The following is a 57,193-nucleotide window of genomic DNA, read 5'->3' as shown; positions in this document are numbered from 1 at the left end:
CGGGCTCATCCCCCTCGCCCTGGGCCTCTACGCGGCATGGCGAGCGTGGCGCAACCGCGGTGACGACGACGATGACGAGGCCAAGGTCGCCGACAAGCAGGTCGGAGTCCTGACCGTGGCCGCCGTGACGTTCGCCAACGGCGGAGACAACATCGGGGCCTACGTCCCCGTCTTCGCCACCGCGTCCACCACCGCGATCATCGCCTACTGCCTCGTCTTCCTCGCCCTGGTCGGCCTCCTCGTCCTCGCAGCCAAGTACGTCGCCACCCGCCGGCCCATCGCCGAGATCCTCGAACGCTGGGAACACATCCTCTTCCCGCTGGTCCTCATCGGCCTCGGCATCGTCATCCTCCTCGAGGGCGGCGCCTTCGGCTTGTAGCTCACGCCCGCGGCGCCCGACATCACTGGAAATTCAACGACGACTGACAGAACGTCGCGGTCCTCGGGAGCAAACGCTGTTACCTCTTCTGCGGCGGGAGGGGGAGGTCTGCGGCATGAGCATTGACCGTCCCGTAAGTGGAACCCTCACCGGACACCACCGCTACTTATCGAGAGGAACGACGGCACGCCTGGCGGGCTGTCCCGTAAGACCCGTCCGGTGAACTGTCCGGTGAAGGGAGGCTATATGACACACTGGGGAGCATGTCCCCCTTGAAGGTCGGCTATGCCCGAGTCTCCACCGACGAGCAGGACCTGACCGCGCAGCGTGACGGACTCGCGGCGTTCGGCGTCGATCCCAAGCGCATCTACGTCGATCAAGGGCTCACGGGCCGCAACGCCGACCGTGAGGGCCTGCGGCAGGCGCTGGCTGCCTGTCGGGACGGCGATACGTTCGTGGTCACCAAGCTCGATCGGCTGGCGCGTTCAGTCCGTGATGCCCACCAGATCGCCGACGACCTCGCGGCGCGGGAAGTGAAGCTGAGCATCGCCGGATCGGTGTACGACCCGACCGACCCGATGGGGAAACTGTTGTTCAACGTGCTGGCGATGGTCGCCGAGTTCGAAGCCGACCTCATCCGTGCCCGCACCCGCGAGGGGATGAAGGTCGCCAAGGCCAAGGGCCGGCTGCGCGGGAAGTCACCGAAACTCACCCCCCGGCAAGAAGCTCACCTCGTCCAGCTACATGCTGCCGACGAGCACACCGTGGGCGAGCTGGCCGAGCTGTTCAGCGTGGGCCGCTCCACGGTCTACCGCGCCCTTCAGCGCGCCGAGCGCGGGCGCGAGAACGCCTTGCAGTAGGTGCGTCGTGGACGCTCGAGCGCGGTGGCGAATCCTCAGGCTCCACGTCGAGGACCAGGTGCCCCTCACGCGCTTAGCTCGCGAGACCGATGTAGGGCTGCGGACCCTGGAGCGCTGGCACGCCCGCTACCGCGCCGACGGCTACGCCGGACTGGAGACAGCCTCACGAGCGGACGCCGGCTCCCGCCGCCTTCCGCCCGACCTCGTCGACCTGATCGAGGGCCTGGCACTGAGCAAGCCGCGGCCGGCCATCGCCACGATCCATCGCAAAGTCACCGGCATCTGCGCCGCCCGGAGGTGGCCGGTCCCCTCCTACTCCGTGGTGTGGGACATCGTGCGGACCCTGGATCCCGGCATGGTCACCCTCGCCCTGGAGGGCGCAGCGTCCTACCGCGACAAGCACGAGCTGGTACTCCGCCGGCAAGCAGAGCTGCCCAACGCGATGTGGCAATCCGATCACACCATGCTCGACATCCTGGTGGTGGGCACCGACGGCAAGCCCGCACGGCCATGGCTGACAACGATCCTCGACGACTGCTCCCGGGCGGTCTGCGGCTACACAGTCTTCCTGGGCGCACCGTCGGCGATGAACACCGCCCTGGCGCTGCGCCAAGCGATCTGGCACAAGACCGACCCGGCCTGGCCGATGTGCGGCCTGCCCGACGTGCTCTACGTCGACCACGGCAGCGACTTCACCAGTGACCAGCTCGCCCACACCGCCGTCGACCTCCACATCCGACTGATCCACTCCACCGTCGCCCGACCCCAGGGACGGGGCAAGATCGAGCGGTTCTTCGGCACCATCAACACCGAGCTACTCGCCACCCTGCCCGGACACATCACCGAAGGGCACCCCTGGCCGACACCGAAACTGTCCCTGGCCGCCCTCGATAGCGCCCTGGAGGCGTTCGTGGCCACCTACAACGACCGCACGCACAGCGAGCTCGGAACCTCCCCGCGCAGCGCGTGGATCGCCGATGGCTGGCTGCCCCGAATGCCCGAGAGCCTGGAAGACCTCGACAGACTGCTGTTGACCGTCGCCAAGACCCGCGTCGTGCGCCGCGATGGCATCCGCTTCCAGGGCCTGCGCTACATCTCGCCAACTCTGGCCGGCTACGTCGGACGCTCGGTCGTGATCCGCTACGACCCCCGCGACATCACCGAGATCCGCGTCTTCGATCACGACGAATTCGTCTGCAAGGCCGTCAACCAAGAGCACCACGACCAGAAGGTCAGCCTCAAGGAGATCCAGGCCGCGCGCAACGCCCGCCGCCGGGCGCTGCGAGCCGGCATCAACGAACGCATCGCCCTCGTGGCCGCACCTACCGAGACGCCACGGATCACCGAAGCACCGGCTCCGGCGCCGAGGTCGGCGTTGAAGATCTACAAGGAGGACCTCAGGTGAGCCAGCGCTTCATCGTCACCAAGGAGCACCGCCGCTTCACCGAGTTCGCCGACGCCGTGCGCCGCGGGCACACCATCGGTTTGTGCTTCGGATCAGCCGGCGTAGGAAAGACACTCTCCGCGCGCCGCTACGCACACTACGAGAAGGCTCATGACCTGCTGACCTACTGGGGGCCGCGCTCCGACAACGACGCCAAGATCTACGCCGCCTTGAACCGGAGCCGCACCGTGCTCTACACCCCCAGCGTGCTGACCACCCCGCGGACCCTGAAGGACGAGTTGACCCAAGCCATCACCCGCACCAACATGTGCATCGAGCAGCACCTCGTACCTCCCGGCACGGCCACTCCCGAGGCCTGGGGATGGCGACACGGCAGGAACTACGTGGAGCTGATCATCGTCGACGAGGCCGAACGACTGCGTCCCGCCGCTCTGGAACTGCTGCGCGATCGCTACGACCGCGACGACATCGCCCTGATCCTGATCGGCATGCCCGGCCTGGAGAAGCAGTTCAGCCACTACCCCCAGTTCTACAGCCGAGTCGGCTTCGCCCACCAGTACCGGCCCCTGGGACAAGACGAACTGCTGTTCGTCCTCGAGCGACACTGGCGATCCCTCGGCAAGACCCTCGACCCCGACGACTTCACCGACGCCCAAGCCATCGCAGCCATCGCACGGATCACCCGCGGCAACTTCCGGCTCCTCGAACGCCTCTTCCCCCAGATCCAGCGGGTCCTGAAGATCAACGAACTCGACACCATCACCAACGACGTCATCGAAGCCGCACAGAGCACCCTGGTCATCGGTGTCACCTGACCCCGCCACGAAGCGACCGAAGAACCCCGCCATTCAGCAGACGAAGTCACAATTCGGAGTCTCATGGTGGGCGCTTGACCCCTGATCTTGGACACGCTGATTCCAACACGATGATGGGGAAGCGAGAATCCGAGGGATGGCTAGGAAGAACTACACGGACGAGTTCCGGCAGCGGGCGGTGGACTTGTACGAGTCGACGCCCGGTGCGACGTTGAATGGCATCGCGGCGGACCTCGGGATCTCCCGCGGTGCGCTGCGGGAGTGGGTCGAGAAGCACGGCTCGGGCACGACGACCGCCGGCACCATGTCGCCGCCCACGTCGGGGCGGTCGGAGTCGCAGGCGGCGAGGATCGTGCGGCTGGAGGCGGAACTGGCGGCGTCGAAGGCGGAGAAGCTGAAGCTCGAGACGGAGCGGGACATCCTCCGTCAGGCGGCGAAGTATTTCGCCGGGGAGACGAACTGGTGAACCGCTTCCAGTTCGTCGAGGACCACAAGGACGCCTACGGCGTGAAGCGGTTGTGCGAGATCGTCGAGATCGCGAGGTCGTCGTTCTACGCCTGGCTCGCGGCGGCTCCGGGACGGGCGGCGAGAGCGGCCGAAGATACAGCCCTCGCCGCACGGATCAGGGTGCTGCAGGACCCCGCCCAGGGCGGCGACCGCGCCTACGGGGCACCCCGGATCACCGCCGACCTCAACGACGGCGTCACCACCGCCGCCGAGCGGGTGAATCACAAGCGCGTCGCCCGCGTGATGCGTGAGCACCAGCTGGTGGGGATCCGGCTGCGACGCCGGGTGAAGACCACGATCCCGGACCAGTCCGGGAGGAAGTTCCCCGACCTGATCGGCCGGGACTTCTCGATCGGGGAGCCGAACCGCCGGTACGTCGGCGATATCACCTACCTCCCGATCGCAGACGGGTCGAACCTGTATCTCGCGACGTGCATCGACCTCGGCTCCCGCAAGCTCGCGGGCTGGCAGGTCGCCGACCACATGTGCACCGAACTCGTCGAGGACGCACTCCGCGCCGCGGCCCGCGACCGCGGCAGTCTCGCCGGCGCCGTGTTTCACAGCGACCACGGCAGCGTCTACGCCTCGAAGGCCTACGCGGCCCTCTGCGAGCAGCTCACCGTCGTCCAGTCCATGGGTGCGGTGGGCACGAGTGCCGACAACTCACTCGCGGAGAGTTTCAACGCCGCGCTCAAGCGGGAGCTACTCGAGGGCCGGGCCGCATTTCCAGATCAGGCCACGGCCTACCGGGCCGTGTTCCGATGGGCGAACCGCTACAACACCCGCCGACGCCACTCCACGATCGGCCAGGTGAGCCCAAATAGCTACGAGAACGCCTACGACGCCGCGAGGTCAGCTACCCTCACGGAAGCGGCATAACCGAACCGACACCGTGTCCACGATCAAGGGTCAAGGCCCGTGAGGACGCCACAAACGACCGGTTGTGCCGCATCTGCCTAGCTGCTCTGTATGTGCATCCCAATCCGTAGCGCCGTTACGGTTGCTTCCGGGCTTGTCGGGGTCGAGGACGGGGGCAGGTGGATCGACACCTGATCGTCGCGGTGGCGAGGGATCACGTGCAGGTGAACATGGGGCACGTCCTGTTCGGCTTCAACGCCGTCTGATAGGTGCAGGTTCACCGCGGGAGCCAGGGTCCTACGGATGACGCCGGCCACTCGCGTGGCGAGGGTGAACATCTCGGCGCCTTCCTCGGGTCGGAGGTCGGAGAGTGTGGGGACATGGCGCCGAGGGGTGATGAGGCAGTGACCGTCTGCGACCGGATAGAGGTCAAGGAAGACGAGCGAAAGCGCACCTTCGGTGACCACATGGGCGGGGGTGCGCCGCTCGGCGACTTCGCAGAAGGGGCAGGAGATTCCCATCGTCCGACTATAGGAGGGCCTGCACCGCCGGGAGGAGAGATGCGTGAGCTGGCGAGCCAACTGGCATGGATCTCGCCCGCAGCAAACGACCGTTCGCGGCTGCGCTTCCACGAGCGCGAGACCAGCCCCTCACACTCCGAGCGTCTCGCCCTATCTCCACTGCGCCTCTGCACTGCTATCTTCCTAGCCATGTTCACTCTCTGACGGCATCGCGCTGAACACCCCACCATCACGAGAGGAACAACTGTGGGTCTGCCCTGAGTTTGGTTGACATCTGATCTGTGGTCCCGGGAGGGGCTGCTGGAAGGATGTCCTCATGCCCGCTGCATACCCCCGAGAGTTCCGCCAGGACGTGGTCAGCATCGCCCGCAAGGGTCAGATGCCGATCGCGCAGGTCGCGAAGGACTTCGGCATCACCGAGTCCTGCCTGCGTCGCTGGCTGGCCCAGGACGATCTCGAGGCCGGGATCCGGCCCGGCGTCACCAAAGCTGAGAACGAGGAGCTGAAGGCACTCAAGCGCCGCAACCGCGAATTGGAGATGGAGAACGAGGTCCTACGCCGCGCCGCCGCGTATCTGTCGCAGGCGAACCTGAAATTGGGCCAGTCCCCAAAATGACCTATCCCGTCGTGAAGGACCTGGCCCGCGACGGGATCCCCGTGAAACTCTCCTGCCGGGTCCTCGGGTTCACCCGTCAGGCCTACTACCAGTGGCCGGCCGAACCTGTCAGCGCGCGGGAATGGTCCGACGCGCATGCCGCCAACGCCGTCCTCGACGCCCATGCCGATGACCCGGAGTTCGGATACCGGTTCCTGGCTGAGAAGCTCCGCGGCCGTGGCCTGGCCGTGTCGGACCACCAGACGTTGAAGGCCTGCCGGCTCGTGCGTGTCCGCTGCTGCCACTCGATCCGCCGCGGCTCGGGCAAGCGTCCTGGCCCTGCCACTGCTTCAGGTGTGCGTACTGGCGCTCGATCACGTTCCGGCCCTTGTAGGCGTTCGCGTCGAGGCCTACGGGTCGGCCGCCGCGGGGCGGGTCCGAGGCCGCCCTACCGGACGGGTCACACGCAGCTGTTCCAGCAGCGGCAGCAGCATGGGCGAGTCCCCTGCCTGGCCTGGGGTGATCAGGCTGACCAGCGGCATCCCGGCGCCATCGACGAGCTGATGGATCTTGGTGCTCAGCCCGCCCCGTGAGCGCCCGATTGAATCGCCCCGGGTTTGTTAGAAGCTCGTAAGTGCCGCCCCGGCAGGCGCCGGCACGGGATTCTCATGATGGTAGACGTCCTCGAATTCGACCGGAGGGACCAGCCCGATCTCGCCGTGCACACGGCGATGGTTGAACCAGTCGATGTACTCCGCGACCGCGATCTCCAGGTCCTCGATGGACGTGAATGGCCCCTTGTTCCGGATCAGCTCCGCCTTGAACAGCGAATTGAACGCCTCAGCGAGGGCATTGTCATACGAGTCCCCCGTCGAGCCGACCGAGGCGACTGCACCGGCCTCGGATAGCCGCTGGGTGTATCGCACCGCAACGTACTGGGCGGGTTCAAGTGGTCGTTGCAACACCGCTTGTCTCCAGGGAGCTTAGTTGCTCCGCGAAGACTTCTGCAGGGGTCTTCCACCCCAGGACTTTGCGGGGCCGATTGTTCAGCGTGTACGCGACCGCGGCGAGGTCGTCCGCAGACCAGCGCGACAAGTCAGTTCCCTTGGGAAAGTACTGCCGGAGCAGCCCGTTCATGTTCTCGTTCGTCGGCCGCTGCCACGGAGAGTGCGGGTCCGCGAAGAACACTCTCGTGCCCGTAGCCATCGTGAACTGAGCATGCCCAGCCAACTCTCCACCTCGGTCCCAGGTGAGCGTCTGACGCAGCTGCTGGGGAAGGCCCGTCATCGCCTTAGTCAGGGCCGCGGTCATCGCCTCGGCCCCGTACCCGCCCAGCGACGGCCCGTTCTTCACCGGCGGCTGCTCACCCCATCCCTGCAGGCGGGGCAAGTGGACCAGAAGCGTGGCCCGACTCTTCCGCTCGGCCAGAGTCCCGATCGCTGAACGCCCGGTCCCGATAATCAGGTCCCCTTCCCAGTGCCCGGGCACAGCACGATCAGCGGCCTCGGGTGGGCGCTTGCTGAACACCACATCCTCGGTGACGTGCCCCTGGGGCTTGTTCCGGGTACGCGCACGCGGCTCGCGCAGAGCCCGCCCGGTACGCAGGCACGCGACGAGCTCACGCGTGAGCGCCCCACGCCCCTGGATGAACAGCGACTGATAGATCGCTTCGTGAGAGATCCGCATGGACTCATCATCCGGGAACTCCAGGCGCAGCCGGTGGCTGATCTGCTCAGGGCTCCACGCCGTAGACCATCGCCGGTCCGCCCGGCGCGGTTTCATCTTCCGCCCCTTGAAACCGGGCCCGACTGGTCCTGGCACGGCCACGCCATCGGGGCCCAGGACCACCCCGTTCAGGCGTGCCTGGATGTAGTCATGCAGCCGCTGGTTCGTGGCCAGCTTCGCCGGCTTGGGCCGCCTGGCCGCCTCCTGAGCCTTCCACTGCGCCACCGTGGCCCGGTACTCCTTGCTCCCGGAGCGGGTGGCGCAGTTACGGCGCAGCTCGCGACTGATCGTGCCGGGATCACGTCCCAGGGCACGCCCGATCTGACGCACCCCGTGGCCCTGAGCGTGGAGGATTGCGATCTCTTCACGCTCAGCGAAGGACAGGTACCGGCCGGTGGGCTCGGCCAGGGACAGTGGGGCCATGCCGCCAGCGTGACGGAACCAGCGCGCCCCGACGGGCCAGGACACGCCCACCGCCAGCGACGCCTCGACCGTGGTGACACCGGTGGCGATCACACGCCAAAACTGACGTTGCACCTCTCGTGAGGGCTGCGGCCTTCCAGGAGAGCGCATCGGGGCCCGCAGAGCCCGATCTGCTCTCCACTGCCGACGCGCGCCCTCGGGCGCGTCACTGATCTTCCTTGCCCAGTCCTTGCTGGCCATCGCCCATACCTCCAGTGACTCCGGGGGTGTTGCGACGACCGATTGAATCCACCCTGACTGCCTCGGTCCGAGTGGTGGATCAGGCCCTGCCGGCTACGGCTGGCTCCCGTGCTCAACAGGGCGTGCTCCAGGACCAGCAGCGGCAGCCCCGCGGTGTGCAGGTTGCCCGAGACCGCCCATCCCACGACGCGCCGGGAGTAGACGTCAGTAATGAAAGCGACGTAGCAGAACCCGCCCAGGATCCTCACGTAGGTGATGTCAGCGACCCACAGCTGGTTCGGCCGCTGGGCGGTGAAGCAGCGCTCGACGAGGTCAGGACGAGCATCCGGCTCGCCTGCCGGCCTCGTGGTGATCGGCTTACGTCCGCGCCGCACCCCTTCCACGCCGGCGAGCTTCATCAGTCGGGCGACCTGGTCCCGGCCGATCTCCCACCCGGCGCGGGCCATCGCGTGGTGCATCTTTCGGACGCCGTAGACGCTGTAGTTCTCCGCGTGGATCCGGCGGAGTTCCTCCACGAGGATCTCGTCCCGCAGCGTTCTCGAAGACCTGGGTCGTGTCTTCGCGGCGCGGTAGCCGCGGGAGGTGATGAACCCACATTCCGTCGCACGGAGGGTGCGGCAGATGGCCTCGACCCCGAACTGATCGCGGTGTTCGTCGATGAACGCGATCATCTCGTCGTGGGGCGGTCGAGTTCCGCTGCGAAAAAAGCCGAGGCGGCTTTGAGGATCTCGTTCGCGCGCCGTGCCTCGGCGAGCTCGCGTTTGAGCCTGCGGATCTCCTCCGCGGGGGTCTCTGAGGCCGGTGCCTGGGCTACTTCGTGGCCGTGGCGTTGGCACCACATCCGCAAGGTCTCTTCGCTGACATCGAGCTGCGGGGCTACCGCCCGGATGGAATGTGAACGGGGCCCTCCCTGGGCGGCTTGGCGTTCCAGGACCATCCTGACCGCGCGCTCACGCAGCTCGGGGCTGAACTTCTTGGGCATGTTCCGATTCTCCTTCGTTGGGATCGGAACGAAACCCAGGGCGCTTCAGGGGCCGGAAATGGGCAACCCAGGGCAGGGGTGGTGCGGTCAGTCCCCCACCGGGGCTAGGCAGGAGGGCCCGGGAGGCCAAGTGGGACACGACAGGTGCCTTGGTCAGGGCCGAGGCGCAGGTATCGTCCACGGCCTCCAGGGCACAGACCGGCAGCCCGGGGTCGGCTGCCTCATCCCCGGCAGGCTCGGCCGGGAGCACGACCTCGGGCACCATGCCGGCCGGACCGATGGCCCCCGGCCCGAGGTGATGAACAGTTGTGGCGGCGGCCGTACCGGTGGCGGCCCAAGCCGCGCTGGTGCCCGTACCAGCGTGCATCCCGAGCAGGCCCAGGATCAACACGAGGGTGCCCAGAACGGTTCGAAGGGCGGGCCAGCCGGACAGGGGGCGGCGGGAGGAGGTCACAGCAGCGATTCGGTGGTGTTCCCGCCGTCCGTGGTGGACAGCACGGTCGAGCCGACGACCAGCAGTGCTTCGGTCTGCCCGTCGTCGGTGATGCCCGTTCCCAGGGCGGTGGCCGTGCCGACCGGGCGGTCGCTGGCGGTCCAGGTGTCGCCGGCGTCGGTGCTGGTCAGCAGGTGTCCCTCGGTGCCGGCGCCCACGGCGGTGGTGTCATCGGCCCAGGCGACCAGGTGCATCAGCTGGGGGGTGTCCAGGGTGGTCCAGGTCGCGCCGTGGTCGGTCGAGCGCAACATGCCGGTTTCGGTGGTGGCCAGCACGGTCCCGGTTTGGGGGGAGATCGCCAGCGATGCCGGGGCGACGGGGATCTCAAGGCTCTGCCAGGTGAGGCCGTCGGTGCTGGCGCGCAGTTGCCCATCGAAGCCGAGGACCCCGTTCGGGCCGGCGGCCAGGGCGTGGAAATCGGATGCGCCGCCGCGGGAGAGCACCGTCCAGCTCTGGCCCCGGTCGGTGGACTCGGCCAGGCCCAGCGGCTCGGGCAGGCCGGTGCGCGGCGCGGGGTGACCCGAGGCCAGGTAGCGGCCCTCGGGAGTCAGGGTGAAACCCATGAAGTCCACGACCGGACCGACCTGGGTCAGCTCCCCGTCCTGGAGCCGGAACAGGCCCTGGTGGGTGGCCAGCAGCACCTCACCGGACTCGGGGTCCCGGGTGAGGGCATGGACGTGGGTGATGGCCGTGCCGGTGCCCTGCGTGCCGGTGCCGGCCGCCGGGGATGTCGCGGGGTTCGGCGCGGCGCAGGCGGTGAGGGTGCCAGCGCCGAGCAGGGTCAGCCCGCCGGCGATCAGGGTTCTGCGGGTCAGGGGGGTCATGGAGCCTTTCCGCCCCGGGCCAAAAGGCGGGGCTTCTACCATTGTCGGCCGGTGACGCGCCGGGATGGGGCGGTTTGCCTTGAAGATTCGATGAAGATTCCCCGCCCCGGCACCGTTCTGAGCCGCCGGGGCGCGAGACAGAGCGAGACTGGACCCATGAACTCTGGCACTGGCACTGGGACTGACACTGGGACTGGTCCGGCGGCCGGCCGGGTGTTGGTGGTCGATGACGAGAAGCCGCTGGCGCGCATGGTGGCCACCTACCTGGAGCGGGCCGGCTACGAGGTGGCCCTCACCCACACCGGCCCGGCCGCAGTGCAGGCCGCCCGGGTTCACGAGCCCGACGTGATGGTCCTGGACCTGGGCCTGCCCGGGCTGGACGGGATCGAGGTGTGCCGGCGGGTGCGGGCCTTCTCCGAGTGCTATGTGCTGATGCTCACCGCCCGCGGCGATGAGCACCACCGGTTGGAGGGATTGGCGGTGGGGGCCGATGACTACATCACCAAACCCTTCAGCGTCCGGGAGCTGGTCGCCCGGGTGGGGGCGGTCATGCGCCGGCCGCGCACAACGGTGTCAGCCCCCGAACCGGAACGGGTCTGCGGTGACCTGGTCATCGACCTGGCCGCCCACGAGGCCCGCGTGTCGGGCCAGGTGGTGCAACTAACGCGCACGGAGTTCGACCTGCTGGCCGCCTTGTCGGGGCGCCCGCACCAGGCCTTCTCCCGGCGCCAGCTGATCGATATCGTCTGGGACCCGGCCTGGGTGGGCGATGAACGGCTCGTGGACGTGCACATCAAGAACCTGCGCCGCAAGCTCGACGCGGACCCGGCCCGCTATATCGACACCGTCCGCGGGGTCGGCTACCGGATGGCGGAGCAATGACCGGCCGGCGGCGCTACCAAGGATTAGCGGCCCGGTTCTTCCTCGCCCAGCTGCTGGTGGTGGGGGCCAGCGTGCTGGCCGCGGTGGTGGTGGCCTCCCTGGCCGGCCCACCACTGTTCCACGAGCACCTGGAACAGGCCGGGGCCGGACACGATGCAGCCCAGGTGCTGCACGTGGAGCAGGCCTACCGGGACGCCAATTTCTGGACCCTGGGCGTGGCCCTGGCCACGGCCTTGATCTGTTGTCTGGCATTGACCTGGCATGTCGCCCGCCGGATCCAGAGTCCGATCAACGCCCTGACCCAGGCGGCCAAGGCCATGGCCGGTGGACGGTACGACACCCGCGTGCCGGCCATGGGCGCCGGCACCGAGGTGGAGGAGCTGGCAGGGTCTTTCAACACCATGGCCGCACGGCTTCAGCGCACCGAGGACACCCGTCGACGGATGCTCTCGGACCTGGCCCACGAGCTGCGCACCCCCGTCTCCGTGCTGACCGTCTACCACGAGGCCCTGCAAGACGGGGTGTCCCACTGGGACGAGCCCACCGGTGAGCTGATGGGCGAGCAGCTGGCCCGGTTGACCCGGCTGGTGGAGGACATCAACGACGTCTCCCGCGCCGAGGAGGGCCGGATCGAACTGGACCGCAGCCCCCAAGGGGTCAGCGGGCTGCTGCATGCCGCGACCGAGGCCCACAAGGAGGCCTACGCCACCAAGGGCGTGGCCCTGACCATGGACGCCGATCCGGGCCTGGCCGTGGACGTGGACCGCCAGCGCATGGGCCAGGTCCTGGGCAACCTGCTCACCAACGCCCTGCGCCACACCCCGGCCGGGGGCCGGGTCACCCTCGAGGCCCGACAAAGCCCGTCCGGGGTCACGCTCAGCGTCACCGACACCGGGGAGGGGATCTCTCCCGAGCACCTGCCGCACGTCTTCGAACGCTTCTACCGCGGGGACACCGCCCGCGACCGTGACCACGGCGGCTCCGGGGTCGGCCTGGCCATCTCCCGAGCTCTCATCCAGGCCCACGGCGGCACCCTGAGCGCCACCTCCACCACGGCCGGGGCGACGTTCGCCATCGACCTGCCCACCAAGCGGCCCCCCGACCAGCCCACCTACCGGCGCACCCGTTTATCCACCGTGAACACCGGCGCTCCACCCCTTGAATGATACCCCCGGGGGGTATATACCAAGAGGAGAGGCGCCGTCCGGCGCCGCCCTCAGACCTGAAGGAGACCGTCATGACCGAATCCGCCCGCACCCCGCTGCCGGGGGCCACCAACGGCTGCTCGTGCTGCGCCCCAGCCGCCGACGCCACCGCCCCCGCCGGGCGCCAGAGTGCCGACCCAACCGGGACGAGCGCCGGCGACGCGACCTACCAGGTGGAGGGCATGACCTGCGGACACTGCGTGGGCTCCGTCACCGAGGCCGTGAGCGCCCTGGACGGGGTGGACGATGTCCGGGTCGAACTGGTCGCCGGCGGGGCCTCCCCCGTCACCGTGACCGGGCCCGCCTCCGCGGACTCCGTGCGGACGGCCATCGAAGCGGCCGGCTACCGCGTCCGGATCTAACCGACCCATCCCCTCGAGGTCGGCGCCCCACCGCTGAGCCGGTCGCCGAACAGACCGCCGAGCAGAAGGAACACCATGAGCACCCCGCACCACCACGATCACCCCACCGACCAGACCGCCGAACACCCAGACCCGAACCCCCACGCCGGCCACGCCAACCACACCGACCATGCCGCCCACCACCCCGCGGACGCGGCCACCCACGGGCAGGCCATGCCCCAGGGCCACGCCCACTCGGCCCTGGACGAGGAGCACCAGGTCCATGACCACGGCAAGCACGCCGGGCATTCCACCGCGATGTTCAAGAACCGGTTCTGGGTCTCGCTGGTGCTGTCACTCCCGGTGGTGTTCTTCAGCCACATGGTCGGACAACTGCTGGGCTACCACGTCCCTGAGTTCCCCGGTTCGGCGTGGATCGCCCCGGTGCTGGGCACCGTGATCTACCTCTACGGCGGCGCCCCCTTCCTCAAGGGCGGACTCAACGAGGTGCGCTCCCGCCAGCCGGGGATGATGCTGCTGATCGCGATGGCCATCACCGTGGCCTTCGTCGCCTCCTGGATCACCTCCCTGGGCATCGGGGACCTGATGCTGGACTTCTGGTGGGAACTGGCCCTGCTGGTGACCATCATGCTGCTCGGGCACTGGATGGAGATGCGCGCCCTCGGCGCGGCATCCTCCGCCCTGGACGCCCTGGCCGCGCTGCTGCCGGAGAAGGCCGAGAAGATCGTGGACGGAGACACCGTGACCGTGCCCGTCGGCGAGCTGGCGGTCGGGGACACCGTGTTGGTGCGCTCCGGGGCCCGCGTGCCGGCCGACGGGACCATCCTGGAAGGCGCCGCGGAGTTCGACGAGTCGATGATCACCGGCGAATCCCGGGCCGTGGCCCGCACCGTCGGGGAGCGGGTGGTGGCCGGGACCGTGGCCACCGACAACACCGTGCGGGTGCGCATCGAGGCCGTCGGCGCCGACACCGCTCTGGCCGGGATCCAGCGGATGGTCGCCGACGCCCAGGAGTCCTCCTCCCGGGCCCAGGCGTTGGCGGACCGGGCCGCCGCGTTGCTGTTCTGGTTCGCCCTGGGGGCGGCGATCATCACCGCGATCGTGTGGACCGTGATCGGTCAGCCCACCGATGCGGTCACCCGCACCGTGACCGTGCTGGTGATCGCCTGCCCGCACGCCCTGGGCCTGGCCATCCCGCTGGTGATCGCGATCTCCACCGAACGCGCCGCCAAGGCCGGGCTGCTGATCAAGGACCGGATGGCCCTGGAGAAGATGCGGACCATCGACGTGGTGCTCTTTGACAAGACCGGCACCCTGACCGAGGGCGCCCACGCCGTCACCGGTGTCGCCGCGGCGCCCGGCATTTCCGAGGCCGAGCTGTTGGCCTACGCCGCCGCGGCCGAGGCCGACAGCGAGCACCCGGTGGCCCGGGCCATCGTCACCGCCGCCACCAGTCATGCCGAGGCCGCCCGGTTGGGCCTGCGCGGCACCGGATTCCAGGCCGCCACCGGCCGCGGGGTCACGGCCACCGTGGCCGGGGCCGAGGTCCTCGTCGGCGGGCCGAACATGCTGCGCGAGCTCACCCTGGACACCCCCGAGGCACTGGCCGCCGATGTCCGGGCCTGGACGGATCGGGGGGCCGGGGTGCTGCATGTGGTCCGCGACGGGTCCGTTATCGGCGCGGTCGCCGTGGAGGACAAGATCCGCCCCGAGTCCCGGGCCTCCGTGGCCGCCCTGCACGCCCGGGGGGTCAAGGTCGCGATGATCACCGGCGACGCCCGCCAGGTCGCCGAGGCCGTGGCGCGGGATCTGGGCATCGACGAGGTCTTCGCCGAGGTCCTTCCCCAGGACAAGGACACCAAGGTCACCGAACTGCAGGCCCGGGGCCTGTCCGTGGCCATGGTCGGGGACGGCGTGAACGACGCCCCGGCCCTGGCCCGGGCCGAGGTCGGCATCGCCATCGGCGCCGGCACCGACGTGGCCATGGAATCGGCCGGCGTGGTGCTGGCCGGCAATGACCCCCGTGCCGTGCTATCCATGATCCACCTGTCCAAGGCCAGTTACACCAAGATGATCCAGAACCTGGTCTGGGCCACCGGATACAACGTGCTCGCCGTCCCGCTGGCCGCCGGCGTGCTGGCCCCGATCGGCTTCGTGCTCTCCCCCGCGGTGGGCGCGATCCTGATGTCCGTCTCCACCATCGTGGTGGCCCTCAACGCCCAGCTGCTGCGCCGCACCGACCTGGACCCGGAGCACCTGGCTCCTCTCGAGCACCCCCGGTCGCAGGCTGCCCTTCAGCCGGCTGCGGTTTCCTGATCTCGCCCCTTGGCGTGAACCCTGATGTGAACCCTCAACCCACCATGAAAGGACCCACCATGAAACACACCATGACGCTGACCGCCCTGACCCTGGCCTCCGCCCTGACCTTGACCGCCTGCGGCACCGGGGCCCAGGACGAGAACGCCGGCGCTGAGGCCTCGGCCACCGCGACCGGCTCCGCCCCCGCCGCCACCCCTGCGGCCACGGACACCGCGACACCGTCCGCCACGGAATCGGCTACTAGCTCGGCCACCGGTTCGGCCGAGGAGGTCTCCGCTGAGCACAATGACGCGGACGTGATGTTCGCTCAGATGATGATCCCGCATCACCAGCAGGCGGTGGAGATGAGCGAGATGCTGCTGGCCAAGGATGAGATCCCGGCCGAGGTGGCCGAGTTCGCCCAGAAGGTCATCGACGCCCAGGGCCCGGAGATCGAGCGCATGAACGCCATGCTCACCGCCTGGGGTGAAGACCCCGTGGACATGGGAGACATGGGCGGTATGGAGGGCATGGACCACGGCGGGATGTCCGGGATGATGTCCGAGGAGGACATGGCCGCCCTGGAGCAGGCCCAGGGCACCGAGGCCGCCCGGTTGTACCTGGAGCAGATGACCGCCCACCACCAGGGCGCCATCGAGATGGCCCAGGACGAGGTCGAGGGCGGGCAGACCCCGCAGGCCGTGGCCCTGGCCGAAAAGGTCGTCGCGGACCAGCAGGCCGAGATCACCGAGATGGAACAGATGCTTCAGGAGCTGCCCGCGACCTGACCGGCATCGCCGCACCACAATCCCAAGGAGGGCCCGTTCGGTGGACGGGCCGTCCTTGGAGGTGTGGTGCCGTCAGCGGATGATGGGCCGCCCTGGGTGAGGCCGGCCCCTGCTTCTTCGGCAGGAGGGCCATCCCTTAGGGCGGGTCTGCCGTGAGTTTGGTTGACACGAGTTATCAGGCGGCGGCATCCGCCTGGACTGATTGAACCATCTCGAACTCGACGGGGGTGAGTCTCCCGAGACGGGCCTGCCTACGACGCCGGTGATAGGTCCGCTCGATCCAGCTCACGATCGAGAGCCGGAGCTGGTCGAAGGACTGCCAGCGACGCCGGTCCAGCACGTTCTTCTGCAACAGCGCGAAGAAGGATTCCATCGCCGCGTTGTCCCCAGCAGCACCGACCCGGCCCATCGACCCGACCAAGCCGTTGACCCGCAGCGTCTCCACGAATCGCCTGGATCGAAATTGCGACCCACGATCCGAATGCACACGGCAACCCTGCACCTCGGCCTTGCCTCCACGCCGGGCCAGAGCCATCTGCAGGGCGTCCACAGCCAGCTGCGAGCTCATCCGCCGATCGATCGAGTAGCCCACGATCCGGTTCGAGAACACGTCCTTGACCGCGCAGAGATAGAGCTTGGAATCCCCGGCCCAATGCTCTGAGATGTCCGTGAGCCACAACTGGTTCGGCTTCTCAGCGCGGAACTCACGACGAACCAGATCATCATCAACGGCAGGGCCAGGACCCTTGCCCGAGCCGCGGCGGATCCAGTGGCAGCAGCGGACACGCACGAGCCGGCAGGCCTTCAACGTCTGGTGGTCCGACACGGCCAGGCCACGGCCGCGGAGCTTCTCAGCCAGGAACCGGTATCCGAACTCCGGGTCATCGGCATGGGCGTCGAGGACGGCGTTGGCGGCATGCGCGTCGGACCATTCCCGCGCGCTGACAGGTTCGGCCGGCCACTGGTAGTAGGCCTGACGGGTGAACCCGAGGACCCGGCAGGAGAGTTTCACGGGGATCCCGTCGCGGGCCAGGTCCTTCACGACGGGATAGGTCATTTCGGGGACTGGCCCAATTTCAGGTTCGCCTGCGACAGATACGCGGCGGCGCGGCGTAAGACCTCGTTCTCCATCTCCAATTCACGGTTGCGGCGCTTGAGAGCCTTCAGCTCCTCGTTCTCAGCTTTGGTGACGCCGGGCCGGATCCCGGCCTCGACATCGTCTTGGGCCAGCCAGCGACGCAGGCAGGACTCGGTGATGCCGAAGTCCTTCGCGACCTGCGCGATCGGCATCTGGCCCTTGCGGGCGATGCTGACCACGTCCTGGCGGAACTCTCGGGGGTATGCAGCGGGCATGAGGCCATCCTTCCAGCAGCCCCTCCCGGGACCACAGATCAGATGTCAACCAAACTCACGGCAGACCCTCGCCGCGAGTCAAAGGTGAGCACATCCAGCGCGAGCCGAGCGCGACAGACAAGACCGTTTCGGGCCGAGGCGACACTGTGGTTCCAGCACGACGGGGCCACGGGGGCGGAGGTGGCCCTCGACGAGTCGTGGGGGTCGGGGGAGGATGGTCCGATGGAAGCGAGCACACAGGCACTGCTGGCCGGTCCGCGGGGGCGGCGTCTCTGCCTCGAAGCGGCGAGGGCGCTCAGCCCGCGGGTCGCGGACCTGGTGTTCTGGCTCGGGCATGAGCTGGACCCGGATCGGGGCGGCGCCCGTCTCGTGTGGGCTGTCCACGAGGGCCGCCGCGTCCCGGTCTCGCCTCCGACGGTATCCCCGGACGAGGTGGCAGGGGCCCTGACCGGTCTCGACCTCTCGGGCCTCTCGGACGACGTGGTCCAGTCGGCTCTGGTCAGCGCCGTGGAATCAGCCAGGTACTGGCAGGAGCCCGACGGGGAGGACGTGCTGGCTGGGCAGTCGGTCATCCGCGCCGCCCTGGCACCCGTGGCCGCCGCCGTCGTGGCCTCACCCGCGTCCCGGCCCTGGGGACGTCCACGCCAGCCGGTGCAGTGGGTCGCCGACTGGCGGGATTTCGAGGATCCGACCCGGCTGACCCGTCACCCGGGTCGCGTCCTGTCGGAATGGGCCCAGGAGGAGCGGTTGCAGGAGGCTCGCGCCACCGTCGAACGCCCGGCCGACCCCACGGCGAACTGGTCCGGGAGCTGGTGGTCGACCCCTCAGGGAGTCACTGCCGGCTTCGGGCAGATCCCCGCGGGGTTGGACCTCGTCGAGGACGCTCTCGGCGCGGAGGCGGCCACGGTGATCCCGGTGCAGGGGGCGGGGAGGACGTATGAGATCCACGCCCCCGGTGCCTGGGTGCGGCTGTGCCGGGAGTTCCCTCTGGAGGTGAGTGCCTCACGGCGGCACGACTGGTACCGGGTGACGGGCCGGTCCGGCCGTTGGGTCATACCGGACTGGGAGCAGGTCGCCTCGGAGTGGGACGCGGTGCATCTGACCACCATGGGCTATCTCAGCTCAGCCACCCGGGCGCTGTCCGTAGACGCTGATGCGGCCACGGTCCTCGCCGGGTGGGGCCCGGACACCACCGTATGGCTCACCGACACGGTGCGCGAGTCGGACGAGCCCAGGCAAAGCTGGCACCGTGGGCCCGGCGGCGGATGGATCCGCTGCGCGACTGCCGCTGATATCGGCTCCGCGGGACCGGCACGGGCGGATGACCGTACTCAGAAGGGGGAGAGGTGAGCACCCGCAGGCCGTCCTCTTCCGGCCAGATGCCCTCTAGGGAGGCGGTGTGCAGGCTTGTCGTCGAGCTGGAGCGGCGGCACTTCAGCCGAAACCGCTGTGCGTGGCTCCTGGATGCTGACGTGATCGCGGGGGTCCTCACGGTGGTGCCCTGGCAGGGGTGGCCGCCACCGGCGGACCCGGGACGGGTGATCGGGCAGCGGACGGACCTGAGCCGACTGCTTACGAGATGCCCGGGCGATCTTGAGGCGGTGCTCATGGACGTGTTGCGAGGCCAGGTCCATGAGTCGAGCGCGCCGGGCAGGACGGCGTCCGGCGCAGAGCCGGCGTGGCTGCTGGAGCGATAACCGGGAGCCACCTGGTACGGGTGAACGCTCGGCGCCGCACGCAGGGCGCCTGGGGTCGGCGGCGAGGGCGCTCGGGATGCCCACGCGCTCCGTCTCGATGCCCAGCGTCATGGCGCGAAGCGGCTCGGCCAGAAATGACCGACTTCCCCCTACCGAACGGGTCGGAATCCGAGCCGCCGATAGATCCCCATGGCCGCTTCGGAGGTGCCTTCGCCGAAGCGCAGGCTGAGGGCGGGGTCGCCGGCGGCGGAGCAGGCGTCGACGGCGTGCTGTACCAGGGCGCGCCCGACCCCCTTCCCGCGCGCGGCGGGATCGGTGAAGAGGTCGATGATGAACGGCCCCGCGAGGTCCGCGTCCCAGATCGAGTGCGTGACGACCATGACCGCCCCGGCCCGGCGGCCCTCCACCCACGCTGAGGCGCTCGCGTCGGCGCGCAGCTCCCCGTAGTCGCCGCGTAAGGTCGCGTCCATCTCCTCGCGCGCCTCGGCCAGGTCGGAGGCGGCGACGCCCGGTGGGTAGCTGGCGAAGTAGCACCGGGCCAGCTCGTCAGCCGTTTCGACCTCCAGGCCTCGCAGCTCGAGGCCGCGGGGCACGTGCTCGCCAGGCCGCGCCGGCGTGCCACGGCGGCCGAGGCCGCGTGGTCGGGGTGGATGTCGGCCACGACCTCGGTAACCCCGCGCCGGGCGAGCTCGTCGAGCAGCAGGCGTGCCGCGGCGGTCGCATGGCCCCGGCCCTGCCAGGGGACGCCGATCACCCACGCGATCTCGGCGGGCCCGCCCGAGACGGGCACGGTGGCCTGCACGTAGCCGACGGCTTCCCCGGTGTCGTCGAGTACCACCAGGTGGTTGAGCCACGTCTTGCTGCGGTCGTCGGAGTGGCCGCGGGCCTGGACGGCGTACTGGCGGGAGAGGCCCTCCCGGGCGGGAGGCTCGCCGCCCGTGAACGTGTACAGGGCCGGATCCGAGAGGACGACGACCATCTCGTCGGCGTCGTCCGGGCGGAGGGGGCGCAGGTGGATCGGGGGAGTCATGGGCCCCATGGCAACGGTGATCGAGGGAGGCGACCGGCCCTGGCTGTGCGTGCTCGCCGGACGCGCCGGGACGGGCAAGACCACGCTGGCCCAGGCGCTCGCGCGGGCGACAGGCGCCTGCTGTCTGCGGGTGGACGCCGTCGAGACCGCACTGGGACGGGTCCAGGACCACGTGGGCGCTGCGGGCTACGCCGTCGTGCACGAGCTCGCGGTCTCCAACCTGCTGCTGGGCCACGACGTCGTCGTCGACGCCGTCCATCCCGTCCCCGCCTCCCGGGCTGGCTGGGCGGGGACCGCGCCGCGGGCGGGCGCGCGGCTGGTGGTCCTGGAGACGGTCCTGCCGGACGAACGGGAGCATCGCCGCCGGGTCGAGACGCGCGCGGCCGACATCCCCGGACACCGGGTCCCGACCTGGGATGACGTCCAGGCGGACGGCTGGGTGGCGCGGGACGTCGACCGCGACGGTCCCCGGACCGTGATCGACACGACCACCCACGCGGCCGCGCTGCGCGACGCGCTGGCGGCCCTGCCCCGCCGGTGACGCGCGCCCTCGCCGTCGGCGGCCCGGGCGGCGTCCTGAGGGGGACCGCGCACCCGTGCCGCGTCGGGCCCACGGCCTAGACTCGAGGCCATGTCGTTCCCCCACCAGCGCCCCCGCCGTCTGCGCCAGTCCGCCGCCATGCGCCGCCTGGTCGCCGAAACCCGCCTCCACCCGGCCGAGCTGATCCTGCCGGCCTTCATCAAGGAGGGCGTGGCCGAGCCGCAGCCCATCGCGTCCATGCCGGGCGTGGTGCAGCACACCACCGACTCGCTCAAGGCGGCCGCGGCCGAGGCCGCCGAGCTGGGCCTGGGCGGCATCATGCTGTTCGGCGTCCCGGCCACGCGCGACGCGACCGGCTCCGCCTCCCTGCACCCTGAGGGCGTGCTCAACGCCGCCATCCGCGACGTGAAGGCCGAGGTGGGGGACGCGCTCGTCGTCATGTCCGACCTCTGCCTGGACGAGTTCACCGACCACGGCCACTGCGGCGTGCTCCGCGAGGACGGCGCCGTGGACAACGACGCCACCCTGGAGATCTACGCGCAGATGGGCGTGGCGCAGGCCGAGGCCGGCGCGGACGTGCTCGGCCCCTCCGGCATGATGGACGGCCAGGTCCGCGTGATCCGTGAGGCCCTCGACGCCGCCGACCACACGGACACGGCGATCCTCGCCTACGCCGCGAAGTACTCCTCGGCGTTCTACGGCCCCTTCCGCGACGCCGTCGACTCCGCCCTGCAGGGCGACCGCAAGACGTACCAGATGGACGCCGCGAACCGCACCGAGGCGCTGCTGGAGGTCTCCCTGGACCTCGAGGAGGGTGCGGACATGGTCATGGTGAAGCCGGCCATGAGCTACCTGGACATCGTGCGCGATGTCGCCGAGATGGCCGACGTGCCGGTCTCCGCGTACCAGATCTCCGGCGAGTACGCGATGATCGAGGCCGCCGCCGCGAACGGCTGGATCGACCGCCGCGCCGCGATCACCGAGTCCGTGCTCTCCATCCGGCGCGCCGGCGCCGACACCGTGCTGACCTACTGGGCGGCCGAGCTCGGCCGCTGGATGAAGGAGGGCTCCCTGTGAGCACCCGCACCCCCCGCACCACCAACGCCGCCGCGTTCGCCGCGGCCCAGACCGTCATCCCCGGCGGCGTCGACTCGCCGGTGCGCGCGTTCGGCTCCGTCGGCGGCACGCCCCGCTTCATGGAGCGCGCGCAGGGGCCGTACCTCTACGACGTCGAGGGCCGCGAGTACGTGGACCTTGTCTGCTCGTGGGGTCCCATGCTGCTCGGCCACGGCCACCCGGCCGTGCTGGAGGCCGTGCACGCCGCCGTGGACCGCGGCCTCAGCTTCGGCACCTCCACCGAGTCGGAGACCGCGCTCGCCGAGCTGATCGCCTCGAAGGTCCCCGTGGAGCGCGTGCGCTTCGTGTCCACCGGCACGGAGGCCACCATGACCGCCCTGCGCCTCGCGCGGGGCGTGACCGGCCGCAACCTCATCGTGAAGTTCGCCGGCTGCTATCACGGCCACTCCGACGGCCTGCTGGCCGCCGCCGGCTCCGGCGTCGCGACGGCGGCCCTGCCCGGGTCCGCGGGCGTCACCGAGGCCGCGGCCTCCGAGACGCTCGTGGTCACCTACAACTCCCGCGAGGACCTGGAGAAGGCGTTCGCCGAGCGCGGGTCCGAGATCGCCGCCGTGATCACCGAGGCCGTGCCGTGCAACATGGGCGTGGTGGAGCCGCAGGACGGCTTCAACGCGTTCCTGCGCGAGATCACGCAGCGTCACGGTGCGCTGCTGATCTGGGACGAGGTCCTCACCGGCTTCCGCGCCACGAGCCGCGGCGCGTGGGGCCTCAGCGGGGAGCCCGAGGGCTGGACCCCGGACATCTGGTGCTTCGGCAAGGTGATCGGCGGCGGCATGCCCGTCGCCGCGCTCGCCGGCTCGGCCGCGATCATGGACCACCTGGCCCCGCTCGGCCCGGTGTACCAGGCGGGCACGCTCTCCGGGAACCCGGTGGCGATGGCCGCCGGGTACGCGACGCTGAGCAGCGCCGACGACGCCGTGTACGCCGCCGTGCAGCGCGCATCCGACGCGGTCCGCGAGGGCCTCGTGGCGGCGCTCGACGCGGAGGGCGTGGACCACTCGATCCAGCGCGCCGGGACGCTCTTCTCCGTGGCGTTCGGGACGTCGAAGGGCGGCGTGAAGGACTACGCCGACGCGCAGGGCCAGGAGGTGTTCCGCTACGCCCCGTTCTTCCAGTCGATGCTGGAGTCGGGCGTGTACCTGCCGCCGTCGGTCTTCGAGGCCTGGTTCGTCTCGGCGGCGCACGACGACGCCGCGATCGGCACGGTCCTCGAGGCCCTTCCCGGCGCGGTGAGGGCGGCCGCGGCCGCGACGCCGCAGGGCTGAAAGCGGTCCGAGCTTCGAGGGTCAGGCGCCGGGCTCGACCGGCCACTCCCGCGAGACCGTGGCCGCCGGATCCTTCCGGCGCAGGTACTCCTCGAAGCTGGCGGCCTGCTCGGCCTTCCACTGGGCCTGCCTCGCGTGCAGCTCCGACAGCTCGATCTGGACTGCGGGGTACTTGCGGGCCAGGTGGTCCGCGACCTGGACGGCGGCGAGCGCGTCCGCGGCCGAGGTGTGCGCGTCCTCCAGCTGCACGCCGTAGTGCTCCGAGACGGCGGTGAGAGTGCGCTTGCCCTTGCGGTAGCGGTCCAGCTGCTTGTCCAGCACGTAGGGGTCGATCACGGGTGCGGCGTCGAGCGGGGTCAGGCCGTGCCGCCGCGCCTCACGGTCCATGACCGTGAAGTCGTACACCCCGTTGAACGCGATCACCGGGATGCCGGCCGCGAAGAGGTCCCGCAGCGTCTCCGTGATCTCGATGACCCCCTGCGCCGCGGGCATGCCCTCGGCGCGGGCCCGCTCCGTGGTGACACCGTGCACCTGCGCCGCCTCCTCCGGGATCGGGACGCCCGGGTCCAGGAGCCACTCGGCGGCGGACACGGCCGCGCCCGAGGCGTCCACCATCACGATGGTGGCCGTCACGATCAACGCCTGCTGGGGGTCTCTGCCCGTGGTCTCGAGGTCGAACCCGGCTCGGATCTGCTCATGCCAATTCACGTCCGCCACGCTACCGCCGGAGCCGGACGCGTGAAGCACCCTCCGGCGGGCGGGCAGGATGGGCTCGTGTCCTCCGCCGCCGTCCCGCGCCCCGCTCCGCCGCGCCGCGCTCCTCCCCTCCCCGCCGCGCCACCGGAGGGTCCGCTGACGGTGGCGGAGGCGCTCGCCGCCGTCGCGTGCCTCGTGCCCCCGGGGCGTGCCGTGTCCTATGGGGCGCTCGCGCGGATCCTGGGCCGCGGCGGCGCGCGACAGGCCGGACGCGCGATGGCCGAGGCGGATCCGGGCACCCCGTGGTGGCGCGTCGTGCGGGCCGACGGGTCCCTGCCCGAGGACCTCGCCGCCCGCGCCGCGCCCGAGCGCGATCGCGAGGGCACGCCGCTGCGCCCGGCCGCCGGCGGGCTGCCGCGTGTGGACCTGGCCCGTGCCGCCTGGGATCCCCACGACGACGGCGACGGCCCCGCGCTCGCGGCGATCGCCGACCTCGCGGCGCGCGTGGACCACGGCCGCGGGAGCATCAGCCCGGCAAGCGGGCGCACCCCTTAACCTGTCCCGCGCCGATGGGAGGATGACCCCATGAGCGCACACGAGCACGCCGCAGCCGCCCCGGACGGGGCGCTCGAGGAGGCCGCGATCCTCGCGGCGGACGAGGCCGAGGAGCCCGTTGCGCCGCCCGTGCACGCCCTCCTCGTCCGCGAAGGGCGGCAGCGGGCGGAGACGGTCGAGCTCACCCCCGCGCAGGAGGCCGTGGCGGGCCTCGCCCCCGGGCACGGGGCCGTCCTCGTGCTCGGTGCGCCCGGCACGGGGCGGAGCACCGCGGCCGTGGAGTACGCCGCGCGGCGGCTCGAGGCGGGGACGGATGCCGAGTCCCTCCTGGTCCTCGCGCCGAGCCGGGACGCCGCGGCCCGTCTGCGCGACGCCCTGACCGAGCGCCTCGAGGCCACGGGGCACGGCACGCGCGCTGTCACGCCGGTGCGCACGTGGGCGTCCTACGCGTTCGACCTGCTCCGCCGTGCCCGCGTCACGGGCCCCCTCCGGCACCTGGCGAACGCCCCGCGGCTGCTGTCCGGCGCCGAGCAGGACACGGTGATCGCCGAGCTCCTGGAGGGCTACGCCCAGGGCCACGCGGCAGGTCCGGAGTGGCCGGCCGACGTCGTCCCCGCTGTGGGCACGCGGGGGTTCCGTCGCGAGGTGCGCGAGCTGGTGGACCGCATGAGCGAGTTCGGGGTGGAGCCCGGCCGCCTGCAGGGGCTGGGCGAGGTGCACCGGCGGCCGGCGTGGGAGGCGGCGGCCGTCCTCGTCCAGGACTACCGGGACCGCCTGGACCTGGGCATGGCGGAGGCCTTCGACCCCGCCGGCCTCATCCGCGCCGCCGTGCTCGTCCTGACGGAGCGGTTCCCGGAGGACCCGGAGCGGGACCGTGCCGCCGTCGAGTTCGCCCGGGCGGAACGCGCCCGGCTGAGTGCCCTCGTGGTGGACGACCTCCAGGAGGCCACCCCCGCCGTGCACGATCTCCTCCGCGTCCTCGGCGTCGGCAGGGACGTCCTCCTCACGGCGACCCCCGACACCACGGTCGAGGGATTCCGCGGCGCCCGCCCGGACCTCGTCCGCGAGTACCCCACCGCCCTGGACCCGGCTCCCGTGCCGGGCGCCCCGGCGTCGCCGACGCCGGGGGAGCGGACCGTCGTCCTGGCCCAGGGGCACCGCATGGCGGCCGGCGTGCTCGAGGGATACCTGCGGGTGGCCCGGCGGGTCCGGCAGCGGCACGAGCCGGTCGAGCGGGCCCGGCGCACGGCGCTGCCGGCACAGGAGGGCGGCGAGGTGCGCGGCCACGTCGTGCGCTCGCGGGCGGACGAGGACCAGTTCGTCCTCGAGCGGGTCCTGCGGGTGCATCACGAGGAGTCCGTGCCGCTGGACCGGCTCCTCGTGGTGGCCCGCTCCGGCTCCCGCGTCGCGGCGCTCGCCCGGCATCTCGAGGCGGAGGGCGTGCCGGTCACCCGCGACGCGTCGGGCACCGTGCTCAAGGAGGAGCCGGCGGTGGCCCCGCTGCTGACCCTCCTGGGCGCCTGCGCCACCCTGGCGGGGGACCCCGAGGCCGACGTCGTCTCCGTGCTGGACCCTGAGGAGCTCGTCGGCCTGCTGACCGGGCGCTACGGAGCGGCCACGGCGCTGCACGTGCGGCGGCTGCGCCAGGACCTGCTGCGGGCTGAGCGGGCGCGCGGCGGGCGGCGCTCGTCGGACGAGCTGCTCGTGGCCGCCCTCGCGGATCCGGCGCTCGCGGGAGAGGAGGCCGGGCGGCATCGTGCCCTGCGGCGCGTGGCGTGGATGTTCCGCGCCGGCCTCGAGGCGGCCGCCGCCCCCGGGGCGACGGCCGAGACCGTGCTCTGGGCCCTGTGGTCGGCCTCCGGCCGGGCCGACCGCTGGCGCTCGATCGCCCTCGGGCGGGTGGACGGGGCGGACACCCGCCGGGACGCGCGGCGGGCGGACGCAGACCTGGACGCCGTCGTGGCGCTGTTCCAGGTGGCGGAGCGCTTCGTGGACCAGTTCCCCGGATCCTCGCCCGAGGACTTCCGCGGGTACATGGAGTCCCAGGACCTGCCGATGGACACCCTCGCGCGCCGCGCGGAGACCGGGGACGCCGTCCACGTGCTGACCCCTGCCTCCGCCGTCGCCGCCGGTCGCGACTGGGACACCGTGATCGTCGTGGGCCTGCAGGACGGCGTCTGGCCCAACACGCGGCTGCGCGGCCAGCTGCTCGGCGCCACGGACCTCGCGGACCTGCTGCTCGCGCCCGACCCCTCCGCGTGGCCGACGGACCACCGCACCCGGTTGCAGGAGACGCGGCAGGACGAGCTGCGCATGCTGGCGGCGGCGGTCTCCCGGGCGCGCCGCCGCGTCCTCGCCACCGCCGTGCGGAACGAGGACGAAATGCCCTCCGACTTCCTCGACCTCCTGGCCCCCGCGGAACCCGGCGACGATGAGAGCGGCGTCCGCCCCCTCACGGAGGTGGCGCCGCCGCTGACGGCCGGCGCGCTCGTCGCGCGGCTCCGCCGCGCCCTCGAGCAGGGGGAGGAAGGCGCCGGGGCCGTGGATCCGGCGGCGGCCGCCGCGGCCCTCGCCCGGCTGGCCGCGGACGGCGTGGAGACCGCAGACCCCGCGCACTGGTGGGGCCTCGCGCCGCTGTCCACAGAGGAGGCCCTCACGGACGTGGCCCACCACCCGGTCCGCCTCTCGCCGTCCCGCGTGGAGACCGCTCTGACCAATCCCCTCAACTGGCTGCTCTACCACGTGGGGTCCCAGGCCGGAGCGACGCTGGCGCAGTCCGTGGGCACCCTCGTCCACTCCGTGGCCGAGCACCACCCGGACGGCCCGCCCGAGGCCGTGCACGCCGAGCTCGAGCGTCGCCTGCCGGAGCTGGGCCTGCCCGAGGGGTGGGTCAGCGAGCTCGAGCACGCCCGGGCCCGCGAGCTGGCGAAGGCCTACCTCGGCTACCTCTCCGTCGTGCGGGCCGCGGGGCGGCGCGCCCTGGCCCAGGAGGTGCCCATGCGGGCCGAACTCACGTGGGAGGGACTGACGGTGCTGATCAACGGCGTCATCGACCGGCTCGAGGTGGACGCGGCCGGACGCCCGTACATCGTCGACCTCAAGACGGGCCTCCGCGCGCCGTCGGCGGCCGAGCTGCCCCGCCAGCCGCAGCTCGCCGCCTACCAGGTCGCCCTCCGCGCGCACGGGGTGGCGGTGCTGCGGGATGACCCGGAGGCCGACCCGGCGCTGCGGGCCGCCCTCGCGCAGCTGGCGGAGCCGTCCGCCCCGGCCGGGGCCGCGCTCGTCCAGCTCGGCGCGGGCACCCAGAAGACGAAGGTGCAGGACCAGGCCGCGCTGACCGACGAGGACCGCTGGGCCCTCGACCAGGTCTTCACGGCCGCCCGCCGGACCGTCGGGCCCCGCTTCCTCGCCCTCCACGACGGGTCCGCCGGCTGCGTCCTGCCGTCCGTCTGTCCCCTCTGCGCCGAAGGAAGGCAGGTCACCGAATGGAACCGCTGAACATGGACGTCCCCGCCGCGGTCCACGCGCCGGAGGACATCGCCGCCCGCCTGAAGGTGCATCCGCCCACGGACGAGCAGGCCGAGGTCATCACCGCTCCGCTCACGCCCCGGCTCGTCATGGCCGGCGCCGGCTCCGGCAAGACCGCCACGATGTCCGACCGCGTGGTCTGGCTCGTGGCCAACGGCCACGCGCGGCCCGACCAGATCCTCGGCGTCACGTTCACGCGCAAGGCCGCCGGCGAGCTGGCCCACCGCATCAACGACAAGGTGGACGCCCTGCTGCGCTCCGGGCTCGTGATCCCCGGGTTCGACGGCGAGCCGGAGGACCTCGGCCGCGCCGCCGTGTCCACGTACCACTCCTACGCGGGCGCGCTCGTGCGCGACCACGGGCTGCGCATCGGCGTGGAGCCCGAGGCCGTGCTGCTCGGCGAGGCCGACGCGCACCGGATCATGGCCGGCGTCGTGGAGTCCCATCCGATCGTGGCGGACCGCCTCGGCGTCCGGCCCTCCACGCTGATCTCCCAGGCGCTGCGCCTCGCGGGGGACATGGCGGAGCACCTGGTGGCCCCCGAGGACGTCCGTGCGCACCTGGAGGCGCTCGTCGCCCAGGGCCGGGGGCTTCCGCTCCCGGCCCGCATGAAGGAGCCCTCCGGCGTGATCCTCGAGCTGATCGGGGCGTTCGAGGACCGGGCCCTCATGGCCGACCTCGTGGCCCGCTACGACGAGGCCAAGCAGGAGCGCGACGCGATGGACTTCGGCGACCTGCTGCGCCACGCCGCGCGGATCGCCCGGGAGGTGCCCTGTGCGGGGGAGCAGGAGCGCGGTCGCTTCCCCGTCGTCCTGCTGGACGAGTTCCAGGACACCTCACACGCCCAGATGCAGATCTTCGCCGGGCTCTTCGGCCCCACCGGCCCCGAGGCGGACGCGCCCGGGCTCGGGCACTGCGTCACGGCCGTCGGCGACCCCCACCAGTCCATCTACGGCTTCCGCGGCGCCTCCGCCGGCCAGCTCTTCGCCTTCCCGGGCACCTTCCCGCGGGTCCAGGCGCTCCCCGACGGCGGGACTCGGCGTGTCAACGCGGACGTCTCCCACCTGACCGTCGCGTGGCGCAACGACGAGGCGGTGCTGGAGGCGGCCAACACAGTGGCGGCTCCGCTCGTCGTCCACGCGGAGGCGGGGGCAGGCTCGCCCATCGAGCTGCGACCCCTCCGCCCCCGCCCCGGAGCGGGCGAGGGGGAGGTGCGCATCGACCGGCACGTCACCCAGGACGAGGAGGCGAGGGCGCTCGCGGAGCGGCTGGCGGCGCTGCCGGACGTCGCGCCCGACGGCCGGACCCGCCTCACGCGGGCGGTCCTGTGCCGCACGCGCGCGCAGTTCGTCCCGGTGCTCACGGCCCTCGACGAGGCGGGCCTGCCCTACGAGGTCCTCGGCCTCTCGGGACTGCTCTCCCTTCCCGAGGTCTCCGAGGTGCTCGCCGTCCTCCACGTCCTCGCCGACCCCTCCCGCAACGACCACGTGGTCCGCATGCTCACCGGCCCCCGGTGGCGCATCGGCCCCGCGGACCTCGAGGTGCTCCACGAACGCGCCCGCTTCGTCTCCCGCCTGCGGGCCGCCGGAGCCGAGGGGGCGGCGGACGTCGAGGCCGCGGACGTGAGCCCCGAGGAGGACACCGACGCCCCCGCCCTGCTGGAGGCCCTCGACTCGCTGCCACGGGAGGGCTTCGACTGGACCGGCTCCCGCGGGCGCGGCTTCTCGGACGAGGGCCTGCGCCGCCTGCGCGAGGCCAACCGCCTCCTGCGGCGCCTCTCCGCTCGTGCGGACGCGGAGCCCGCCGAGCTCATCGCCGAGGTCGAGCGGGAGATCGGCCTGGACGTGGAGGTGGCCCTGCGCCCCGACGCGTCCGGGGCCTCCGCCCGCCGCCACCTCAACGCGTTCCAGGACGCGGCGCGCGGCTTCGCCGCCGGCACGACGGCGGCGGCGGGCCTCTCCGCGTTCCTCGCCTGGACGGCGTCGGTGGAGGAGCACGAGAAGGGCCTCGGCATCGAGGCCGGGGAGCCCGCCCCCGGGGTGGTCCAGGTGCTCACGACCCACGCGTCCAAGGGACTGGAGTGGGACGTCGTCGCGGTGCCGGGGCTCATGGAGGGCTCGTTCCCCTCGGCTCGGTCCGACCGCTGGACCGCGCCCGCGAACGGCGCGCTGCCGTGGGCCCTGCGCGGTGACGCAGCCTCACTGCCGCAGTGGGACGCCGGATGGGCCGAAAACATGCGCGACTGGGCGCAGTCGGCCGGCAGGACCTACACGTCCAAGGATGCCGAGGGGCTGCCCGAGCCCTACCAGATCGCCGTGGACGCCCACGGGAGGCGGGAGGAGCGGCGGCTCGCGTATGTCGCGTTCACCCGCGCGCGGAGCCGGCTGTGGCTGAGCACCACCCGCTGGAAGGGGACGAACAAGAACCCCGCGGCGCCGTCCGAGTTCCTTGAGGAGGTCGCCGCGCTCGCCGGCTCGTTCCCCGGGATCGAGATCGGCCACGAGCCGGACCCCTCCGAGCTGACGGAGGAGAACCCCGTGGCCGGCCGCCTGCTCGCCGCCTGGTGGCCGTTCGACCCGCTGACGGGGCCGGAGGTCGCCGTCGCTGACCCGGAGGACCCCGAGGACGAGGACCGCTGGGAGAAGCTCCCGTCCCGCTCCCGGCCGCGGCGCGCCGCGGTCGAGTCCGCGGCTGCGCGCGTCCGAGGCGCGGCCCCCGAGGACCTCGAGGCGGACCCGGAGATCGCCCGGGAGCTCGCCTGGGTGCTGCTGCGGCGCCGGGACATCGCCGGGACCGGGGGCCAGGTGGCGCTGCCGAGCCACGTCTCCGTCTCGCTCTACGGTGAGCTGGCGGCGGACCCGCAGGCGGTGGCCGAGCAGCTGCGCCGGCCCATGCCGCGTCCGCCCGCCCACGCGGCGCGCCGCGGCACGGCGTTCCACGCCTGGCTCGAGGACCGGTTCGGCGCGACGGGCATGCTGGACATCGAGGACCCCTCGGACGCCGCCGACCAGTGGGTGGACGACGCCCTGGACCTCGCCCCGATGCAGGAGTGGTTCCGGTCCTCGCGCTGGGCGGACCGGACCCCCGCGTTCGTGGAGGCGGCGGTGGAGACCACGGTCGCCGGGATCACCCTGCGCGGGCGCGTGGACGCCATCTACTGCTCGGGAGCCCGCGAGGGGATGCCCCTCGATCCCGAGGCCGAGTGGGAGCTGGTGGACTGGAAGACGGGCGCGGTGCCGTCGGACCGCGACCTCGAGGTCAAGGGCCTGCAGCTGGCGGTCTACCGGCTCGCGTGGTCACGCCTGCACGGGATCCCGCTCGAGAACATCAGGGCGAGCTTCGTCTACGTCGCGCACGGCGTCGAGCGCTCGCTGGCCCACCTGCCGGGGGAGGATGAGCTCGAGCGCATCGTCACCGAGGCGCTGAACCGCCCGTGATCCCGTCGCCGGGGCTCTGCGCCCGGCGAGCACCCCGGGCGGCGGCCCGGTCCGACTCCCGGCCCGGAGCCGGCACCACGGTGAGGGCGGCGGTCTGGTCGTCGGCCTCGTCCGGCTCGCGCTCGCGGCCCGCGTCGTCACCGTCGGCGTCCTCGTCGTCGGCATCCACCGCGTCGCCCGCCGCCTCGCCGTCGGCCGCCTCGCCGTCGGCGTGCTCCGGTGCGCTCCCGTGCGTGCGGCCCCGGACGGCGTCGGCCAGCTCGGCCAGCATGTCCTCCGCCTCGGCGATCATGTCCGCGTCGTGGCGGTCCACGCCACGCACCAGCCACTGGGCCAGCGCGAACTCCGCGAGGAGGGAGGCGCGGCGCATCAGGTGCTCGTCCCCGTCGTCACCGGCTCCGGCGTCGGCGCGCCGCCCGCGGTAGGCGTCCAGCACGCGCTCGGCGAAGTCGGGGTCCTCGGCGGCGGCCAGCCACGCGAGGTCCACAGCGGGATCGCCCACGTGCAGGTCGGTCCAGCCGGTCACCCCGACCACCCGGCCGCGCTCCACGAGCAGGTTGTCCTCGTGCAGGTCTCCGTGCACCGGCACCGGGGAGAACGACCACAGGGCCTCCTCCTCCATGGCCTCCTCCCAGCGGCGCAGCAGCACCGGGGGGATGCGACCCGTGGTGGCGGCCTGGTCCAGCTCATGCAGCCGTCGGTTGCGCACCTCCTCCGCCGTGTAGACCGGCAGGTCCGCGAGGTCCACCACGGAGGAGGGCAGGGTGTGCACGGCCGCGATGACGCGGCCGACGTCCTGCACCGCGGGCTCGCCGAGCGCGACGAGGTCCTCGAGGGGGAGGGGACGGCCCGGCATGTCCTGGTACACGAAGGTGCGCAGGCCACCCAGGCGCACCGCGCCGGCCACGGAGGGCGTGCGGAAGGGCAGGGCCGCGCGCACGCGCGGGGTGAGCGCGGCGAGCACCTGCAGCTCGGTCTCCAGGCGGATCCCCGCCTCCGGGGTGCGCGGGGAGCGCACGCGCCACCACTGGCGCTGGGCGTCCACGACGACGGCGGCGGAGAAGTCCGCGGGGTCGTCCGGGCTGGCGACCACCGAGACCGGGGTCAGGCCGGGGACGGCCGCGGCGGCCAGGGCTGCGAGGCGGAGGGACTGACGGTGCACGGGGTCCACCCTATGCGCGCCCACGCCCGAGCGCGGTGGGGCGCACCGGCGTCCGCGGGTTGGTACGGTGGGACGTCGCCGGACGCGCAGACCCTGGACACCGAGGAGGACTCGTCCCGCATGAGCACTCCCGATGAGATCCTCCGCGGGCTCGACGCCGAGCAGCGGCAGGCCGCCACCGCCCTCCGGGGCCCCGTGTGCATCCTGGCCGGCGCCGGCACGGGCAAGACCCGCGCCATCACCCACCGCATCGCCTACGGCGTCGCCTCCGGGGTGTTCGACCCCCACCGCACCCTCGCGCTGACGTTCACTGCGCGCGCGGCCGCGGAGATGCGCACGCGCCTGCGCGACCTCGGGGTGGACGGCGTCCAGGCCCGCACGTTCCACTCCGCCGCGCTGCGCCAGCTGCAGTACTTCTGGCCGCAGGCCGTCGGCGGTCCGATGCCCACGCTCGTGGAGAACAAGGTGCGCCTGCTCACCCAGGTGGCCCAGGGCATGCGCATGAGCGTGGACCGCGCCGGGCTGCGCGACCTCGCCGGCGAGATCGAGTGGGCCAAGGTCTCCCTCCACGCTCCCGAGGGATACGCCGAGGCGGCCAAGGAGCGGGAGATGCCCTCGGGTTGGACCGCCACCACCGTGGCGCGCCTCTACACGGGGTACGAGGAGGCCAAGACCGCCCGCAACATGATCGACTTCGAGGACGTGCTGCTCATCCTCGTGGGCATCCTCTCCACGGAGCCGCGCATCGCGGCCACGATCCGGGACCAGTACCGCGTCTTCGTGGTGGACGAGTACCAAGACGTCTCCCCGCTGCAGCACCGCCTCCTGGACCTCTGGCTCGGGGACCGCGCGGACCTGTGCGTGGTGGGCGACTCATCCCAGACGATCTACTCGTTCACGGGCGCGACCTCCCGCTTCCTCACAGGCTTCCGCGAGCGCCACCAGGAGGCCACCGTCGTCAAGCTCGTGCGCGACTACCGCTCGAGCCCCCAGATCGTGGAGGCCGCCAACCGGCTCCTCGCGGCGCGCACGGCGGAGGGGCAGCGCGACCGCCGGCTCCCGCACTGGCCCGAGCCGCTCCAGCTCACCTCGCAGCGCCCCGCGGGGCCCGACGTCGTCTTCGCCGAGTGCACGGACGACGAGGCCGAGGCGGGCTGGGTGGCCCAGCGGATCCGCGAGCTCGTGGACGGGGGCACTCCGCCCGCCGAGATCGCGGTCCTCTTCCGCACGAACGGCCAGTCGGAGGCGTTCGAGACCGCTCTGTCCGCGGCGGGACTGGGCTACCAGCTGCGGGGCGGCGAGCGCTTCTTCTCCCGCCGCGAGGTGCGCGACGGCATCCTGCAGCTGCGCGCCGCGGCACGCGCCGACCCGGGTCTCACGGGGGAGGAGGTGACCGCCCGTGCACGGGACGTCCTGGCCTCCCTCGGGTACTCGGCCGAGCCGCCCGCCGCCACGGGCGCGGCGCGCGAGCGCTGGGAGTCGCTGCACGCGCTCGTGAACCTCGCCGACCAGCTGGCCGCCGCCCGCGGGGCCGAGTTCACGCTCACCGAGCTGGTGGCCGAGCTCGACGAGCGCGCCCAGCACCAGCACGCCCCCACGGTGCAGGGCGTCACGCTCGCCTCCCTGCACTCGGCCAAGGGCCTCGAGTGGGACGCGGTCTTCCTGGTGGGGCTGTCCGAGGGGCTCATGCCCATCTCCTTCGCGGACACGCCCGCCGAGATCGACGAGGAGCGCCGCCTGCTCTACGTGGGCATCACGCGCGCCCGCCAGCATCTGTCGCTGACGTGGACGCTCTCCCGCGGCACCGGCGGGCGCGCCTCGCGGCGGGCCTCCCGCTTCCTGCGGGACATCGACCCGACCCTCGGCGGCACCCGCGAGCACGCCCCCGCCGCCGCGTCCGGGGCAGGCGCACCCCGCGGCCGGCGGCGCGGCGCCACCGTGGCCACGTGCCGCACGTGCGGCAAGGCCCTCGAGACGGGCGCCGAGCGCAAGGTCGGCCGCTGCCTGGACTGCCCGGCCACCTACGACGAGGCCGTTCTCGACACCCTGCGGGACTGGCGCGCCAGCACCGCCCGCGCGGGGAAGGTGCCCGCGTTCGTGGTGTTCACGGACGCGACCCTCGTGGCGATCGCCGAGGCCATGCCGGCCACCCCCCTCGATCTCATCAAGGTCCCGGGCGTGGGCAAGGCCAAGCTGGACCGCTACGGCCCGGACGTGCTCGAGCTGCTCCAGGGCACCGCGCCCGCCTGAGTCACCAGGTCCGCCTGAGGCACCATGCCCGCCTGAGATACCGGGGGGTCGGATCACGCGCCCGGGTCAGGCCCCCGACGAAGGCTCCCCGAGGTCCGGCGGCCCGCCGAAGCCGGGCAGCACCCCGAACTCCTGGTGCAGCTCCCCGCTCAGCTCCCGGGTGAGCGCGGCCAGGTCCGCCGCCATCCCGTCCGGGTCGCACGGGCACCCGTGCCGCGGGCGGACGCCCTCGGTGGTCTCGTCCAGCGCATAGGCCCAGCTGCGCACGACGCCCTGCCATGCGGGGGAGGAGGAGCCCGCGATCAGCAGGTCGTGGACGAGGACGGCGGTGCGCAGTGCCCCGAGCACACTCTCCGGATCCTCCTCGCCCGGCCCGTCCTCCCACGCCGCGTCGCGGCTTCGGCCGGTGGCGGCCTCCTCCGCCGGGCGGCGGACGTGCTCGCACAGGGCGCACCCGGGGGATCCGGCGATCGTCCAGGGCCCGACGGCCGACTCCTCGTCCACGACCACCGGCAGGAGCGGGTGCTCGGCGGCCAGCGCCCGCGCCACGAGCGATTCGTCGATCCGCCCGCGCGTCACCGAGACGGTGGCCGTCCCCATGAGCACGGCCTCCGGCCCGTGGTGGGCGAACACCCGCTCGCGCGGGTGGAGCTCGCGGATCCGCCGCTCGGCCGCGACGGCACGGGGCCGGCCGAGGTCCGCCGGCCGGTAGCCCGTGCCGAGGTCCGACGCCCCCACGGGCGTGGGATCCCACAGGGCGAGCGGGCCCATGCCCCGGCTGGCCAGGAGCAGGGCGATCGCCAGCCCGGTGCGGCCGAGCCCCGTGACGTGGACGCCGTCGGGGAAGTCCACGGGCGGGCCGTGGGGAGGAGCGGAGGAGGTGGGACGGCCTTCGCCGTCGGGAGGCGGGAGGGGGCGGGGCATGGAGGTCTCCGATCGCTCGACGTGGCCCCACGGTGTCACGAGGGAGGCGCCGCGGGGGCCTCATCCACAGGGATCCGCGGAGCCGTCGCGCACAATGGAGTGATGCCGCCGCGTCGCCCCGCCTCCCGCCCGGTCCGCGAGACCGTCGACCTGGACTGGGAGGGCACGCCGGTGCGGCTCGTGCGCTCCACCGCGCGCACGCGCACCGTGTCCGCCGTGTGGCGCGAGGGCCGCCTGCAGGTCTCCGTCCCCGCCCGGCTCTCCCGCGCCGAGGAGCGGGAATGGATCTCCCGCATGGTCGAGCGCGCGGGCGCGGCCCCGGCGCCCGCTAGGCCCGACCCCGGGGCCTCCGCCCCGGGCGACGCCGCCCTGCTGGCCTGGGCGCGTCGCGTCTCGGCCGAGCACTACGGGGGCGAGGCGGATCCGGTGAGCGTCACGTGGTCCACGCGGCAGCGGCACCGCTGGGGATCGTGCACCCCGGCTCGGCGCACCATCCGGCTCTCGGCGCAGCTGCGCGGCATGCCCGACTGGGTGGTGGAGGCCGTGCTGGTGCACGAGGTGGCCCACCTGCTCGAGTCCGGCCACGGGCCCCGCTTCCAGAGGCTCGTCGCCCGCCACCCCCGCTACGCCGAGGCCATGGCGTTCCTCGCCGGCGTCACCTACGCGCAAGGCCGCGGCCTCGCCGCCGGGCCCGCTTCCGCAGACGACGACGTCGCCGCCCCGGGCTGGGGCGACGACGTCGAGGGGGGCTGAGGCAGGCGCGGGGCTCAGCCCTCCTTGGGGGCCTCGCCGAAGCCGCCGTCGAGAAGCCGCTGCAGCTCGTCGTCGAGGGCGTCCGTGGAGGCGTCCGCGGCCGTGCGGCGCTCCGCGTAGCCCGTGGGGTCGTCGAGGTCCTCGTCCGTGGGCTGGCGCTCGGGATGGCGCCAGATCGCCTCGCGGTACTCCTTGCCCTGCTCGGCCGTGACGTGCTCCCAGAACGCGGCCGCCTCGCGCAGGCGGCGCGGGCGCAGCTCGAGGCCCACGAGGGCGGCGAACGCCTGCTCGGCGGGTCCCCCGGAGGCGCGCCGACGGTTCATGGTCTCGCGCAGCGCGCTCGCGGACTCCAGCGGCGTGGCCGCCTCGGCGACGACGACGTCGACCCAGCCCTCCACGAGGGCGATGAGCAGCTCGAGCTGCTCGAGGGCGGCGCGCTGGGTGGCATCCGGCTCGGCGATGAACGACGCGCCGTCGAACACGGCCTGCATGGACTCCGGGTCCATGGGGTCGACGGACTCCGCGGCCCGCTCGATCCCGCTCACGTCCAGGCGGATGCCGGCCGCGTACTGCTCGATCGCGGCGAACAGGTCCCGCTCGAGCCACGGGGAGTGCAGGAAGAGGCGCATGCGGGCCACCTCGCGCAGCGCGAGGTACAGGCGCACCTGGTCGTCCGGGACGCTGAGCCCGTCGCCGAACTCCTCGATGTTCACGGGGATCAGGGCCAGGCGGTGGCCGGCGATCGGCAGGCCGATGTCCGTTCCCGAGAGCACGTCCTTGCCGAGCGCGCCCACGGCGCCGCCGAGCTGGAGGCCGAACATGGTGCCGCCCATGTTCTTGAGCATGGGCTGCAGGCCGCCCAGCATTGAGGGGTCCATGCCCTCGGGCAGCTGGCCGGGCAGCTGCTGCTCGATGGCGGCGGACATCGCGTTCGCGAGCGAGACGGCCACGGGGCCGGTCATCCGCTGCCAGTTCTCCATGGTGGCCTCGACCCACTCGGCGCGGGACCACGCGGCCCCCATCTGCCCCGTGGACTCCGTGTCCGTCACGCCGTCCAGCCAGAGCTCGGCCAGGCGCAGGGCCTCGTCCACCTCGCGGCGGGCGAAGGAGCCCACGGCGGGGTCCTCGCCGGCGACCGCCTGGCGCGCGGCCTGCCTGGCCAGGGTCCAGTTGACCGGGCCCTCGGAGCCCGCGCCCGGGTTCATCATGGCCTGGAACTGCGCCATGGCCTGCTGCATCATGGCGGGGTCCAGCCGGGAGGGGTCGAAGGGCATGCCGCCGGTCCCGCCCATGCCCTGCATGGCGCGGCGGATCTCCTCGACGTCCGGGGCCTGCCCGCCGAACATCTGCCGGAGCATGTCCTCCAGGGGGTCGCGGCCGTCGTCGGATCCGGGGGTCTGCGGGTGGTCAGTCATGCCGAACAGCGTATCCGCGGGCCTCGCGCCAGGCCCACGGATGGACGGCGCGGCGCCGCGGTTCGCGCAGGGCGCACGACGGCGCTCCGGCCCGGCCCCGGCCACGGCGGCCCCGTAGACTGGTGCGACCGTCCCCCCGCCAGCGCGTCCGCGCCTGCGGCGACGGCCCCTGATCCAGGACCACGGCAGGAAAGTCGGTGTCGCGTGCCCGCAGTGCCCCGCGCAAGGAGCCGCCGCGGCGCCGCGCGCCCGTCGGTCTCCGGATGGATCGCCGCCGCCTCGGCGGCCACCGCCCTCGCGCTGCCCGCGCCGTACCTGCTGGAGGGGCCCGGCCCGGCCATCGACGTGCTGGGGGAGGCCGACGGCCACCCCGTCCTCACCGTCGACGGCGCCTCCCGGGCGGACCCGGGGGAGGGCGCCCTGGACATGACCACCGTGATGGTCTCCGGCCCGCCGACGGGCTCCACCTCCGTCCTCGAGCTTGCGAGCGCGCTCGTGGACCCGGGACGCGACACCACGCCGCGCGAGCTGGTCTACCCCACGGGCGTGTCCGCAGACCAGGTGAGCGAGTCCAACGCGTGGGCCATGACCGCCTCCCAGGACCTGGCGACGGCGGCCGCCCTGCACGAGCTCGGCCGCGACTACGGCCGCGGGCTCGCCGTGCGGGAGTTCGCCCCGGACAGCCCGGCCCGCGACGTGCTGCGTGCCGGCGACGAGGTGCTCACGGCGGGCGGGACGCCCGTGGACGACGTCGCCGCCCTGCGCTCGGCGGTCGACGCCGCCGGCCCCGGGCCGGTCGCCCTGCGTGTGCTCCGGGACGGCGTCGAGACGGACGTGGAGGTCCCCGTGCGCGCCGCGCCGGAGGGCGCGGGCCAGGCGTGGCAGATCGGCGTGTACCTCGAGACCGTGTACGACTTCCCGGTGGACGTGGAGATCAGCCTCGAGGACATCGGCGGCCCCTCCGCGGGCACCATGTTCGCCCTCGCCGTCCTGGAGCGCCTCACGCCCGGCGCGATGACGGGCGGCGCGCACATCGCGGGCACCGGCACCATCACCGAGGAGGGCGAGGTCGGTCCCATCGGCGGCATCGCCCAGAAGGTGCGCGGCGCCGCCGACGCCGGAGCGGCCGTGTTCCTGGCCCCGGCCGCCAACTGCGCGGACCTCGACGGCCGCGTGCCCGAGGGCATCGCCGTCTACGCCGTGGACGCCCTCTCGACCGCGCGCGGCGTGGTCGAGGCCGTGGGCCGCGGCGAGACCCCCGACGGGGTGCCCACCTGTGGGTGATCCCCCCGCCCTTCGACATCCCGCGCGTCCCCTCCGTGGCCGCGGCGGACGACCCCGGACCCCAGACGCCCGTGCCGCCCGGCACGGCGCCGACCCCAGACCCCGCCCCCGGCGGGGAGAGGAGAGACAGTGAGCTTCGGACAGGGAAGCGGCGGGCCCTTCGGCGGCCCGCCCCGTGACGGCGGCGGATCCGCCGGCGCGGGGGGCTCCGGCCCCTTCGGCGGCTTCGGCCCCTTCGGCGGCGCCCCCATGGGCCCGGGCGACGGCGGGCCCGCGAGCCCCGGCAGCGGCGGTCCCAGCGGGCCCGGCGACGGCAACGGCAGCTCGGCGGCCGGCCGGCCCCGGCCGGCGACCCCCGGCCGCCCCAGTGCGCTCGTGCTCACGATCGTCTCCGTGGCGATCCTGGTGGGCCTGTTCGTGCTGTTCACCAACGTGTACACGGACGTGCTCTGGTTCTCCCAGGTGGGCTACGAGGACGTCTTCTGGACCGAGGTCCTCACCAAGGCGGCCCTGTTCCTGATCGGCGCGCTCCTGATGGGCTCCGCCGTGTGGCTGGCGACGCGGCTCGCGTGGCGCCACCGCCGGCAGGACGCCCCCGCCGACGCGCGTGACTCGCTCAGCCAGGCCCAGCGCCAGCTCGAGCCCATGCGCCGCCTCGTGTTCCTCGCGGTGCCGGTCATCCTGGGCCTCTTCGCGGGCTCGGCGGCCATGAACGGCTGGACGACCGTCCAGCTGTTCCTCCACCAGGTGCCCTACGGCCAGACGGACCCCGAGTTCGGCCTGGACCTCATGTTCTTCCTGGCCACGCTCCCGTTCCTCACCCTCGTGGTCGGGTACCTCGTCTCCGTGGTGCTCGTGGCGGGGATCGCCGGCCTCATCATCCACTACCTGTACGGCTCCGTGCGGGTGGAGGACTCCGGGGGACTGTCCGTCACGCCCTCCGCGCGGGTCCACATCGCGGTGACGCTGGCGCTGTTCCTGCTCCTCCAGGCCGTCACGTTCTGGCTCAACCGGTACCGCACCACGCAGTCACAGACCGGCTCGTGGGCGGGCGCCATGTACACGGACGTCAACGCCGTGATCCCCACCTCCGCGATCCTCGCGGTCACCGCCCTGATCGTGGCCGCGCTGTTCGTGTGGACCGTGTTCTCCGGACAGTGGCGCCTGCCGCTGGTGGGCACCGCCGTGCTGGTCATCACCGCCCTCGTGGTGGGCACGGCCTACCCGTACCTGGTGCAGCAGTATCAGGTGCAGCCCTCCGAGCGCACGCTCGAGGCCGAGTACATCGACCGCAACATCCGGATGACCCGTGAGGCCTACGGCCTCGACGACGTGCAGGTCACCACCTACGAGGGCAGCGTCGAGGCGCAGGAGGGAGCCCTCGCCGGCGAGGAGGCCAACACGGCCAACGTGCGCCTCATGGACCCGAACCTCATCTCGCAGACCTTCGGGCAGCTCCAGCAGTTCCGCCCCTACTACTCGTTCCCCGGCACGCTGCACGTGGACCGCTACGAGGTGGACGGCGAGTCCCGGGACACCATCCTCGCCGCGCGCGACGTGAACGTGGAGGACTCCCAGTCCTGGGTGAACCGCCATGCCATCTACACGCACGGCTACGGCATGGTCATGGCTGACGCCTCCGAGGTGGCGGCCGGCGGCCGTCCCTCGTTCCTGCTCTCCGAGATCCCCTCGCGGGGCCCGCTCACCGACGACTCCCAGTACGAGCCGCGCATCTACTTCGGGCTCAACTCGCCCGAGTACTCCGTGGTGGGCGCGCCGGAGGGCGCCCCCGCCGTCGAGCGCGACCGCCCCCAGACGGCGGACTCCGGGGAGGACACGGCCTACACCTTCGCCGGCGACGGCGGCCCGGCCGTGGGCGGGCTCTTCAACAAGCTCGCCTACGCCGTGAAGTTCGGCTCGCCCGAGCTCCTGCTCTCCTCGGATGTGAACAGCGCCTCGCAGATCCTCTACGACCGCCATCCGGAGGAGCGGGTCCGCAAGGTGGCCCCGTACCTGACGGTGGACACCAACGCCTACCCGGCGATCGTGAACGGGCGCGTGAAGTGGATCGTGGACGCCTACACGACGTCCGACCAGTTCCCCTACTCCACGTCGCAGCGCCTCGGCGACGCCACACAGGACGCGCTGAACCGCGACCAGCGGGCGCTGCTGACCGGCCAGGTGAACTACATCCGCAACTCCGTGAAGGCCACCGTGGACGCCTACGACGGCTCCGTGGAGCTCTACGCCTGGGACGAGGAGGACCCGCTGCTGAAGGCGTGGCAGGGCGTGTACCCGTCCTCGCTCAAGCCCTACTCGGAGATGAGCGCCGCCCTCCTGGACCACGTGCGCTACCCGGAGGACATGTTCAAGGTGCAGCGCGAGCTGCTGGGCCGCTACCACGTGACCGACGCAGACGACTTCTACGAGAACAACGACGCCTGGTCCGTGCCCGCCGACCCCACGCAGGACGACCCGAACGTCAAGCAGCCCCCGTACTACATGACCCTGCAGGTGCCCGGCCAGGACGAGCCCGCGTACTCGCTGACCACCACCTACATCCCGCAGATCACCGAGGGCTCGCAGCAGCGCAACGTCCTCTACGGGTTCCTCTCGGCCAGCGGCGACGCCGGCACGGGCAGGGACGGTGAGCGGGCCGAGGGCTACGGCACGCTCCGTCTGCTGGAGCTGCCGCGCCAGACCACGGTCCCCGGGCCGGGCCAGGCGCAGGCCAACTTCGACTCCAACGCCGGCGTCTCCCAGGAGCTGAACCTGCTGCGCCAGGGCGCCTCCGAGGTGCTCAACGGCAACATGATCACGCTCCCGGTGGCGGGCGGCATCCTCTACGTGCAGCCCGTGTACGTGCGCTCCTCGGGCGCCACGTCCTACCCCACCCTGCGCAAGGTGCTGGTCTCCTTCGGGGACAGGGTGGGCTTCGCCGACACCCTCCAGGAGGCCCTGGACCAGGTCTTCGGCGGCGACTCCGGGGCCGTGACCCCGGAGGAGAACCAGGGCGACGGCGAGGGCGAGCCCGGCCAGGGTGAGCCCGGGGAGCCGAAGCCCGCGGACCAGGAGCTGAGCGCCGCGCTCGCGGAGGCGCAGGACGCCATCGCGCGCGGCCAGGAGGCCATGGCGGCGGGCGACTGGGCCGCCTACGGCGAGCAGCAGAAGCGCCTCGACGAGGCGTTGAAGCGGGCGACGGCGGCCGACGACGCCCTGCGCGGGACCCCGCCCGCGGACGGGGCGGAGGAGGCCCCCGAGCCCCAGCCCGCGGGCTGAACCGACCACGCCCCCGCCGTCTCGGATGGCGGGGGCGTGGCCGTCAGGTGACGGGCGGCTGTCCTCGATTTGAACGCACCGCTCCGGGCGTGTATAGTCATACGAGTCGCCGCGGGGTGGAGCAGTTCGGTAGCTCGCCGGGCTCATAACCCGGAGGTCGCAGGTTCAAATCCTGCCCCCGCAACGAGAAGAGAAGGCCCCCAGCATCTGCTGGGGGCCTTCGTCTTTGTGCTGACGGCGACGCGCGGCCGGGCGCGTGGTGGTGTCTCTCACCGTGCGGGCGGGGGCGGAAGTCCCCGTGACCGCCGGACGCCCCAGAATTCAGCGATCCCTGAGCCTGGTGGGCGCCAGGCTCGCGCTGCGGACTCCCTCGCTTTCGCTTGACTGTGCAATAATGTTGAAGGAACGGCATGCGGCACTCGGACATCCCCTTCCCGGACCGTGATGCACGGCAGTCTTTCCATCGTCTTCACGATCCCCAGGGGGCCCACATGAACGAATCCACCACGAGTCACTCCACGCTCAGCCGCCGCACCGTTGCCAAGGGGGTGGCCTGGTCCGTGCCTGCGGTGGCGGTCACCATCGCTGCGCCCGCATACGCCAGCTCCGGGGTGTGCCCGCTCACGTCGAGCTCCTCGAGCGGCCTCTACCGCACCGAGAATGACGGCAAGTACTGGGTCTACACGGACGCCAGCTTCGGTCGCGTGTGGGTCGACGGCCTGCCCGAGGGCGTGACGGTCACCTCGGTGTCCACCACGAAGTACCTGGCTCACGCGGACTTCCGTTGGGTGAACAACACCGACGGCACCGGTAACGGCGGCCAGTACCTCACCGGTGACGGCAAGACCTGGGCCGCCTTCTCCGGGACTACCGGCACGCTGCGCTACTACGACTCCAAGGGCTCCACCGCCGGCACTCCGGTGACCAACACCGCCACCTACGACGTCTGGGCTCTGAAGAACTCCTATGGGCCCTGTGGCCGGGACACCGAAGCCCACCACTACGTCGGCTACACCAGCACCTGGACGGCCACCGAGCAGAACAACACCCTGCGTCAGGGCGTCTACGAGACGGACGCCAACGGCTGCCGCAACTTCATGATCCCCGAGCTCGGGGAGTTCACCATGCGCGAGCCGAATGCGCATGCTCTGTGGCACGAAGGAGACCTGTCCTGGCGTACCTTCCAGACCTACGAAGCGGTCCTGAGCGACGGCACGGTCCTGACCTGGGCCACGTGGTCCTCGAAGGCGTATACGTACTACGGCGCCGATGGTCAGGTCGACGATCTGAGCGCCTGCTGAGCGCATCGTCGCACCGCTGCGGCTCTGCTGCGGCATGAACGAGGGGCCCGCACCATTCGGTGCGGGCCCTTCGTCGTGCGGTCAGTGCGCGACGCTCACGCGCCCGCGGTCACTCGCTCTCGTCGGGTCGGGTCGGTGCGGCGCAGCCAGACGGCGGCCACGACGGCGGCCACCGCGATGGCGCCCCAGATGCCCACGACGGCCCAGGTCATGCCCGCGATGAGCAGCAGCGGCACGAAGGACACGGCCGCGATCTCCACGGGCACCACCGGGATGTAGGCCACGCCGAACTGCTCCATGGTCCCGGACTTCAGCTTCGGGTCCACGATGCGCAGCATGGCCACGCCCGTGGCGACGGCGCCGGTGGCCCAGCCCCACGTGAACAGCTGCTTCTCGAACCACGAGTCGGTCATCACCCGCGGCGCCACGACGATCCCCAGGAACAGGGCCAGCGCGAGGCCGATCACGAACAGGAGCAGCAGCGGCTGCCAGTAGTCCACGACCACGGTCGGGGCGATCGCGGCGATGCCACAGACGATGAGGATGTCCGTGGCGGTGCCGGACACCGAGTTCAGCGAGCCCGGGTCGAGGAACTTCGCCGTCTTCGTGGCCTGGAACAGGACGCGGGCGATAAGGCCGAGGAGGAACGCGATCGCGAACGCAGGGATGATCAGCTGGGGTCCGTCCTCACCCACGATGGTCGGCCACACGGCCGTGATCCAGGAGACGACGCCGTGCGCGGCCGCCGCGATCATCGCGACGACGCCGACCTGGAAGGCCAGCGACTCCACCGAGGCCGCCGAGAAGGTGTGCCGGCCGATGACCGGGCGCTCCTCCACCTGGCTCAGCACGCCGGTGCGCAGCTCGTCGGGGACGGAGGTCAGGCCCGCGAACTCCCGCGCGTGGCCGCGCTGCGCGCCGATCTTGGCCTGGATGATGCCGCCGACCACGCCGACGATCATGCCGACGGTGGCCGAGGTGTAGGCCAGCGAGGTGACGGTCGGGTCGCCGTTGGCCGCGTAGGCCTGGCCGACAGCCGCCGCGGAGCCGAAGCCGCCCGCCCAGCCGGCGAACAGCAGGGCGGCGAACGAGTCGGGCGCGTCGAACAGCGGCTGCAGGAGGACCAGTGTGACGAGGGCGCCGATGGCCACCTGGGAGGCGTAGATCAGCACGCCGTAGGACGCGAACGCACCCACGGGGCGGCCGATCTTGCGGACGTCGAAGTCGTCGGTGAGCGCGATGCACACGAACACGATGACGATCAGGATCGAGCCGTACGTGCCCAGCTGGGAGCTGAACGGCAGCCAGCCCAGGCCGTTCGGGCCGAGGGCCAGGCCCAGGATGCCGGCGATGACGGAGGCCGGGATCATGAGGGTCTGGAGGGGCGTGATGACGGCACGGGCCAGCGTGCCCACGGCCAGGAGCGCGCCGATGAGGCCGGCGTCCACCAGGACGGACCACGCCGTGAACTGGTCTTGCATGTGGAGGTACCCCTGTCGGGTGCGAGGGAGGAACGAGGATCCCCCGAGGGATGCGGGGGACTGGGGGACCCTAGCAATCCGCCCCCGCAGACGCGAAGACGGCGACGCCGGGCACCCGGGAGGGGTGCTCGACGTCGCCGTCGTCGAGGGGCGGACGCGGCCGCGGCGCGGCCGGCGTCGTCCCGCAGGCGATCAGGCCTGGGCCTGGGCCTGGGTGGCCGTCTCGTCCTCGGCGTAGTCCAGCTGGAGGTTCTGGCCCTCGGCGGCGGAGGACTCGATCTGGGCGGGCGACTGGCCGGCCTTGAGGGCAGCGAGGCGCGCCTCGACCTCGGTCTGCTCGCCGAGGTCCTCGAGGGACTCGAACTGGGCGTCCAGGGAGGAGGAGGCGAGCTCCTGCTGGCCGCGCACGCGGGCCTCCTCACGGCGGACCTTCTCCTCGAAGCGGTTGACCTCGGAGGTGGGGTCCAGCAGGTCGATGGACTTCACGGCGTCGGCCACGGCGGACTGGGCGTGGGCGGACTTCGCGCGGGCCGTGAGCTCGTCCCGCTTGGAGACCAGCTGCTGGCGCTTGACCTTCATCTGGTCGAGGCCGGTCTTGAGGCGCTCCACGATGTCGCGCTGGGAGGTGATGGTCGGCTCGGCCGACTTCATCTGGCGCTCGGCGTCCATCTGGCGCTCGATGGCGACCTTGGCGAGGTTGTCGAACTTGTCCGCGGAGGCGGTGTCGCCGCTGCTGCGGAAGTCGTCGGCCTTCTGCGAGGCGGCGAGGGCCTTCTGGCCCCAGCTGCGGGACGCGTCCTGGTCCTCGCGGTAGTCGTCCTCGATCATGCGCAGGTTGCCGATGGTCTGGGCGACGGCGGCCTCGGCCTCCGCGATGTTGTTCGTGTAGTCCCGGACCATCTGGTCCAGCATCTTCTGGGGATCCTCCGCCTTGTCGAGCATGGCGTTGATGTTGGCCTTGGCCAGGGTGCTGATGCGACCGAGGATGGACTGCTTGACCATGATGTCTGCCTTTCGTCGGTGTTCCATTTCCCGCGGGCCGGCGGCCCGCGGTGGTTCGTGCGTCCCGGCCGGCCCGAGGGCGGACGGGTCCCGTGCCGGTCAGGACCGGGCCGGGGCCGGCGCGTCGACGCCGGAGTCGTGGGCGATCAGAAGCCTCCGCCGCTGATGTCGCCGAAGCCGCCGAAGTCGCCGCCGCCGAGCCCGCCGCCGTCGAATCCGCCGAAGCCGCCGCCGCCCCACGAGTCGTGGTGGCCGCCGCCGAGCATCGAGTTCATGAGGATGCCGCCGAGCAGCGCGCCGCCGAGTCCGCCCGCGAAGCCGCCGCCGACGCCGCTGCGCTGGTAGCCCATGCCGGGGCCGTAGCCCATGGTGCCCATGCCGCCGCCGTAGCCGAAGCCGCTCACGTCCTCCTGCGCGAGCTCGCTCGCGCGGTCGGCCAGCTGGGAGGCGCGCTGCGCGTGCTGCAGGGCCGTCACGGGGTCGGAGCCGCCCAGCTGCATGGCGGTCTGGAGGGCGCGGTCCGCCTCCGCGAGCCGGGTGCGCGCCTCGGATCCCACGGCGCCGCGGCGAGCGCCGATGAAGGAGGCCGTCCCGTCGATCTGCGCCTGGGCCTGGGCGATCGCCGCCTGGAGCATCTGCGCGGCCTGGCGGGCCTGCTCGCGGCCGTCGCGCACGCTGGAGAGCGGCACGTCGAGCTGTCGGTGCGCGGCCTCGAGACGGCGCAGGAGGTCCAGCGGGTCGGGTCGTCCGGAGGCGAGGGAGGAGCGGACCGTGGTGAGGGTCTGCTTCATGCCGGCCACGGGGCCGGCGAGGTCGGCGTGGGCGCCGGAGCGGACCACGGCCTCGGCCTCGGCCACGTCCTGCTCGGACTGGGCGATGCCGGTGTGCACGTTCTGCAGCATCGTCCGCAGGGACTGGTCCGCACCGTCGACGGCCGCGGTGAGCGTGTCCACCTGGGCGAGGGACTCCTCTGCGGCGCGCACGGCCAGGGCGGCGGTGGAGCGATCCCCGGAGTTCCAGGCCTCCTTGGCCTTCGCCTCCGCGGTGCGGACGAAGTCGATGCGCTGGCGTGCCTGGGCGGCGTTGTCCTTGACCTCGGCGAGGGCGGACTCGGCGTACGAGCCGTGCAGGGCGACGAGCGCGGACTCCGCCCGCTGCACGCGCTCCTCGGCCGCCGGGACCTTGGCGGCGATGCCCTCCAGTGCCTCGGGCACGCGGTTCTCGAGGTCCCGCAGGGAGTTGAACTCCTTCTCGTGGGCGGCCAGCGCCGCGCCGACCTCGTCGCAGCGCGCGATGATCTCCTTGAGCCACGAGCGCTGTTCGGCCTCGGTGTCCGGGATCTCGTCGTCGAGCTGGTGCTGGAGCTGGAAGGAGGCGCGCATGTGCTCCTTCGCCTTGTCCAGGTCCTCGCGGAACGTCCCCACGGACTTCTCCCCGTAGGAGGCCATCGCGAACCCGAGCTCCTGCTCGGAGGAGCGGATCGCGTCGTCCGCGGCCACCAGCTTGGAGCCGGCCTTCGTGCGCAGCTCCTCCACCGGGAGCGCGTCCAGGGGGTCGCGCGGAGCGGCGGGACCGGCCGCGACCTCGCGGCCGCGGGCCTCGCCCCCGTCCTTGCGCTTGCGGCCCCGGGCCACCGCGACGCCGCCGGCCACCGCGGCGGCCACCGCGCCGGCGCCGAGCAGGCCGGTCAGCGCGCCGCCCGCGCCGTCGGAGGGGGCGGCGTCCTGCTGCCCGGAGTCCTGCCGGGCGGCGCCGCCGGCCCCGGCGCCCGCGGGGAGCGGGCCGCCCGGATCGAGCTGCGTGCCGCTGGCCCCCCGGCCGTCGAGCGCGCCGTCGGCGGCGTCGTCCACGCCCGCGATCGCGGCCTCGGCCGGGGCGAGCCAGTCGGCCGGGTCCGACGTCGGCAGGGCGGGACCGATGTACGCCGAGGTGATGTCCCCCTGCATCCGGTTGAGGGCGCTGCCGGCGTCGAAGCCGTAGAGGCCCTCCTCCACCGCGATCGCCAGCACCTGGTCATTCGAGCCCAGGGGGCGGGACGCGTTGACGTCCTCCACCACTCCCTGGGAGCCCCCGGCGCCGAACTGGTCCACGTACACCACGTAGAGGTTCTGACCGGTCTCGCGGCGCATCTGCTGGATGTCCTGCGTGAGGCGCTGCTCCTCGGAGGAGGAGAGGACGCCCGCCTCGTCCACCACCTGCACGCCCGGCGGCACGGCCACCACGGCGTGGGCGGCGGGCGCCGCCAGCGCGGCGAGGCCGAGGCCCACGCCTCCCGCGGTCACGGCGCGGCTGAGCCGGCCGACGTGCGTGGTGGGGGCGGGGATGGCCATGCAGGCGCTCCTTCGGTGGGCGTGCGGAGCGGACGCCGCCAGGAGGGCGGCGCCCGGGGGAACCTGCGCTCGAGTGTAGGGGCCGCCCGGCGGGGGAACCAGGGGTCCCGTCCGCCCCGCCCTGCTTCGTCCCGCATGTGGATGAGACGTTCAGGACACGTCCAGGCGGAGGGGGAACGATGGGGGCGCCGCCGGGGCAGGACCGACGCGCGGAGGGCCCGGGTCCGCTCGCAGAGCGTGGCCCGCACCGGGCCTCCAGGCAACGAGCAGCAGAGGCAGGACGCCGTGGACGAGACCACGCGGGGGCCGCAGACCGCCCCCCTCCAGGACGCGACCCTCCACCAGGGTGCCACCCCCCATCATGAGCCTGAAGCCGGCACGCGCTCCGGCGCGGCGGCCGTGCGTCCGGCGCGCCGCGTGGGCATGGGCGCGCTCGCCGCGGCCGTGCTGGCCGCCGGGCTCGTGGGCGGCGGCGTGGGCGCCGGCGTGAGTCGCCTCGCGGACGACGCCCCGGCCGCCGTCGCCGGCACCGCCCAGGAGGGCCAGGGCGGTGCGGGGCAGGGAGAGCAGGCCCAGGCCGGCGCGACGCCCGGCGGCTCCGTCCCGCCCACGGGGGCCACCGCGGTGGGGCAGGCCGCCGGGAAGGCGCTGCCCTCCGTCGTGACGATCTCCGCGACCTCGCCCCAGGGCTCCGGGTCCGGCTCCGGCTCGATCCTCGACGCCGAGGGCCACATCCTGACCAACACCCACGTGGTGACCCTGGGCGGGCAGGCGGCCGACCCGTCCCTCACGGTCCGCACCTCGGACGGCACGGTGTACGCCGCCACGGTGGTGGGGACGGACCCGCTCTCCGACCTCGCGGTGCTGAAGATCGACGCCGAGGGGCTCACCCCCATCGAGCTCGGCTCCTCGAAGGACCTGAAGGTGGGCGACGACGCGATCGCGATCGGCGCGCCCCTGGGCCTGCCGAACACGGTGACGGACGGCATCATCTCCACGCTGGACCGCACGATCGCGGTCGCCTCCTCGGAGGCCCCGAAGCAGGACGCCGCCGCCGGCGCACCCGGCTCGGAGCGCTTCCGGTTCGAGCTGCCGAACTCCGCGCAGCAGGCCCAGCACGGCGAGGTGTACATCAACGTGGTGCAGACCGACGCGGCCATCAACCCGGGCAACTCCGGTGGCGCCCTCGTGGACGCCCAGGGCCGCCTCGTGGGGGTGAACGTGGCGATCGCCTCCGCGGGCGGCGCCGGTGGCTCCGGGGAGGCCGGCAACATCGGCGTGGGCTTCGCCATCCCGGTGGACTACGCGCACCGGATCGCGCAGGACCTGATCGAGGACGGCGAGGCCACCCACGGCATGCTCGGCGTGAGCGTCACCCCCGAGCCTGCGCAGGCCAAGGGCGGATCGGAGGACTCGGCGGCCGTGTTCAGCGCCGGCGCGCGGGTGCGCGACGTCGTCGCCGACTCCGCCGCCGCGAAGGCGGGGCTGGAGTCCGGCGACGTCATCACCGCCGTGGGGGAGCGCGCCGTCTCCGACGCGCAGTCCCTCACCGCCGTCGTCCGTGAGCAGCGCGTGGGCGACACCGCCACCGTGCACTACCGCCGTGGCGGCGAGGAGAGGACCGCGGACGTCACCTTCGCGGACGGGGGCGCCGCGTGACGCCCGCGACGAACGCGGCCGCGACCGCCCTGGTCACCCCCGCGGCGCTCGCCCGGCAGCACGGCTGGCGCACCGTCCTCGCCGTGGGCGCCCACCCGGACGACCTCGACTTCGGCGCCGCGGCGACCCTGGCGGGCTTCTGCGCGGCCGGGCTGCGCGTGGTCCTGTGCGTGGTGACCGACGGCGACGCCGGCGGCTTCGACTCCGCGGGGCCCGAGGCCATGACGGCCCGCCGGCATGCCGAGCAGCGCGCGGCCGCCGCCGCGATCGGCGTGGAGGACGTGCGGTTCCTGGGGGAGCGGGACGGCCACCTCGAGCCGGACCACCGGGTCCGCAGGGCGCTCGTGCGCCTCATGCGCGAGGTGCGCCCCGACGTCGTCCTCTCCCCGCACCCCGAGCGGGACTGGGAGCGCATGCAGGCCGCCCATCCCGACCATCTCGCGTGCGGGGAGGCGGTGGTCCGCGCGGCGTACCCCGCCGTGGAGAACCCGTACGCCTACCCGGAGCTGGCCGAGGCCGGCCTCGAGGCGTTCCGCATCCGCCACCTGATGCTCTACACGGCGCCCGCCGAGCGGAGGAACCTCGCCGTGGACGTCACGGGGCTGGAGGACGTGAAGCTGCGCGCCCTCGACGCGCACCTCTCCCAGCACCCGGACATGGAGGGGATGCGCCGGCACGTGCGGGGGATGCTGGCGGAGAACCACCGTGCCGCCGCGGGCCCGGCCGGCCCCGCGGGCTCGGCCGAGGCCTTCCACCTCGTCACCGTCAACGGCCCCGGCACGATCGCCGGCTTCTGACGGCCGCGGCCCCCGCCCGAGAGGAGCGGGGGCCGCGATCGATGCGGGTCGGTGCGTCTCAGCCGTGGCTGGAGGGGCGTCCGCCGTACTGGGGCCCGGTGTGCGAGCCGGGGTCCAGGCTGATGCTGACGAGGGGCTTCGAGGTGGGGACGGCGGGAGAGTCGTCCGCCTCCTCGGTGAGGGAGAGCGCGGCGAACCGGTCCAGACCGCGGAACGCCAGCGGGTCCCCGAAGTCGCCGGAGCCGTACTGCCCGAGCGAGGAGGGGGCCGAGCCGTCCTTCGGGTAGAGCCACACCTGGTAGGCCCTGCCCTCGGGAAGCCGGGGCATGCCGTTGACGGTGACGAACCCGCTGTTCTGATCCGGGGAGAGGAACGCCTGGAGCGTCCCGCCCTGGCGCCCCGGATACGTGGATGTGGTGTAGAGGTCCTGGGCCGACTCCACACGGTGCACGATCCCGGGACGGGAGAACTGGTCCCAGGCCACCCACGCGCCCGCGGCCACCACGAGCAGCGTCAGGAGGGTCAGCAGCGCGATCTTCAGCGGTCGCCGCCGGTCCCGGGGCGGACGGACGGGCCTGCCGGCCGCGTCCTCCGCGGCCGGAGCGGGCAGGCGGTGGAGCAGGTCGTCCAGCAGGGCCGAGGGCGGCTCCGCCACGACGCCGCGGAAGGCCCATGTCACGGCGCGGCGGGCGCCGTCCACGCGCGATCGCCACACCGCCAGGTCACCGCCGCCGCGGCGGCGCACGGCGTCGACGGCCGCGGCGTGGTCCTCGGGGCTCAGGGCATGGAGGGCGGCCAGGTCCGCCAGCTGGGCGCCGCGGCCGGCCTCGAGGTCCTCGGCGGTGGTGGCGCCGAGGGGGACGTCGGTCGTGCGGGCCGCGTCCGCGTCGGCGGGCTGGTCGAGTCCGCGGGCCAGCGTGCGGTGCGCGGCTGTGAGCTGGCGGACGCCGTTGCGCACCAGGGTGCGGGCCGTGTCGCGCGGAAGGCCCAGTCGCTCGGCGAGCTGGGCGTCGGTCAGGCCGCCGAGCCACGCACCGCGGACGGCCTCGAAGGCGGCGGGATCGACCCGCCCGCTGAGGTCCTCCGGAGGTGCGTGACGGTCGGAGGCGGCCGGCCCGGCGCCGTCGGGGAGGCGGCCCCGACCGGGCTCCGCCTCCTCTCGCAGCAGTCCGGTCATCACACGGTGGGCCAGCACCTCCAGCCACGCGAACACGAGGCGCTCGCGGTGGGCGGCGTCGTCCTTCTCGCTCAGGTCCAGCTCGGCCTCGGGGGCCGCCTCCCACGCGGCGAGGTAGGTCTGCAGCGTCGCCTCGGCGGCGTCCCGTGGGGAGCGGAACATGGCCGCCGCCATCCCGTGCACCCACGGCACGGTCGCGTCGTAGAACGCGGAGAAGGACGCGCGGTCCCCCCGGGCGCTCTGACGCAGCAGGGCGTCCACCGTGAGCGGGTCGGAGGGCGAGCGCCCGCCCTGCTCCTCGAGCGCGGGGGCGGGGGTCTCGTGCGCGTCAGTCGTGTCCATGGTGACCTCAGTGTAGGGAATCGCCGTCCGGGGCCGCGGAGCCCGCGAAGCCGTGCTGCCGCCACGCCTCGAACACGGCGACCGAGACGGCGTTGGCCAGGTTCAGGGAGCGCCGGGACGGCTGCATCGGCAGGCGGACCGCGGCGGTGACCCGCGGGTGGGCCAGCACCTCCGCGTCGAGTCCGGTGGACTCGCGCCCGAACATCAGCACGTCCCCCGCCTCGTAGGCCACCTCGTCGTGGCGCACGCCGCCCCGGGCCGTGAACGCGAAGACCCGCGCGGGGCCCAGCGCGGCGAACGCCGCCTCGAGGTCCGGGTGCACGGTCACGACGGCGAGGTCGTGGTAGTCCAGGCCCGCCCTGCGCAGGTGGGCGTCCTCGAAGCCGAAGCCGAGCGGCTCCACGAGGTGGAGCTCCGCACCCGTGATGGCGGCGAGCCGGATCGCGTTGCCCGTGTTGCCGGGGATCTCCGGGGAGTGCAGGAGGATCCGGAACCCGGGCGTGCCGGGAGCGGGGCCCCGCTCCGCTGCGGCGTGGGGGTTGAGGGGCGCGGACGCGGGGAGATCGGGCACCCGCCCATGGTAGTGCCGGGCCCGGTCAGTGCAGCCGGGCGACGAGCGAGCCGAGGACCCGGCGGTCCACGAGGTCGCGGTGCTCGCCCGAGCCGAGGAAGAGCAGCAGGTCCCGCAGGAACGTCTTGCCCGCGGCCGGCGGCTCGGTGAGGAGGTCCTCCTGCGCGGCGGGGTCGTCCGCGCCGCGGGCGTGCCGGATCACGGGCGTGTGCATGGCGTCCCGGTCCGTCATGACGAGCACGAAGCCGCCCACGGTGACGTGCGGCAGGGCGTGCTGCCACGCCATCATGGCCGGCCTCAGCAGCGGCGGCGCGACGGGGCGGGTCCCGGCCCGCAGGTCCGTGCCGTCCCACGTGTAGACGCCGTCCGGCACCTGGACCGATCCGATCAGCGCCAGGCGGTGCCCGCAGAGCACCGCGTGGTCCACGTCCAGGGGCCGGCCCCAGCGGCCGGCCAGGCGCAGGCCCGTCAGGATGCGCGCGGCCGGCAGTGCGTCGAGGACGTGGCGCATCAGCAGGTCCAGGGTCCGGGCCTGACGCAGCACGCGGTGCTCGTCCGGCAGGAGGCCCCGGGGCCGGGGCGCGCCGTGCACGCGCTGGCTCGATCGGGCCAGGTCCAGCACGGCCAGGTCCGCGGACGCCTCGCCCGGCGGCGGGTCGTAGCGGACGGGCGTCGCGCCGGGCCGTTCGGCCGCGCGCGCGGACGGCGCTCCCGCCCCTGGCCCGGCGGCGCCCCGCGCGGGGTCCGTCGGGAGGGACAGGTCATACCGCCGGCGGGCCTCGGGGTCCCCCAGGGTCTCCCATGCCCTCGTGAGCGCGCGGAAGGCCGCAGGGTCCCCGCCGACGTCGGGATGAGCCTGCCGGGCCGCGCGGCGGTAGGCGCGGCGGACCGCCTCCTCCGTGGCGGCCCGGGGCACGCCCAGGACCTCATACGCGGTGCGGTGGTCCCCGTCGTCGTGCGCCATCGCACCATTGTGTCGCACGCCTCGCGCCGGGAATCGCGGGAGTGCTCCGCGTGGCGCCCCACGCGGGTGTAGATTCCCGGCTCGTGCCCATGCCCTCAGCGCCACGCATGCCCGGCCGTCCGCGGCTGCGTCCCGTGCAGGCGGTCGTCCTGTCCTTCCTCGTCGTGATCGCGCTCGGCACCGCCGCCCTGCGGCTGCCCGCGTCCTATGCCGGCCGCGCGCCCACGCTCCTCGAGGCGGCCTTCACCGCCACGAGCGCCACCACGGTGACGGGCCTCGGCGTGGTGGACACCGAGACGTTCTGGACGGGGTTCGGCCAGGTCGTCATCCTCTGCCTGATCAAGCTCGGAGGCCTCGGCGTGATGACGTTCGCCTCCCTGATGGGCCTGCTGGTGATGCGTCGCCTCGGGCTGACCCAGCGGCTGGACGCGGCCGCCTCCTCGCGCACCTCCGGGATCGGGGACCTGCCCGGCGTGCTGCGCCTTCTCGTGACGGTCTCCGCGGCGGTGGAGCTGAGCGTGGCGGCGTGCCTGACCCTGCGGTTCTGGCTCGGCCACGGCCTGCCGCTGCCCACCGCGGCGTGGCACGGGCTCTTCCACGCCGTCTCCGCCTTCAACAACGCCGGCTTCGCCCTGCACTCGGCGAACCTCATGGACTTCGTGGCCGATCCGTTCGTGTGCCTGCCGATCGCCGCCGCGATCATCGCCGGCGGCCTGGGCCTGCCCGTGTACGTCACGTTCGTCCGGCACTTCCGCAGGCCAAGCCGCTGGCCGCTCACGGCGCGCATCGTGGTGGTCGGCACCGTGGCGCTGCTGGCCGCGGGCACCGCGATGTACCTCGTGATGGAGTGGAACAACCCGCGCACGCTGGGTGCCCTGGACCCGGCCTCCCGCGTCCTCGCCGCGTTCTTCCAGTCGGTCACCACCCGCACCGCCGGCTTCAACTCCCTCGACTACGGGCAGATGCACCCCGTCACCCTCATGGCCACGGACCTGCTGATGTTCATCGGCGCCGGCCCGGCCGGCACGGCGAGCGGCGTGAAGATCACGACGGCCGTGGTGCTGGGCGCCGTCGTCGTCACCGAGCTGCGCGGCGACGCGGCCGTGAACGTGATGGGCCGCCGCCTGTCCCGCTCGACGCATCGTGAGGCGATCACGGTCATCATGCTCTCGGCCGCCGCGGTGATCACGGGGACGGTTCTGCTCATGGGCATGACGTCCTTCACCACCGACCAAGTGCTCTTCGAATGCGTCTCCGCGTTCGCCACCGTGGGGCTGTCCACCGGCATCACCGCCCAGCTTCCGCCGCTGGCGCAGCTGGTGCTCATGGTGCTCATGTTCGTGGGGCGCATCGGCCCGGCCACCGTGGCCGGCGCCCTGGCCCTCAAGACCCGCACGCGCCACTACGAACTCCCGAAAGAGAGGCCCCTGATTGGCTGATCCGCTCCGCTCCCTGTTCTCGGCCAAGCCGTCCACCGGCGCCCTGGGCTCCACCGTGGTGGTGCTCGGCCTCGGCCGCTTCGGTGCCTCCGTCGCCCTCGAGCTCATGGCCTCCGGCCGTGACGTGCTGGGCGTCGACCACGACCCGGCCGTCGTCCAGTCCCTCCATGGCCGGCTCACCTACGTGGTGCGCGCCGACACCGCAGACGAGGAGGCCATGCGCGAGCTGTCCGTGCACGAGGCCGACCACGTGGTGGTGGCGATCGGCGGCGACCTCGCGGGGTCCGTGCTGACGACCTCGCTGATGCTGCGCTTCGGCGTCACGCATCTGTGGGCCAAGGCCAACGACCCCCGGCACGGCGCGATCCTCCAGCAGCTGGGCGTGGCCCACGTGGTCCACCCCGAGCGGGACATGGGCCGCCGCGTGGCCCACCTCGTGCTCAACGCCCTCGACGACTTCGTGGAGGTCGAGCCCGGCTTCGCGATCGTGCGCACGTCCGCGCCTCAGCGCCACCTCGGGCAGGACCTGCGCTCGGCCGGGTTGGCGGGGGAGACCGGGGTGCGCGTCGTCGCCCTGCGCAGCGGCGACGGATGGGCGTACCCGCCCGGCCATCACGTGCTCGTGCCCGAGGACACGCTGCTCGTGGCCGGCCCCACGCGCGCCGTGGAGGCCTTCGCGGCGCTGCGCTGAGGGGCGGCGGCGGCGTCCGTGCCCGCGCTCCGTAGACTCGCCCCGTGCCCGAGACCCGCCCCGTGACCACGCCCCGACGCGTCTACCTGGACCACGCCGCGACGACCCCGGCGCGGCCCGCGGCGCTCGCGGCGTTCGCCGGCGCGGCCGGGGAGGTGGGCAACCCCGCCTCGCTGCACACCACGGGCCGCCGCGCCAAGCTGGGGCTCGAGGAGTCCCGCGAGCGCATCGCGGCCGCCGTCGGGGCGCACCCGTCCGAGGTGGTGCTGACCTCCGGGGGCACGGAGGCGGACAACCTCGCCGTCCAGGGGCTCTTCCGCGCGCGCCGCGCGGCGGACCGGGGCCGCACGCGGATCGTGCACACCGGGATCGAGCACCACGCCGTCCTGGACACGGTCGACTGGCTCGTGGCCCATGAGGGCGCCGAGTCCGTGCTCGTCCCGGTGGACGACGACGGCGCCGTCGACCTCGGCGCGTGGGCGGCGGCCCTCGCGGAGGCGCCGCACCGCACGGCACTGGCGACGCTGATGTGGGCGAACAACGAGATCGGCACGGTGCAGCCCGTGGCGGAGGCGGCACGGATCGCGGCGCAGCACGGGGTGCCTATGCACACCGACGCGGTGCAGGCCGTGGGCGCGGTGCCCGTGGACTTCGCAGGGTCCGGGCCGGCGACGCTCGCCCTGTCGGGGCACAAGCTCGGCGCGCCCGTCGGCGTGGGGGCGCTGCTCGTGCGGCGGGACGTGTCGCTCGAGCCGGTGGCGCACGGCGGAGGGCAGGAACGGCGCCTGCGCTCCGGGACGGTGTCGGCGGCGCTGGCGGCGGCGCTGGCGGCCGCCGTCGAGGAGGCGGTGGCCGAGCAGTCGGGCGAGGCCGAGCGCCTCGGTGCGCTGCGGGACGAGGTGATCGCCGCCGTCGACGCGGTGGGGGGCGTGACGCTCACCGGGCCGCGCGATGTGGACCCGGCCACGGGG

At 72.8% G+C, this 57,193-nt stretch carries 46 protein-coding genes, 1 tRNA gene, 2 pseudogenes and 1 other annotated feature (2 of these 50 cut by a window edge); of the genes and pseudogenes, 29 read left to right on the top strand and 20 right to left on the bottom strand.

The features are described 5' to 3' along the window. The 5 genes from NJC10_RS09920 to NJC10_RS09900 all read left to right on the top strand — a co-directional run. A protein-coding gene (locus tag NJC10_RS09920; RefSeq protein WP_319076296.1) for a cadmium resistance transporter crosses the window boundary here: on the top strand, nucleotides 1-379 show its 3' portion. 227 nt of this gene lie to the left of the window's left edge; the window shows 379 of its 606 coding nt (coding positions 228-606); the start codon falls outside the window, past its left edge; it ends in the stop codon at nucleotides 377-379. A gap of 263 nt (nucleotides 380-642) precedes the next feature. Further along, nucleotides 643-1,239, top strand: a complete 597-nt coding sequence (locus NJC10_RS09915; RefSeq protein ID WP_319076295.1) for a recombinase family protein — start codon at nucleotides 643-645, stop codon at nucleotides 1,237-1,239. Nucleotides 1,240-1,246: 7 nt separating this feature from the next. Next, nucleotides 1,247-2,644 (top strand): Mu transposase C-terminal domain-containing protein, encoded by a 1,398-nt coding sequence (locus NJC10_RS09910; protein ID WP_319076293.1) that lies wholly within the window; start codon nucleotides 1,247-1,249, stop codon nucleotides 2,642-2,644. Next, a complete protein-coding gene (locus NJC10_RS09905; protein ID WP_037161208.1) occupies nucleotides 2,641-3,459 on the top strand; it encodes an AAA family ATPase in 819 nt (272 codons plus the stop codon). Before NJC10_RS09910 ends, NJC10_RS09905 begins: the two co-directional genes overlap by 4 nt. Nucleotides 3,460-3,595: 136 nt before the next feature. Continuing rightward, nucleotides 3,596-4,845, top strand: a protein-coding gene (locus tag NJC10_RS09900) for an IS3 family transposase (protein ID WP_319076291.1) whose coding sequence is annotated in 2 segments (ribosomal slippage) — nucleotides 3,596-3,905 and nucleotides 3,905-4,845 — 1,251 coding nt in all. Because the reading frame shifts where the segments join, the coding sequence is not laid out codon by codon here. Nucleotides 4,846-4,922: 77 nt separating this feature from the next. Here the strand turns inward: NJC10_RS09900 and NJC10_RS09895 are convergent. Beyond that, the gene (locus NJC10_RS09895) at nucleotides 4,923-5,345 is read right to left on the bottom strand and encodes an HIT family protein (RefSeq protein ID WP_319076290.1); all 423 of its coding nucleotides are present in this window, start codon (nucleotides 5,343-5,345) and stop codon (nucleotides 4,923-4,925) included. Nucleotides 5,346-5,661: 316 nt separating this feature from the next. On the opposite strand from NJC10_RS09895, the gene NJC10_RS09890 reads away from it, so the two are divergent. Next, nucleotides 5,662-5,961, top strand: coding sequence for a transposase (locus NJC10_RS09890; RefSeq protein WP_319076288.1), 300 nt, complete (start codon nucleotides 5,662-5,664; stop codon nucleotides 5,959-5,961). A 315-nt stretch (nucleotides 5,962-6,276) separates the two neighbouring features. Here the strand turns inward: NJC10_RS09890 and NJC10_RS11270 are convergent. The 6 genes and pseudogenes from NJC10_RS11270 to NJC10_RS09860 all read right to left on the bottom strand — a co-directional run. Further along, a pseudogene (locus NJC10_RS11270) lies at nucleotides 6,277-6,542 on the bottom strand (IS5/IS1182 family transposase); the annotation flags it as partial. An 18-nt stretch (nucleotides 6,543-6,560) separates the two neighbouring features. Continuing rightward, nucleotides 6,561-6,866 (bottom strand): integrase core domain-containing protein, encoded by a 306-nt coding sequence (locus tag NJC10_RS09880; RefSeq protein WP_319076287.1) that lies wholly within the window; start codon nucleotides 6,864-6,866, stop codon nucleotides 6,561-6,563. Nucleotides 6,867-6,885: 19 nt separating this feature from the next. After that, nucleotides 6,886-8,088 carry an IS30 family transposase gene (locus NJC10_RS09875; protein WP_319076307.1) on the bottom strand — a complete coding sequence of 401 codons (1,203 nt, stop codon included), beginning with the start codon at nucleotides 8,086-8,088 and terminating at the stop codon, nucleotides 6,886-6,888. An 89-nt stretch (nucleotides 8,089-8,177) separates the two neighbouring features. Beyond that, the gene (locus tag NJC10_RS09870; RefSeq protein WP_319076284.1) at nucleotides 8,178-8,999 is read right to left on the bottom strand and encodes an IS3 family transposase; all 822 of its coding nucleotides are present in this window, start codon (nucleotides 8,997-8,999) and stop codon (nucleotides 8,178-8,180) included. After that, nucleotides 8,935-9,038, bottom strand: a sequence feature (AL1L pseudoknot). (Overlaps the previous gene by 65 nt.) Further along, on the bottom strand, nucleotides 8,996-9,310 hold the full coding sequence (locus tag NJC10_RS09865) for a transposase (RefSeq protein WP_319076283.1): 315 nt from the start codon (nucleotides 9,308-9,310) through the stop codon (nucleotides 8,996-8,998). (Overlaps the previous feature by 43 nt.) Before NJC10_RS09865 ends, NJC10_RS09870 begins: the two co-directional genes overlap by 4 nt. 450 nt (nucleotides 9,311-9,760) lie before the next feature. Continuing rightward, a complete protein-coding gene (locus NJC10_RS09860; protein ID WP_298713843.1) occupies nucleotides 9,761-10,627 on the bottom strand; it encodes a F510_1955 family glycosylhydrolase in 867 nt (288 codons plus the stop codon). Between the two features lie 156 nt (nucleotides 10,628-10,783). Between NJC10_RS09860 and NJC10_RS09855 the strand changes: the two genes are divergently transcribed. The 5 genes from NJC10_RS09855 (at nucleotide 10,784) to NJC10_RS09835 (ending at nucleotide 16,162) form a co-directional block, all read left to right on the top strand. Continuing rightward, nucleotides 10,784-11,509, top strand: coding sequence for a response regulator transcription factor (locus NJC10_RS09855; RefSeq protein ID WP_017488138.1), 726 nt, complete (start codon nucleotides 10,784-10,786; stop codon nucleotides 11,507-11,509). Next, nucleotides 11,506-12,675 carry a HAMP domain-containing sensor histidine kinase gene (locus NJC10_RS09850; protein ID WP_319076279.1) on the top strand — a complete coding sequence of 390 codons (1,170 nt, stop codon included), beginning with the start codon at nucleotides 11,506-11,508 and terminating at the stop codon, nucleotides 12,673-12,675. The genes NJC10_RS09855 and NJC10_RS09850 overlap by 4 nt, the downstream gene beginning before the upstream one ends. Before the next feature lie 71 nt (nucleotides 12,676-12,746). Next, nucleotides 12,747-13,076 (top strand): heavy-metal-associated domain-containing protein, encoded by a 330-nt coding sequence (locus NJC10_RS09845; RefSeq protein ID WP_012801982.1) that lies wholly within the window; start codon nucleotides 12,747-12,749, stop codon nucleotides 13,074-13,076. Between the two features lie 75 nt (nucleotides 13,077-13,151). Then, nucleotides 13,152-15,392: a copper-translocating P-type ATPase gene (locus tag NJC10_RS09840; protein ID WP_413466427.1), complete on the top strand. Its 2,241-nt coding sequence runs from the start codon at nucleotides 13,152-13,154 to the stop codon at nucleotides 15,390-15,392. A gap of 59 nt (nucleotides 15,393-15,451) precedes the next feature. Next, on the top strand, nucleotides 15,452-16,162 hold the full coding sequence (locus tag NJC10_RS09835) for a DUF305 domain-containing protein (RefSeq protein ID WP_319076275.1): 711 nt from the start codon (nucleotides 15,452-15,454) through the stop codon (nucleotides 16,160-16,162). Nucleotides 16,163-16,337: 175 nt separating this feature from the next. On the opposite strand, the gene NJC10_RS09830 is transcribed toward NJC10_RS09835, so the two are convergent. Continuing rightward, nucleotides 16,338-17,515 (bottom strand): IS3 family transposase gene (locus tag NJC10_RS09830; protein WP_413466426.1). Its coding sequence is split into 2 segments (ribosomal slippage): nucleotides 16,338-17,252 and nucleotides 17,255-17,515, totalling 1,176 coding nucleotides; the frame shifts between segments, so codons are not numbered across the junction. A 222-nt stretch (nucleotides 17,516-17,737) separates the two neighbouring features. Between NJC10_RS09830 and NJC10_RS09825 the strand changes: the two genes are divergently transcribed. Beyond that, entirely contained in the window at nucleotides 17,738-18,865 is a 1,128-nt protein-coding gene (locus NJC10_RS09825; RefSeq protein WP_319076274.1) for a hypothetical protein, read from the top strand. Nucleotides 18,866-19,361: 496 nt separating this feature from the next. On the opposite strand, the gene NJC10_RS09820 is transcribed toward NJC10_RS09825, so the two are convergent. Both NJC10_RS09820 and NJC10_RS11265 read right to left on the bottom strand, forming a co-directional pair. Next, a complete protein-coding gene (locus tag NJC10_RS09820; RefSeq protein WP_319076273.1) occupies nucleotides 19,362-19,805 on the bottom strand; it encodes a GNAT family N-acetyltransferase in 444 nt (147 codons plus the stop codon). Nucleotides 19,806-19,825: 20 nt separating this feature from the next. Beyond that, nucleotides 19,826-20,242: pseudogene (locus NJC10_RS11265) on the bottom strand (GNAT family N-acetyltransferase); the annotation flags it as partial. A gap of 7 nt (nucleotides 20,243-20,249) precedes the next feature. Between NJC10_RS11265 and NJC10_RS09815 the strand changes: the two are divergent. The 3 genes from NJC10_RS09815 (at nucleotide 20,250) to hemL (ending at nucleotide 23,185) form a co-directional block, all read left to right on the top strand. Further along, complete coding sequence (locus NJC10_RS09815; protein ID WP_319076271.1) at nucleotides 20,250-20,783, top strand: AAA family ATPase; 534 nt, start codon at nucleotides 20,250-20,252, stop codon at nucleotides 20,781-20,783. Nucleotides 20,784-20,873: 90 nt separating this feature from the next. After that, nucleotides 20,874-21,860: a porphobilinogen synthase gene (hemB, locus tag NJC10_RS09810; RefSeq protein ID WP_319076270.1), complete on the top strand. Its 987-nt coding sequence runs from the start codon at nucleotides 20,874-20,876 to the stop codon at nucleotides 21,858-21,860. Then, nucleotides 21,857-23,185 carry a glutamate-1-semialdehyde 2,1-aminomutase gene (gene hemL / locus NJC10_RS09805; RefSeq protein ID WP_319076269.1) on the top strand — a complete coding sequence of 443 codons (1,329 nt, stop codon included), beginning with the start codon at nucleotides 21,857-21,859 and terminating at the stop codon, nucleotides 23,183-23,185. The genes hemB and hemL overlap by 4 nt, the downstream gene beginning before the upstream one ends. Before the next feature lie 21 nt (nucleotides 23,186-23,206). Here hemL and NJC10_RS09800 read toward each other — a convergent pair whose 3' ends face one another. Beyond that, a complete protein-coding gene (locus tag NJC10_RS09800) occupies nucleotides 23,207-23,893 on the bottom strand; it encodes a 3'-5' exonuclease (RefSeq protein ID WP_319076268.1) in 687 nt (228 codons plus the stop codon). 66 nt (nucleotides 23,894-23,959) lie between these two features. On the opposite strand from NJC10_RS09800, the gene NJC10_RS09795 reads away from it, so the two are divergent. Genes NJC10_RS09795 through NJC10_RS09785 form a run of 3 tightly spaced genes read left to right on the top strand, consistent with a single transcriptional unit; the run spans nucleotide 23,960 to nucleotide 31,401 of the window. Further along, on the top strand, nucleotides 23,960-24,436 hold the full coding sequence (locus tag NJC10_RS09795) for an MGMT family protein (protein ID WP_319076266.1): 477 nt from the start codon (nucleotides 23,960-23,962) through the stop codon (nucleotides 24,434-24,436). A 30-nt stretch (nucleotides 24,437-24,466) separates the two neighbouring features. Then, nucleotides 24,467-27,934, top strand: a complete 3,468-nt coding sequence (locus tag NJC10_RS09790) for a PD-(D/E)XK nuclease family protein (protein WP_319076265.1) — start codon at nucleotides 24,467-24,469, stop codon at nucleotides 27,932-27,934. Further along, nucleotides 27,922-31,401, top strand: coding sequence for an ATP-dependent DNA helicase (locus tag NJC10_RS09785; protein WP_319076264.1), 3,480 nt, complete (start codon nucleotides 27,922-27,924; stop codon nucleotides 31,399-31,401). The genes NJC10_RS09790 and NJC10_RS09785 overlap by 13 nt, the downstream gene beginning before the upstream one ends. On the opposite strand, the gene NJC10_RS09780 is transcribed toward NJC10_RS09785, so the two are convergent. Continuing rightward, nucleotides 31,376-32,563: a macrolide 2'-phosphotransferase gene (locus NJC10_RS09780; protein WP_319076263.1), complete on the bottom strand. Its 1,188-nt coding sequence runs from the start codon at nucleotides 32,561-32,563 to the stop codon at nucleotides 31,376-31,378. The two genes, NJC10_RS09785 and NJC10_RS09780, sit on opposite strands and share 26 nt — an antisense overlap. 120 nt (nucleotides 32,564-32,683) lie before the next feature. On the opposite strand from NJC10_RS09780, the gene NJC10_RS09775 reads away from it, so the two are divergent. Beyond that, nucleotides 32,684-34,813, top strand: coding sequence for an ATP-dependent DNA helicase UvrD2 (locus tag NJC10_RS09775; protein ID WP_319076262.1), 2,130 nt, complete (start codon nucleotides 32,684-32,686; stop codon nucleotides 34,811-34,813). A 66-nt stretch (nucleotides 34,814-34,879) separates the two neighbouring features. On the opposite strand, the gene NJC10_RS09770 is transcribed toward NJC10_RS09775, so the two are convergent. After that, nucleotides 34,880-35,737, bottom strand: coding sequence for a ThiF family adenylyltransferase (locus tag NJC10_RS09770; RefSeq protein ID WP_319076261.1), 858 nt, complete (start codon nucleotides 35,735-35,737; stop codon nucleotides 34,880-34,882). Nucleotides 35,738-35,839: 102 nt separating this feature from the next. Between NJC10_RS09770 and NJC10_RS09765 the strand changes: the two genes are divergently transcribed. Then, a complete protein-coding gene (locus NJC10_RS09765; protein ID WP_319076260.1) occupies nucleotides 35,840-36,490 on the top strand; it encodes a M48 family metallopeptidase in 651 nt (216 codons plus the stop codon). A 14-nt stretch (nucleotides 36,491-36,504) separates the two neighbouring features. Here NJC10_RS09765 and NJC10_RS09760 read toward each other — a convergent pair whose 3' ends face one another. Then, nucleotides 36,505-37,905, bottom strand: coding sequence for a zinc-dependent metalloprotease (locus NJC10_RS09760; protein ID WP_319076259.1), 1,401 nt, complete (start codon nucleotides 37,903-37,905; stop codon nucleotides 36,505-36,507). A 204-nt stretch (nucleotides 37,906-38,109) separates the two neighbouring features. Between NJC10_RS09760 and NJC10_RS09755 the strand changes: the two genes are divergently transcribed. The 4 genes from NJC10_RS09755 (at nucleotide 38,110) to NJC10_RS09740 (ending at nucleotide 43,769) form a co-directional block, all read left to right on the top strand. Next, a complete protein-coding gene (locus NJC10_RS09755; protein WP_319076257.1) occupies nucleotides 38,110-39,189 on the top strand; it encodes a PDZ domain-containing protein in 1,080 nt (359 codons plus the stop codon). 129 nt (nucleotides 39,190-39,318) lie between these two features. Next, a complete protein-coding gene (locus NJC10_RS09750; RefSeq protein ID WP_319076256.1) occupies nucleotides 39,319-42,468 on the top strand; it encodes a UPF0182 family protein in 3,150 nt (1,049 codons plus the stop codon). A gap of 110 nt (nucleotides 42,469-42,578) precedes the next feature. After that, nucleotides 42,579-42,652: transfer RNA gene (locus NJC10_RS09745), tRNA-Met, on the top strand. A gap of 307 nt (nucleotides 42,653-42,959) precedes the next feature. Beyond that, on the top strand, nucleotides 42,960-43,769 hold the full coding sequence (locus NJC10_RS09740) for a hypothetical protein (protein ID WP_319076255.1): 810 nt from the start codon (nucleotides 42,960-42,962) through the stop codon (nucleotides 43,767-43,769). 95 nt (nucleotides 43,770-43,864) lie between these two features. Here NJC10_RS09740 and NJC10_RS09735 read toward each other — a convergent pair whose 3' ends face one another. From NJC10_RS09735 to NJC10_RS09725, 3 genes are all read right to left on the bottom strand, one after another. Then, a complete protein-coding gene (locus NJC10_RS09735) occupies nucleotides 43,865-45,250 on the bottom strand; it encodes a sodium:glutamate symporter (protein ID WP_319076254.1) in 1,386 nt (461 codons plus the stop codon). A gap of 192 nt (nucleotides 45,251-45,442) precedes the next feature. Continuing rightward, the gene (locus tag NJC10_RS09730) at nucleotides 45,443-46,252 is read right to left on the bottom strand and encodes a PspA/IM30 family protein (RefSeq protein ID WP_319076253.1); all 810 of its coding nucleotides are present in this window, start codon (nucleotides 46,250-46,252) and stop codon (nucleotides 45,443-45,445) included. 146 nt (nucleotides 46,253-46,398) lie between these two features. Further along, complete coding sequence (locus NJC10_RS09725) at nucleotides 46,399-48,582, bottom strand: TPM domain-containing protein (protein ID WP_319076252.1); 2,184 nt, start codon at nucleotides 48,580-48,582, stop codon at nucleotides 46,399-46,401. A 237-nt stretch (nucleotides 48,583-48,819) separates the two neighbouring features. Here NJC10_RS09725 and NJC10_RS09720 point away from each other — a divergent pair, with 237 nt between their 5' ends. Together NJC10_RS09720 and NJC10_RS09715 are read left to right on the top strand one after the other, a co-directional pair. Further along, nucleotides 48,820-50,241, top strand: coding sequence for a S1C family serine protease (locus NJC10_RS09720; RefSeq protein ID WP_319076251.1), 1,422 nt, complete (start codon nucleotides 48,820-48,822; stop codon nucleotides 50,239-50,241). After that, entirely contained in the window at nucleotides 50,238-51,038 is an 801-nt protein-coding gene (locus tag NJC10_RS09715; RefSeq protein WP_319076250.1) for a PIG-L deacetylase family protein, read from the top strand. Before NJC10_RS09720 ends, NJC10_RS09715 begins: the two co-directional genes overlap by 4 nt. Before the next feature lie 58 nt (nucleotides 51,039-51,096). Here NJC10_RS09715 and NJC10_RS09710 read toward each other — a convergent pair whose 3' ends face one another. The 3 genes from NJC10_RS09710 to NJC10_RS09700 all read right to left on the bottom strand — a co-directional run bounded on the left by NJC10_RS09710 (nucleotide 51,097) and on the right by NJC10_RS09700 (nucleotide 54,092). Further along, complete coding sequence (locus tag NJC10_RS09710) at nucleotides 51,097-52,557, bottom strand: anti-sigma factor domain-containing protein (RefSeq protein WP_319076249.1); 1,461 nt, start codon at nucleotides 52,555-52,557, stop codon at nucleotides 51,097-51,099. Nucleotides 52,558-52,564: 7 nt separating this feature from the next. Beyond that, nucleotides 52,565-53,044, bottom strand: a complete 480-nt coding sequence (locus tag NJC10_RS09705; RefSeq protein ID WP_319076305.1) for a tRNA (cytidine(34)-2'-O)-methyltransferase — start codon at nucleotides 53,042-53,044, stop codon at nucleotides 52,565-52,567. A 109-nt stretch (nucleotides 53,045-53,153) separates the two neighbouring features. Then, nucleotides 53,154-54,092, bottom strand: coding sequence for a J domain-containing protein (locus NJC10_RS09700; RefSeq protein ID WP_319076247.1), 939 nt, complete (start codon nucleotides 54,090-54,092; stop codon nucleotides 53,154-53,156). A gap of 89 nt (nucleotides 54,093-54,181) precedes the next feature. On the opposite strand from NJC10_RS09700, the gene NJC10_RS09695 reads away from it, so the two are divergent. The 3 genes in view from NJC10_RS09695 to NJC10_RS09685 are tightly spaced (at most 44 nt apart) and all read left to right on the top strand, a layout consistent with a single transcriptional unit that may run on beyond the window. Next, the gene (locus NJC10_RS09695; protein ID WP_248117207.1) at nucleotides 54,182-55,531 is read left to right on the top strand and encodes a TrkH family potassium uptake protein; all 1,350 of its coding nucleotides are present in this window, start codon (nucleotides 54,182-54,184) and stop codon (nucleotides 55,529-55,531) included. Beyond that, nucleotides 55,524-56,222, top strand: a complete 699-nt coding sequence (locus NJC10_RS09690) for a potassium channel family protein (RefSeq protein ID WP_248117205.1) — start codon at nucleotides 55,524-55,526, stop codon at nucleotides 56,220-56,222. The genes NJC10_RS09695 and NJC10_RS09690 overlap by 8 nt, the downstream gene beginning before the upstream one ends. Nucleotides 56,223-56,266: 44 nt before the next feature. After that, a protein-coding gene (locus NJC10_RS09685; protein ID WP_319076246.1) for a cysteine desulfurase family protein crosses the window boundary here: on the top strand, nucleotides 56,267-57,193 show its 5' portion. 294 nt of this gene lie beyond the right edge of the window; only the first 927 of its 1,221 coding nucleotides appear in the window; the start codon lies at nucleotides 56,267-56,269; the stop codon falls past the right edge of the window.

Origin of the sequence: Micrococcus sp. M4NT (assembly GCF_033790745.1) — a bacterium.
Classification (GTDB): Bacteria; Actinomycetota; Actinomycetes; order Actinomycetales; family Micrococcaceae; genus Micrococcus.
This window is presented reverse-complemented; position numbering and strand designations above follow the sequence as displayed.

Coding starts and splice junctions, on each gene's coding strand:
- NJC10_RS09730 (WP_319076253.1), bottom strand. CDS start 46,252: ATGGTCAAGCAGTCCATCCTCGGTCGCATCAGCACCCTGGCCAAGGCC.
- NJC10_RS09895 (WP_319076290.1), bottom strand. CDS start 5,345: ATGGGAATCTCCTGCCCCTTCTGCGAAGTCGCCGAGCGGCGCACCCCC.
- NJC10_RS09860 (WP_298713843.1), bottom strand. CDS start 10,627: ATGACCCCCCTGACCCGCAGAACCCTGATCGCCGGCGGGCTGACCCTG.
- NJC10_RS09825 (WP_319076274.1), top strand. CDS start 17,738: ATGGAAGCGAGCACACAGGCACTGCTGGCCGGTCCGCGGGGGCGGCGT.
- NJC10_RS09775 (WP_319076262.1), top strand. CDS start 32,684: ATGAGCACTCCCGATGAGATCCTCCGCGGGCTCGACGCCGAGCAGCGG.
- NJC10_RS09815 (WP_319076271.1), top strand. CDS start 20,250: ATGGCAACGGTGATCGAGGGAGGCGACCGGCCCTGGCTGTGCGTGCTC.
- NJC10_RS09790 (WP_319076265.1), top strand. CDS start 24,467: ATGAGCGCACACGAGCACGCCGCAGCCGCCCCGGACGGGGCGCTCGAG.
- NJC10_RS09735 (WP_319076254.1), bottom strand. CDS start 45,250: ATGCAAGACCAGTTCACGGCGTGGTCCGTCCTGGTGGACGCCGGCCTC.
- NJC10_RS09770 (WP_319076261.1), bottom strand. CDS start 35,737: ATGCCCCGCCCCCTCCCGCCTCCCGACGGCGAAGGCCGTCCCACCTCC.
- NJC10_RS09740 (WP_319076255.1), top strand. CDS start 42,960: ATGAACGAATCCACCACGAGTCACTCCACGCTCAGCCGCCGCACCGTT.
- NJC10_RS09845 (WP_012801982.1), top strand. CDS start 12,747: ATGACCGAATCCGCCCGCACCCCGCTGCCGGGGGCCACCAACGGCTGC.
- NJC10_RS09870 (WP_319076284.1), bottom strand. CDS start 8,999: ATGATCGCGTTCATCGACGAACACCGCGATCAGTTCGGGGTCGAGGCC.
- NJC10_RS09695 (WP_248117207.1), top strand. CDS start 54,182: ATGCCCTCAGCGCCACGCATGCCCGGCCGTCCGCGGCTGCGTCCCGTG.
- NJC10_RS09835 (WP_319076275.1), top strand. CDS start 15,452: ATGAAACACACCATGACGCTGACCGCCCTGACCCTGGCCTCCGCCCTG.
- hemB (WP_319076270.1), top strand. CDS start 20,874: ATGTCGTTCCCCCACCAGCGCCCCCGCCGTCTGCGCCAGTCCGCCGCC.
- NJC10_RS09700 (WP_319076247.1), bottom strand. CDS start 54,092: ATGGCGCACGACGACGGGGACCACCGCACCGCGTATGAGGTCCTGGGC.
- NJC10_RS09915 (WP_319076295.1), top strand. CDS start 643: ATGTCCCCCTTGAAGGTCGGCTATGCCCGAGTCTCCACCGACGAGCAG.
- NJC10_RS09710 (WP_319076249.1), bottom strand. CDS start 52,557: ATGGACACGACTGACGCGCACGAGACCCCCGCCCCCGCGCTCGAGGAG.
- NJC10_RS09855 (WP_017488138.1), top strand. CDS start 10,784: ATGAACTCTGGCACTGGCACTGGGACTGACACTGGGACTGGTCCGGCG.
- NJC10_RS09850 (WP_319076279.1), top strand. CDS start 11,506: ATGACCGGCCGGCGGCGCTACCAAGGATTAGCGGCCCGGTTCTTCCTC.
- NJC10_RS09725 (WP_319076252.1), bottom strand. CDS start 48,582: ATGGCCATCCCCGCCCCCACCACGCACGTCGGCCGGCTCAGCCGCGCC.
- NJC10_RS09840 (WP_413466427.1), top strand. CDS start 13,152: ATGAGCACCCCGCACCACCACGATCACCCCACCGACCAGACCGCCGAA.
- NJC10_RS09865 (WP_319076283.1), bottom strand. CDS start 9,310: ATGCCCAAGAAGTTCAGCCCCGAGCTGCGTGAGCGCGCGGTCAGGATG.
- NJC10_RS09890 (WP_319076288.1), top strand. CDS start 5,662: ATGCCCGCTGCATACCCCCGAGAGTTCCGCCAGGACGTGGTCAGCATC.
- NJC10_RS09765 (WP_319076260.1), top strand. CDS start 35,840: ATGCCGCCGCGTCGCCCCGCCTCCCGCCCGGTCCGCGAGACCGTCGAC.
- NJC10_RS09760 (WP_319076259.1), bottom strand. CDS start 37,905: ATGACTGACCACCCGCAGACCCCCGGATCCGACGACGGCCGCGACCCC.
- NJC10_RS09785 (WP_319076264.1), top strand. CDS start 27,922: ATGGAACCGCTGAACATGGACGTCCCCGCCGCGGTCCACGCGCCGGAG.
- NJC10_RS09875 (WP_319076307.1), bottom strand. CDS start 8,088: ATGGCCCCACTGTCCCTGGCCGAGCCCACCGGCCGGTACCTGTCCTTC.